Origin of the sequence: Billgrantia kenyensis (assembly GCF_013697085.1) — a bacterium.
GTDB lineage: Bacteria > Pseudomonadota > Gammaproteobacteria > Pseudomonadales > Halomonadaceae > Halomonas > Halomonas kenyensis.
Genome location: NZ_JACEFT010000004.1, coordinates 113,187 through 168,757 on the forward strand (window position 1 = coordinate 113,187; position 55,571 = coordinate 168,757).

General features: G+C 65.7%; 53 protein-coding genes (2 of these 53 cut by a window edge). 30 read left to right on the top strand and 23 right to left on the bottom strand.

Annotated elements, in window-relative coordinates:
* From H1D44_RS05635 to H1D44_RS05645, 3 genes are all read left to right on the top strand, one after another.
* On the top strand, window positions 1-1,156 hold the 3' portion of the coding sequence (locus H1D44_RS05635; protein ID WP_181513859.1) for a SulP family inorganic anion transporter. Its footprint begins 335 nt before the window's first position; the window shows 1,156 of its 1,491 coding nt (coding positions 336-1,491); its start codon lies off the left edge, out of view; its stop codon occupies window positions 1,154-1,156.
* Window positions 1,157-1,174: 18 nt separating this feature from the next.
* Window positions 1,175-2,029: a universal stress protein gene (locus H1D44_RS05640; protein WP_181513860.1), complete on the top strand. Its 855-nt coding sequence runs from the start codon at window positions 1,175-1,177 to the stop codon at window positions 2,027-2,029.
* A gap of 114 nt (window positions 2,030-2,143) precedes the next feature.
* The gene (locus H1D44_RS05645) at window positions 2,144-2,512 is read left to right on the top strand and encodes a LysR family transcriptional regulator (protein WP_181513861.1); all 369 of its coding nucleotides are present in this window, start codon (window positions 2,144-2,146) and stop codon (window positions 2,510-2,512) included.
* Window positions 2,513-2,551: 39 nt separating this feature from the next.
* Here the strand turns inward: H1D44_RS05645 and modC are convergent, their stop codons facing one another.
* The 3 genes from modC to modA are packed head-to-tail and all read right to left on the bottom strand — an operon-like array spanning window position 2,552 to window position 5,097.
* On the bottom strand, window positions 2,552-3,616 hold the full coding sequence (gene modC / locus H1D44_RS05650; protein WP_181513862.1) for a molybdenum ABC transporter ATP-binding protein: 1,065 nt from the start codon (window positions 3,614-3,616) through the stop codon (window positions 2,552-2,554).
* Window positions 3,613-4,311, bottom strand: coding sequence for a molybdate ABC transporter permease subunit (gene modB / locus H1D44_RS05655; RefSeq protein ID WP_181513863.1), 699 nt, complete (start codon window positions 4,309-4,311; stop codon window positions 3,613-3,615). The genes modC and modB overlap by 4 nt, the downstream gene beginning before the upstream one ends.
* A gap of 6 nt (window positions 4,312-4,317) precedes the next feature.
* Window positions 4,318-5,097: a molybdate ABC transporter substrate-binding protein gene (modA, locus tag H1D44_RS05660; RefSeq protein WP_181513864.1), complete on the bottom strand. Its 780-nt coding sequence runs from the start codon at window positions 5,095-5,097 to the stop codon at window positions 4,318-4,320.
* Window positions 5,098-5,331: 234 nt separating this feature from the next.
* Between modA and H1D44_RS05665 the strand changes: the two genes are divergently transcribed.
* Window positions 5,332-5,706, top strand: a complete 375-nt coding sequence (locus tag H1D44_RS05665; RefSeq protein WP_181513865.1) for a RidA family protein — start codon at window positions 5,332-5,334, stop codon at window positions 5,704-5,706.
* 48 nt (window positions 5,707-5,754) lie between these two features.
* Here the strand turns inward: H1D44_RS05665 and H1D44_RS05670 are convergent, their stop codons facing one another.
* From H1D44_RS05670 to H1D44_RS05685, 4 genes are all read right to left on the bottom strand, one after another.
* Window positions 5,755-7,278, bottom strand: coding sequence for a PhnE/PtxC family ABC transporter permease (locus H1D44_RS05670; RefSeq protein WP_220127995.1), 1,524 nt, complete (start codon window positions 7,276-7,278; stop codon window positions 5,755-5,757).
* Window positions 7,275-8,039: an ATP-binding cassette domain-containing protein gene (locus H1D44_RS05675; protein WP_181513866.1), complete on the bottom strand. Its 765-nt coding sequence runs from the start codon at window positions 8,037-8,039 to the stop codon at window positions 7,275-7,277. The genes H1D44_RS05670 and H1D44_RS05675 overlap by 4 nt, the downstream gene beginning before the upstream one ends.
* Window positions 8,039-8,911, bottom strand: coding sequence for a putative selenate ABC transporter substrate-binding protein (locus H1D44_RS05680; RefSeq protein ID WP_181513867.1), 873 nt, complete (start codon window positions 8,909-8,911; stop codon window positions 8,039-8,041). The genes H1D44_RS05675 and H1D44_RS05680 overlap by 1 nt, the downstream gene beginning before the upstream one ends.
* Window positions 8,912-8,989: 78 nt before the next feature.
* On the bottom strand, window positions 8,990-9,853 hold the full coding sequence (locus H1D44_RS05685) for a MurR/RpiR family transcriptional regulator (protein ID WP_181513868.1): 864 nt from the start codon (window positions 9,851-9,853) through the stop codon (window positions 8,990-8,992).
* 193 nt (window positions 9,854-10,046) lie between these two features.
* On the opposite strand from H1D44_RS05685, the gene zwf reads away from it, so the two are divergent.
* The 3 genes from zwf to H1D44_RS05700 are packed head-to-tail and all read left to right on the top strand — an operon-like array spanning window position 10,047 to window position 12,912.
* The gene (gene zwf, locus H1D44_RS05690) at window positions 10,047-11,555 is read left to right on the top strand and encodes a glucose-6-phosphate dehydrogenase (RefSeq protein ID WP_181513869.1); all 1,509 of its coding nucleotides are present in this window, start codon (window positions 10,047-10,049) and stop codon (window positions 11,553-11,555) included.
* Window position 11,556: 1 nt separating this feature from the next.
* Window positions 11,557-12,234, top strand: coding sequence for a 6-phosphogluconolactonase (pgl, locus tag H1D44_RS05695; protein ID WP_181513870.1), 678 nt, complete (start codon window positions 11,557-11,559; stop codon window positions 12,232-12,234).
* A gap of 15 nt (window positions 12,235-12,249) precedes the next feature.
* On the top strand, window positions 12,250-12,912 hold the full coding sequence (locus tag H1D44_RS05700) for a bifunctional 4-hydroxy-2-oxoglutarate aldolase/2-dehydro-3-deoxy-phosphogluconate aldolase (RefSeq protein ID WP_181513871.1): 663 nt from the start codon (window positions 12,250-12,252) through the stop codon (window positions 12,910-12,912).
* A gap of 88 nt (window positions 12,913-13,000) precedes the next feature.
* On the opposite strand, the gene H1D44_RS05705 is transcribed toward H1D44_RS05700, so the two are convergent.
* The 4 genes from H1D44_RS05705 to ptsP all read right to left on the bottom strand — a co-directional run bounded on the left by H1D44_RS05705 (window position 13,001) and on the right by ptsP (window position 20,518).
* On the bottom strand, window positions 13,001-14,695 hold the full coding sequence (locus H1D44_RS05705) for a methyl-accepting chemotaxis protein (protein ID WP_181513872.1): 1,695 nt from the start codon (window positions 14,693-14,695) through the stop codon (window positions 13,001-13,003).
* 221 nt (window positions 14,696-14,916) lie between these two features.
* Window positions 14,917-16,659, bottom strand: a complete 1,743-nt coding sequence (locus H1D44_RS05710; RefSeq protein ID WP_181513873.1) for a PTS fructose-like transporter subunit IIB — start codon at window positions 16,657-16,659, stop codon at window positions 14,917-14,919.
* A complete protein-coding gene (gene pfkB / locus H1D44_RS05715; RefSeq protein ID WP_181513874.1) occupies window positions 16,656-17,630 on the bottom strand; it encodes a 1-phosphofructokinase in 975 nt (324 codons plus the stop codon). The genes H1D44_RS05710 and pfkB overlap by 4 nt, the downstream gene beginning before the upstream one ends.
* Complete coding sequence (gene ptsP / locus H1D44_RS05720) at window positions 17,630-20,518, bottom strand: phosphoenolpyruvate--protein phosphotransferase (protein WP_181513875.1); 2,889 nt, start codon at window positions 20,516-20,518, stop codon at window positions 17,630-17,632. The genes pfkB and ptsP overlap by 1 nt, the downstream gene beginning before the upstream one ends.
* 208 nt (window positions 20,519-20,726) lie before the next feature.
* Between ptsP and cra the strand changes: the two genes are divergently transcribed.
* Window positions 20,727-21,725: a catabolite repressor/activator gene (gene cra / locus H1D44_RS05725; protein ID WP_181513876.1), complete on the top strand. Its 999-nt coding sequence runs from the start codon at window positions 20,727-20,729 to the stop codon at window positions 21,723-21,725.
* A 37-nt stretch (window positions 21,726-21,762) separates the two neighbouring features.
* On the opposite strand, the gene H1D44_RS05730 is transcribed toward cra, so the two are convergent.
* The 4 genes from H1D44_RS05730 to edd are packed head-to-tail and all read right to left on the bottom strand — an operon-like array spanning window position 21,763 to window position 26,491.
* Window positions 21,763-22,743: a carbohydrate kinase family protein gene (locus H1D44_RS05730; RefSeq protein ID WP_181513877.1), complete on the bottom strand. Its 981-nt coding sequence runs from the start codon at window positions 22,741-22,743 to the stop codon at window positions 21,763-21,765.
* A complete protein-coding gene (locus H1D44_RS05735) occupies window positions 22,740-23,624 on the bottom strand; it encodes a D-hexose-6-phosphate mutarotase (RefSeq protein WP_181513878.1) in 885 nt (294 codons plus the stop codon). Before H1D44_RS05735 ends, H1D44_RS05730 begins: the two co-directional genes overlap by 4 nt.
* A gap of 15 nt (window positions 23,625-23,639) precedes the next feature.
* Window positions 23,640-24,608, bottom strand: coding sequence for a glucokinase (gene glk, locus H1D44_RS05740; protein WP_181513879.1), 969 nt, complete (start codon window positions 24,606-24,608; stop codon window positions 23,640-23,642).
* A complete protein-coding gene (gene edd, locus H1D44_RS05745; protein WP_181513880.1) occupies window positions 24,605-26,491 on the bottom strand; it encodes a phosphogluconate dehydratase in 1,887 nt (628 codons plus the stop codon). The genes glk and edd overlap by 4 nt, the downstream gene beginning before the upstream one ends.
* A 194-nt stretch (window positions 26,492-26,685) precedes the next feature.
* Between edd and H1D44_RS05750 the strand changes: the two genes are divergently transcribed.
* The 14 genes from H1D44_RS05750 (at window position 26,686) to H1D44_RS05815 (ending at window position 39,280) form a co-directional block, all read left to right on the top strand.
* Entirely contained in the window at window positions 26,686-27,834 is a 1,149-nt protein-coding gene (locus H1D44_RS05750; RefSeq protein ID WP_181513881.1) for a GNAT family N-acetyltransferase, read from the top strand.
* 74 nt (window positions 27,835-27,908) lie between these two features.
* Window positions 27,909-28,262 carry a cell division protein FtsB gene (gene ftsB, locus H1D44_RS05755; protein ID WP_181513882.1) on the top strand — a complete coding sequence of 118 codons (354 nt, stop codon included), beginning with the start codon at window positions 27,909-27,911 and terminating at the stop codon, window positions 28,260-28,262.
* Window positions 28,255-29,001 carry a 2-C-methyl-D-erythritol 4-phosphate cytidylyltransferase gene (ispD, locus tag H1D44_RS05760; RefSeq protein ID WP_181513883.1) on the top strand — a complete coding sequence of 249 codons (747 nt, stop codon included), beginning with the start codon at window positions 28,255-28,257 and terminating at the stop codon, window positions 28,999-29,001. Before ftsB ends, ispD begins: the two co-directional genes overlap by 8 nt.
* Window positions 29,002-29,490 carry a 2-C-methyl-D-erythritol 2,4-cyclodiphosphate synthase gene (ispF, locus tag H1D44_RS05765; protein WP_181513884.1) on the top strand — a complete coding sequence of 163 codons (489 nt, stop codon included), beginning with the start codon at window positions 29,002-29,004 and terminating at the stop codon, window positions 29,488-29,490.
* Complete coding sequence (gene truD, locus H1D44_RS05770; protein WP_181513885.1) at window positions 29,487-30,572, top strand: tRNA pseudouridine(13) synthase TruD; 1,086 nt, start codon at window positions 29,487-29,489, stop codon at window positions 30,570-30,572. Before ispF ends, truD begins: the two co-directional genes overlap by 4 nt.
* Before the next feature lie 18 nt (window positions 30,573-30,590).
* The gene (gene surE, locus H1D44_RS05775) at window positions 30,591-31,337 is read left to right on the top strand and encodes a 5'/3'-nucleotidase SurE (RefSeq protein ID WP_181513886.1); all 747 of its coding nucleotides are present in this window, start codon (window positions 30,591-30,593) and stop codon (window positions 31,335-31,337) included.
* Window positions 31,324-32,004 carry a protein-L-isoaspartate(D-aspartate) O-methyltransferase gene (locus tag H1D44_RS05780; protein WP_181513887.1) on the top strand — a complete coding sequence of 227 codons (681 nt, stop codon included), beginning with the start codon at window positions 31,324-31,326 and terminating at the stop codon, window positions 32,002-32,004. The genes surE and H1D44_RS05780 overlap by 14 nt, the downstream gene beginning before the upstream one ends.
* Window positions 32,001-32,984: a DUF368 domain-containing protein gene (locus H1D44_RS05785; protein ID WP_181513888.1), complete on the top strand. Its 984-nt coding sequence runs from the start codon at window positions 32,001-32,003 to the stop codon at window positions 32,982-32,984. Before H1D44_RS05780 ends, H1D44_RS05785 begins: the two co-directional genes overlap by 4 nt.
* A complete protein-coding gene (locus H1D44_RS05790) occupies window positions 32,977-34,056 on the top strand; it encodes a peptidoglycan DD-metalloendopeptidase family protein (RefSeq protein WP_181513889.1) in 1,080 nt (359 codons plus the stop codon). Before H1D44_RS05785 ends, H1D44_RS05790 begins: the two co-directional genes overlap by 8 nt.
* A 138-nt stretch (window positions 34,057-34,194) precedes the next feature.
* Complete coding sequence (gene rpoS, locus H1D44_RS05795; protein ID WP_422671651.1) at window positions 34,195-35,181, top strand: RNA polymerase sigma factor RpoS; 987 nt, start codon at window positions 34,195-34,197, stop codon at window positions 35,179-35,181.
* Between the two features lie 110 nt (window positions 35,182-35,291).
* Window positions 35,292-36,764 carry a TolC family outer membrane protein gene (locus tag H1D44_RS05800; protein ID WP_181513890.1) on the top strand — a complete coding sequence of 491 codons (1,473 nt, stop codon included), beginning with the start codon at window positions 35,292-35,294 and terminating at the stop codon, window positions 36,762-36,764.
* A 131-nt stretch (window positions 36,765-36,895) separates the two neighbouring features.
* A complete protein-coding gene (alr, locus tag H1D44_RS05805; protein WP_181513891.1) occupies window positions 36,896-38,014 on the top strand; it encodes an alanine racemase in 1,119 nt (372 codons plus the stop codon).
* Between the two features lie 45 nt (window positions 38,015-38,059).
* The gene (lpxL, locus tag H1D44_RS05810) at window positions 38,060-38,974 is read left to right on the top strand and encodes an LpxL/LpxP family Kdo(2)-lipid IV(A) lauroyl/palmitoleoyl acyltransferase (protein WP_181513892.1); all 915 of its coding nucleotides are present in this window, start codon (window positions 38,060-38,062) and stop codon (window positions 38,972-38,974) included.
* 147 nt (window positions 38,975-39,121) lie between these two features.
* Window positions 39,122-39,280: a DUF1328 domain-containing protein gene (locus H1D44_RS05815; RefSeq protein ID WP_159553797.1), complete on the top strand. Its 159-nt coding sequence runs from the start codon at window positions 39,122-39,124 to the stop codon at window positions 39,278-39,280.
* A gap of 71 nt (window positions 39,281-39,351) precedes the next feature.
* On the opposite strand, the gene ettA is transcribed toward H1D44_RS05815, so the two are convergent.
* The 4 genes from ettA to H1D44_RS05835 all read right to left on the bottom strand — a co-directional run bounded on the left by ettA (window position 39,352) and on the right by H1D44_RS05835 (window position 43,398).
* On the bottom strand, window positions 39,352-41,013 hold the full coding sequence (gene ettA / locus H1D44_RS05820) for an energy-dependent translational throttle protein EttA (RefSeq protein ID WP_181513893.1): 1,662 nt from the start codon (window positions 41,011-41,013) through the stop codon (window positions 39,352-39,354).
* Window positions 41,014-41,168: 155 nt separating this feature from the next.
* Window positions 41,169-41,384 carry a PA3496 family putative envelope integrity protein gene (locus H1D44_RS05825; RefSeq protein WP_181513894.1) on the bottom strand — a complete coding sequence of 72 codons (216 nt, stop codon included), beginning with the start codon at window positions 41,382-41,384 and terminating at the stop codon, window positions 41,169-41,171.
* A 184-nt stretch (window positions 41,385-41,568) separates the two neighbouring features.
* Window positions 41,569-42,003, bottom strand: a complete 435-nt coding sequence (locus tag H1D44_RS05830) for a PAS domain-containing protein (protein ID WP_181513895.1) — start codon at window positions 42,001-42,003, stop codon at window positions 41,569-41,571.
* Window positions 42,004-42,081: 78 nt separating this feature from the next.
* The gene (locus H1D44_RS05835; RefSeq protein WP_181513896.1) at window positions 42,082-43,398 is read right to left on the bottom strand and encodes an MFS transporter; all 1,317 of its coding nucleotides are present in this window, start codon (window positions 43,396-43,398) and stop codon (window positions 42,082-42,084) included.
* Window positions 43,399-43,452: 54 nt separating this feature from the next.
* Here H1D44_RS05835 and H1D44_RS05840 point away from each other — a divergent pair, with 54 nt between their 5' ends.
* Window positions 43,453-43,722, top strand: coding sequence for an Rdx family protein (locus H1D44_RS05840; protein ID WP_181513897.1), 270 nt, complete (start codon window positions 43,453-43,455; stop codon window positions 43,720-43,722).
* Window positions 43,723-43,727: 5 nt separating this feature from the next.
* The gene (locus H1D44_RS05845) at window positions 43,728-44,642 is read left to right on the top strand and encodes a DMT family transporter (RefSeq protein ID WP_181513898.1); all 915 of its coding nucleotides are present in this window, start codon (window positions 43,728-43,730) and stop codon (window positions 44,640-44,642) included.
* Here the strand turns inward: H1D44_RS05845 and H1D44_RS05850 are convergent.
* The 3 genes from H1D44_RS05850 to H1D44_RS05860 form a co-directional block, all read right to left on the bottom strand.
* Window positions 44,627-44,974, bottom strand: coding sequence for a type II toxin-antitoxin system RelE/ParE family toxin (locus H1D44_RS05850; protein WP_181513899.1), 348 nt, complete (start codon window positions 44,972-44,974; stop codon window positions 44,627-44,629). The two genes, H1D44_RS05845 and H1D44_RS05850, sit on opposite strands and share 16 nt — an antisense overlap.
* Window positions 44,971-45,234 carry a type II toxin-antitoxin system Phd/YefM family antitoxin gene (locus tag H1D44_RS05855; protein WP_086509407.1) on the bottom strand — a complete coding sequence of 88 codons (264 nt, stop codon included), beginning with the start codon at window positions 45,232-45,234 and terminating at the stop codon, window positions 44,971-44,973. The genes H1D44_RS05850 and H1D44_RS05855 overlap by 4 nt, the downstream gene beginning before the upstream one ends.
* 282 nt (window positions 45,235-45,516) lie before the next feature.
* The gene (locus H1D44_RS05860) at window positions 45,517-46,221 is read right to left on the bottom strand and encodes an arylesterase (RefSeq protein ID WP_181513900.1); all 705 of its coding nucleotides are present in this window, start codon (window positions 46,219-46,221) and stop codon (window positions 45,517-45,519) included.
* Here H1D44_RS05860 and H1D44_RS05865 point away from each other — a divergent pair.
* From H1D44_RS05865 to H1D44_RS05875, 3 genes are all read left to right on the top strand, one after another.
* On the top strand, window positions 46,220-46,969 hold the full coding sequence (locus H1D44_RS05865; protein WP_181513901.1) for an ABC transporter ATP-binding protein: 750 nt from the start codon (window positions 46,220-46,222) through the stop codon (window positions 46,967-46,969). The genes H1D44_RS05860 and H1D44_RS05865 overlap by 2 nt on opposite strands.
* The gene (locus H1D44_RS05870; RefSeq protein WP_181513902.1) at window positions 46,966-49,566 is read left to right on the top strand and encodes an ABC transporter permease; all 2,601 of its coding nucleotides are present in this window, start codon (window positions 46,966-46,968) and stop codon (window positions 49,564-49,566) included. Before H1D44_RS05865 ends, H1D44_RS05870 begins: the two co-directional genes overlap by 4 nt.
* A gap of 163 nt (window positions 49,567-49,729) precedes the next feature.
* Window positions 49,730-51,145, top strand: coding sequence for a hypothetical protein (locus H1D44_RS05875; RefSeq protein WP_238984370.1), 1,416 nt, complete (start codon window positions 49,730-49,732; stop codon window positions 51,143-51,145).
* On the opposite strand, the gene H1D44_RS05880 is transcribed toward H1D44_RS05875, so the two are convergent.
* Complete coding sequence (locus tag H1D44_RS05880; protein ID WP_181513903.1) at window positions 51,142-52,701, bottom strand: M81 family metallopeptidase; 1,560 nt, start codon at window positions 52,699-52,701, stop codon at window positions 51,142-51,144. The genes H1D44_RS05875 and H1D44_RS05880 overlap by 4 nt on opposite strands.
* A gap of 185 nt (window positions 52,702-52,886) precedes the next feature.
* Between H1D44_RS05880 and H1D44_RS05885 the strand changes: the two genes are divergently transcribed.
* The 3 genes from H1D44_RS05885 to H1D44_RS05895 all read left to right on the top strand — a co-directional run.
* Window positions 52,887-53,789: a LysR family transcriptional regulator gene (locus H1D44_RS05885; protein WP_181513904.1), complete on the top strand. Its 903-nt coding sequence runs from the start codon at window positions 52,887-52,889 to the stop codon at window positions 53,787-53,789.
* An 89-nt stretch (window positions 53,790-53,878) separates the two neighbouring features.
* Window positions 53,879-55,069 carry a DctP family TRAP transporter solute-binding subunit gene (locus tag H1D44_RS05890; RefSeq protein WP_181513905.1) on the top strand — a complete coding sequence of 397 codons (1,191 nt, stop codon included), beginning with the start codon at window positions 53,879-53,881 and terminating at the stop codon, window positions 55,067-55,069.
* Between the two features lie 74 nt (window positions 55,070-55,143).
* Window positions 55,144-55,571 carry the 5' portion of a TRAP transporter small permease subunit gene (locus tag H1D44_RS05895; protein ID WP_181513906.1) on the top strand. Its footprint extends 94 nt past the window's final position, so 428 of the gene's 522 nt are visible here — the first part of the coding sequence; the start codon lies at window positions 55,144-55,146; its stop codon lies beyond the right edge, outside the window.

Below are 55,571 nucleotides of genomic sequence, written 5' to 3' on the forward strand. Positions count from 1 at the left end.
GCGTTTCGTCTCGCGCTCGGTGGTCACCGGCTTCGTCAACGCCCTGGCCATCCTGATCTTCATGGCGCAGTTGCCTGAACTGACCGGGGTGACCTGGCACGTCTACGCCATGACCGTGGCCGGCCTGGCGATCATTTACCTGTTTCCCTACCTGCCCAGGGTGGGCAAGTCGATTCCATCGCCGCTGGTATGCATCGTGGTGCTGACCGCTGTTTACCTGCTCTCCGGCATGGAGATTCGCACCGTTGGCGACATGGGTGAGCTTCCCGATACCCTGCCGGTGTTCCTGTGGCCCGACGTGCCGCTGACCCTCGACACGCTGTGGATCATCCTGCCCTACTCGGTGATGCTCGCCGTGGTGGGGCTGCTGGAGTCGATGATGACTGCCACCATCGTCGATGACTTGACCGATACCCCGAGCGACAAGAACCGCGAGTGCAAGGGGCAGGGTATCGCCAACATCGGCTCCGGCCTGCTGGGCGGCATGGCCGGCTGCGCGATGATCGGCCAGTCGGTGATCAACGTGAAGTCGGGCGGGCGCGGGCGGCTCTCGACGCTGGTGGCCGGTGTGCTGCTACTGATCCTGGTGGTGTTCCTTTCCGACTGGGTGTCGCTGATTCCCATGGCCGCGCTGGTGGCGGTGATGATCATGGTCTCCATCGGTACCTTCAGTTGGGCCTCGATTCGCGACCTGAAGAAGTATCCGCCGAGTACCAATGTCGTCATGCTTGCCACCGTGGCGGTTACCGTGGGGACCCACAATCTGGCCATCGGCGTGTTCGTCGGTGTGCTGCTGGCGGCAATGTTTTTTGCCAACAAGGTGGGCAATATCCTGTATATCGGCTCCGAGGAAGCTGATGCTGGCAGCCACCGAATCTACCGTGTGGTGGGGCAGGTGTTCTTCGCCTCCTCCGAGCGCTTCGGCAGCGCCTTCGACTTCAAGGAGACGGTGGAGAAGGTCACCATCGACCTCTCCCGCGCCCACTTCTGGGATATCACAGCGGTACAGGCATTGGACAGGGTGGTGATCAAGTTTCGTCGTGAGGGCACCGAGGTGGAGCTGATCGGGCTCAACGAGGCCAGTGCCACCATCGTCGACCGCCATGCCATCCACGATGATCCGGCGGCGGTGGATAAGTTGATGGGCGGACACTAAGGAAACGAGGAGCAAGACATGACCGAACAGGTAATGGCCGCCATCGACGGCTCGCAGTTCTCCACCGGGGTGTGCGACTACGCCGCCTGGGCCAGCCAGGCGCTCGGGGCGCCGCTCACCTTCCTGCACGTGGTGGACAACCACCCCCAGACCGCCGAAGCGGACCTCTCCGGCCATATTGGGTTGGGCTCCCGTGAACATCTGCTAGAGGAGCTCGCTCAGCTCGACGAGCATCGCGCCAAGGTGGCTCAGGAGCAGGGTCGGCTGATGCTCAAGGCGGCCAAGGAGCGCGCCATCGAGGGTGGCGTGAGCGAGCCCGCCACCCGCCAGCGCAACGGCACCCTGGTGGAAACTCTCGACGAGCTGCAGAGCGAGATTCGCTTGCTGGTGCTGGGCAAGCGCGGCGAGACCGCCCACCAGGCCAGCGAGCACCTGGGCTCCAACCTGGAGCGGGTGGTGCGCACGCTGCATAGGCCGATCCTGATGGTGCCGGAGACCTTCACCCAACCCCAGCGGGTGATGCTCGCCTTCGATGGCAGCAAGACCACCCGTAAGGGCGTCGAGATGCTGGCCAGAAGCCCGCTGTTCGACGGCATTCCGCTTCACGTGGTGATCGTCGGGGCCGAGACCGGTGACAACCGGGCGCAGTTGGAGTGGGCGCTGGCCACGCTGCGCGAAGCCGGCCACGAAGCCGAAGGGGCGATTCGCACCGGCGAGGTGGAAGAGACCCTGCGTGCCTACAAGGAGGAGCACGCCATCGACCTGCTGGTGATGGGCGCCTATGGCCACTCGCGCATCCGCCACCTGCTGGTGGGCAGCACCACCACCGCCATGTTGCGCCGGGCCAGCGTGCCGGTATTGCTGCTGCGCTGAGCCGCAGGGCGGGGCTCTCCGTGATCCGGTCACGCGCTGTGGAGTGAAGAGCCGGGGAGGCGAATGCCGCAGGGCGTGCTAACATCCTGCTGACGCTGTCCAAGGAGGCGCACCGTGGCCGCCCATGATCCGACCGTTCCCCGCCTGCGCATCCAGTTGGGCCCCGCCATCGCCATCGGCCCGGGTAAGGTGCAGCTGCTCGAAGCCATCGCCGACACCGGTTCGATCTCCGCGGCCGCCCGGCAGATGGGCATGAGCTACCGGAGAGCCTGGCTGCTGGTCGACACCATGAACCAGTGCTTCAAGGAGCCTCTGGTCAATACGGCAACCGGGGGCAAGGGGGGTGGCGGGGCCAGTATCACCTCGCTCGGACTGGAGGTATTGGAGCGCTACCAGCGCATGCAACGTATCGCCAATGAAGCAGTGGCCGATGAGATGATGGCGTTCTCCTCGCTGCTGGCTTCCACCCCGCCGTCCGGGTAAGGCGCTCCCCCCACCTTTCTATACTTGCCTGATGCTTCTTCACGCCAGGGCCGTGCCCCTGAGCTGGGCATATACGCTCATGCCCGAGTGCAGTGCCATGCGCCGTGACGCCTCCCGGGGTATACGGGCAATCAATGCCTGGCTGCCGACCGTCAGTTGCACCAGCACATGGCCAGGGTGGGGGTCATCGGCAATCTCACTGACTCTTGCTGGCAGGCAATTGAGCACGCTGGAATCCTGAGGTGGTGCGAGAGAGATGACCACGTCACTGGCCTTGACGCTGAGCCTCAGCCGCTTGCCCGCCTGAGCCGGAGGACATGAAACCCTCAGCTGACCACCATCGCACTCCAGCATGACCAGCTGCTGCTCGGCATCGTGGCCCGCGACGCGTGCCTCCAGCACCGCGGCGGCATTGTCGGCATGCGACAGCGGCAGATCGCTACGGATCAGTAGTTCATGCAGTGGACCTGTGGCCAGCACCCGGCCTGCCTCCATCAGCACCATATGGTCTGCCAGCCGGGCCACCTCTTCCAGGGCGTGGCTGACATAGACGACGGGGATCTCCAGGTGGGTGTACAAGTGCTCGAGATAGGGCAGGATCTCGGCTTTGCTGGCGGCGTCCAGCGACGCCATTGGCTCGTCCATCAACAGCAGCCGGGGACTGGCGAGCAGCGCCCGGGCAATCGCCACTCGCTGTCGCTGGCCGCCGGAGAGAGACTGGGGGTAGCGCTCGAGCAGCGTCTCGACACCGAGCAGTCGCACCGTCTCGTCGAAATCGATCCGGCGCTGGTCGGCGGGCACCCGCCGATAGCCGAAGCGCAGGTTATCGCGCACCCGCAGATGGGGAAACAGGCTCGCCTCCTGGAACACATAGCCAAGCGGGCGGCGGTGTACTGGCAGGAAGTGCTCGCGATCCTGCCAGCGGCAGCCACTGACTGACAGCCAGCCCTCGCTGCGTTCGAGTCCGGCCAAGCAGCGCAACAGGGTGGTCTTTCCCGAGCCGGAACGGCCGAACAGCGCCGTGACTCCCCGCGCGGGGAGCTCCAGCTCGACTTCCAGTAAGAAGTCGTCGCGCGTCAGTCGAAAGCTGCCCGCTACGCTCATGGCATCACCCCCACTACCTTGAAGCGTTTGTTGAGGGCGTAAACGCAGACCAGCAGGGTGAAGGCCATCAGCATCAGGAACAGCGACAGGCGATGGGCTGAAGCGTAGTCCATGGCCTCCACATGGCTGTAGATGGCGATGGAGGCGACCTGGGTCTGGCCCGGAATGCCGCCGCCGATCATCAACAGCACCCCGAACTCACCCAGGGTATGGGCGAAGGAGAGTACCGCCGCGGTGAGCAGCCCCTGACGCGACAGCGGCAGCACGACCGATATCAGGCGGTCAAAGGGCCCTGCGCGCAGGGTGGCGGCTGCCTCCAGGGGGCGGCGCCCCATGCCCTGGAAGGCATTCTGCAGCGGCTGGACCACGAAGGGCAGTGAATAGATCATCGAGCCGATCACCAGGCCAGTGAAAGTGAAGGCCAGATGATTCGCTCCCAGGCGCTCCAGGGTGCTGCCCACGGCGCCGCGGGGGCCGAGCAGGATGAGCAGGTAGAAGCCGATCACCGTGGGTGGCAATACCAGCGGTAGGGCCACCAGGGCTTCGATCACGACCTTGATGCGGCGCCGGGTATGGGCCAGCCACCAGGCCAGGGGCAGGCACAGCACCAGCAGCAGGGCGGTGCTGATGAGGGCCAGGCGGAGGGTGAGCTGCAGGGCGATCCAGTCGGCCTCGCCGATGCCGAACCAGGTCATCGCGTCTTACTCATCGGGGAGCACGAAGCCATAGGCGTGCATGATGTTACGTGCCTCCGCCGAGCCCATGTAGTCGGCGAACAGCCGGGCGGTGGAGTTGTCGGCGGCGCGGCGGGTGATGATGAAGCCTTGGGTGAGCGGTGCGTGAAGCGCGTCGTCGATCAAGTGGTAGCCGCCCTGGTCGAGTATCGCCGGATGGCGCACCAGCGCCAGGGCGATGATGCCCACCTCGGCCGCACCGCTCTGCACCAGCTGCATGGTATGCGCGATGTTCTCGCCAAAGACCAGCCGGCGCTCCAGCGCTTCCCACCGGTCGCTGGCACGCAGGGCCTCCTGGGCCCGGTCGCCGTAGGGCGCGTGGCGGGGGTTGGCGATGGCGATGCGGCGAAAGCGCTCGTCGGCGAGGTCCTCCAGGGTCAGCGCCGAGGCGTCGACCCCGTCGCTCCATATCACGATACGGCCCTCGGCGTAGGGGATCACCTTGCCGGCGGCATGGCCGGCCTCCTTGAGTGCCAGGGGGTAGGCAATGTCTGCCGAGAAGAAAAGATCGAAGGGAGCGCCATGCTCGATCTGGCTGCGAAAGCGTCCCGAGGAGCCGTAGACCACCTCCACGGGATGATCCGGGTGATCGGCGCTGAAGTTCTCCAGGATCTCGTCCATGGCGAAGCGCAGGTCCGAGGCGGCCGCGATGCGTACCGGTTGCGGGCTGGCCTGGGCCGTAGCCAGTCCGAGGCTCGTCATGAGAATAGCCACACCTACCAGCAGACGTTTGACGAAAGGGGGCATGAACAGTCTCCAGGCTGCTGCAAGTGAGGCACGGTTTGGCCAGGTCGTGGTCGTTGTATCCGGACTGAAACAGCGACTCGTCGTATACTGCCATACATAACGAGGGCTTCACCATATCGCCGAGGAGGTACTCACCCTCCGCCATGTATCGACGGCACGAGCTGAACTGGGGATACTGTCGGGCCGGATTCAACGGGCAGGAATTCCTGCCCACCAAGCCAGCGGAGACAGCCCATGACCATCGTCCGTCACGACACCAAGGCGCGCATGAGCCGCGCCGTCATCCATGGCGGTATCGCCTACCTCTGCGGTCAGGTGGCCGGCCCCGAAGCCCGCCACGGCGACATCACCAAGCAAACCGAAAGCATGCTGGCGCGGGTGGATGCGCTGTTGGCCGAGATCGGCTCCGATCGCGAGCACCTGCTGACTGCAACGATCTACCTCAAGGATGGCCATGACTTTGCCGCCATGAACGCGGTGTGGGACGCCTGGGTGCCCACCGGTCACGCCCCGGCGCGCACCTGCGTCTGCGCCCCCATGCCCGCCGACGAGCTCAAGGTGGAGATCACCGTCACCGCGGCTGTTGTCGGTGGCGACTATTCCTACTGAGGAAGCCGTCGAGGTTCTTGGCGAGCGCAGCAGAACCTCGGTGGTTTCCTAACGAATGCAGGGATCGTCCAAGGGCGCCTCTCGCGGCCGCAGCCGCCGCGAGAGGGCGTCCACGGCAATGTTGAGCGCGGCGGTGACCAGCAGCAGGAAGAAGGCCACGTCGAACATCAGGTAGTCGAAGCCCTCCTCGATGTAGAAGCCCAGCGTGGCCACCCCCAGCATGCCCAGTATCGCCGTTTCGCGCAGGATCACCTCGGCGCGATAGTAGAGCAGCGCCAGCAGCCCGGGGTAGACCCGCGGCAGCAGCTCGTAGGCCAGGCGTCCGCTGGCCGGCAGGCCCGGCATGCCGGGCTTGATGGCATCGGCGTGGCGTGCCACCAAAAAGGCGATCAGGGCGCCGTTGTGCAGCGCCAGGGCCAGCCAGGCGGGCAGCAGCGAAGGGCCGAGCAGCAGCAGGAAGACGAACGCCAGCATCAGCTCCGGCGTCGAGCGCAGGAAGATCAGCACGCCGTGGCCGGCCAGGCGTGTGCCGCGATTGCCGAAGTGCCGGCTGGCCAGCGGCCACAGGAGCAGCGCCACGGCCAGCGCCCCCACGGTGCCGAGCAGACCCAGCAGCAGGGTATTGCCGATGGCCGGCCCCAGCGAGGGAATGCGTGCCAGCCATTCGAGCACTCCTGCCCAGTCGCCGGCCAGCAGTGCCGCGGGCCAGATATCCTCGGCGACGAAGCGCCACAGCAGCGCGCCGTCGACGCTTGGCCACGGCCCCAGCAGCCAGGCACCGCCCACCAGCAGCAGCGGGATCAAGCGCTTGTGGTCCCACCACGGTAGGCTGGCGATCAGCAGGTAGAACAGCCACATCAGCGCTCCGGCCTCGTGGTAGCGCCCCTCGCGGAAGGCGGTCTCGAGATGGAAGCCCAGGGTCGGCAGCCCGACGAAGCCGAGCAGCACGCTGGCGCGCAGGCCGCACTCGAAGCGGTAGCGGGTATAGGCGGCGAGCTGGGACCAGGCCAGCGGCAGCTCGGCATAGACGAAACGCGCCAGCCGCCCGCTGCCGGGTGGCAGGGCGTCGCGCGGGGCGCGCGGCGTCTGCTCGAGGATCTCGGCATAGACCTTGGCGAAGATACCGGCATAGGGAATCGCCAGCGCCGCCAGGGCGGTGAGCGCCGAGAGGCCGAACACCTGCAGGAACAGCAGCGCCCAGAACAGTTCGTGAATGGCGCGCACGAAGGCGCAGCCGGCGCGCACCAGGCGCGAGCGGGCGAACAGCAGCGCCAGGGGAAAGCCCAGCACCACCCCGGCCAGGGTGCCCCACAGGGCCACCGCCACGGTCAGGCCCAAGGCAGTGAAGGGCGATTCCAGCGCACCCCAGGCGGGCCAGGCCAGCCCGGCGGCCATGCGCCCGAGTTCGCCCCAGGGGTCGCGGGTGTGAATGGCCAGGTCGGCGAAGGGCACCAGCAGCACGGCAAGCGCCACCAGGCCCAGGCTGTGACGGGCCAGGCGCAGGCCGGGGGAGCCGCCGCGCCACCAGTTGCGTGCCGAGGGCGGACGGCTGTCGACCAGGCCGTCGCTCATGGCCGTCCTCGGGCGCAGGGCAGCGCCTCGGGGCTGGGCAGCGGCGCGCCGTCGTTGCCGGGCGGTGGGCTGCCGGCCGGTTCCGCGGCATCGGGATAGAGCGCATCGAGCTCGGCCAGGCTGAGCTCGTCGGCGCGGGCATCGATCGCCAGGCGGCCGTCGCGCAGCCCCCACACCCGGTCGAAGTGGGAGAGCGCCAGCTCGCGCTGGTGCAGCGCCACTACCGAGGTGGTGTGGCGGGAGTCGATCAGGTCCAGCAGCCTTAGCGCCTGGTGAGGATCGACGCTGGCCACCGGTTCGTCACCCAGGAACAGCGGACGGGCCTGATACAGGGCGCGGGCGATGGCCACCCGCTGGCGCTGGCCGCCGGAAAGCTCGCCCACCGGGCGGCGCATCAGGCCGGTCAGGCCCAGTTCGTCGCACAGCGCGGCCACTTCCCGCCATGGCCCGCGCAGCGGGCGCACCAGGTTCCACAGATTGGCCAGCGCCGAATATTCCGGCAGGCGCCCCATGAAGACGTTGTGATAGACGGCGAGCTGCGGCACCAGGCCATGGTGCTGGGGACACCAGGCCGCCTCTCCCCCCAGCCGGCGGCGCAGCTCAGCGAGCAGCGTCGACTTGCCGGCGCCGCTCTGGCCGAGCAGGGCGATCCGCTCGCCCTGGTGCAGGGCAAGGCTCAGGCGCGGCAGCACGACATGCGCGCCGTGACCGAGATCCTCGCCCTCGAAGCGAACCAGCAGGCGCCGTTGCTCGCCCTCCATCAGCGCAGCAGGCCGAGCTCTTCGGCCACCTCCTCGATGGGGGCGTAGAGGTCGTTGTCGGCGGGAATGAACGCCTCACGGGGGAAGGAGGCGAGCAGCTCCGGGTCGTCCATCTCGAGGAAGGCGGCCCGCACCTGCTCGGTGAAGCCTTCGCCGAAGCGCTCGTCGGCGTCGCCGCGCAGGGTCCAGTTGTAATCGGGGTAGGTTGGCGTGGCCCAGATCACTCGAACCTGGTCGGTATTGACCCGGCCATCCTCGACGGCGGCGTCCCACACCGTGTAGTTGACCGCGCCGATGTCGTAGGTGCCGGCCTCGACCAGGGCGATGGTGCGCGAGTGATCGCCGGAGTAGCCGACGCGGGCGAAGAAGCGCTCCGGGTCGACGTCGTCGAAGCGCTCACGGAAGAAGTGCTCCGGCATCAGGCGTCCGGACGTGGAGGTGCGCGAGCCGAAGGTGAGGCTCATGCCTTCCAGTTCGTCGGGCAGCTCGTCGGCGCGCTCGAGGCCGGTGGACTCGTGAGCGATGAAATAGCTCATGAAGGCATCGTCCTCGCTGCCCTGGGCCAGCGCCTGGGAGCCCGGTACCAGGCGCCGCGCCTGCACGCCGGAGAGTCCGCCGAACCAGGCCAGCTGAACCTGATCGTTGCGAAAGGCGGTGACTGCGGCGCTGTAGGACTTCACCGGCACGTACTCCACCTCGACCCCGAGGCGCTCCTCGAGGTAGTCGGCCACCTTGCCGAAGCGCTCGACCAGGCGCGCCTGATCCTCGTCGGGTATGGCGGTGAAGCGGAAGGTCTCGGCGGCGGCACCCTGCGCGAACAGGGCGAAGGCAAGGGCGGAGAGGGGAATGGCAGAATGTGCGATCCGTTGCATCGGGGGCCTCGAGGCGAGAACAGGGGAGCCGCTATTGTTGTGCCGTCGCGGCGCCCTGACAACCCTTCGTCAGCGTACTCAATCCTGGCGCGTGGCCGGGTAGCGGGTTTCCTGCAGGCTGTCCTTGATCTTCTTCAGGTGGGGAAGGAAATCCTCGCCGCGACGCAGGGTGACGCCGGTGGCCAGCACGTCGATCAGCGTCAGCTGGATCATGCGCGAGGTCATCGGCATGTAGACATCGGTATCCTCCGGCGTGGCGACCTCGAGGGTTTCGGTGCACTCTTCCGCCAGCGGCGATGCGGGGGCGGTGATGCCCAGTACCACGGCGTTGCTCTCTCGGGCCAGGCGAGCGATCTCGACCAGCTCGCGGGTGCGTCCGGTCCAGGAGATGACCACCACGACGTCACCGGTATGACAGGCCGATGCCACCATGCGCTGCATCAGAACATCGACATAGGCCGTGACCGGCAGGTTGAAGCGGAAGAACTTGTGCTGGGCATCCTGGGCCACCGCGCCGGAGGCGCCTAGGCCGAAGAAGTGGATCTGCTTGGCCTGGATCAGGTAATCCACCACCCGCTCGATGCGGGCCGGGTCCAGCGTGCGGCTGGCTTCGTCGAGGGCGGCGATGGTGGCGCCGAAGATCTTGCCGGTATATTCCTTCGCCGTATCGCCTGGCTCCACCGACTGGCTGACGTAGGGTGTGCCCCCCGCCAGGCTCTGGGCTAGCTTGATCTTGAAGTCGGGATAGCCCTTGGCGTTGAAGCTGCGACAAAAACGGTTCACCGTTGGCTCGCTGACCGAGGCCGCCTGGGCCAGGCTGGCAATGCTCAAGCCGGTGGCGCGGGCCGGATCGGCCAGAATGACATCTGCTACCTTACGCTCCGAGCGGTTGAGCTCGTCGAGGCGTTGACGAATTCGCTGCAGCAGATCGTGATGGGCCATGGCGGGTATGACTCTCTGAGCTGATTATGTAGTGATATAACAACATGAATGTCGGATATCCTATCGCGGCGCCACTCGCTGTGCGAACCAGAGCGCAGTGGAATGCTTGATCAATGTAATATTACAAAATATCAGCTTGAAAAACTGCCTTCCTTTGCTTATTTTTGTGTAAGTTAACTAGACGGGGGCGAGCATGAACGCAAGTACGCGGCCAGAGGGTGATGGTCAGCCGATCATCGATCTCGCGCTTTTTGGGGCCTTGGGCGACCTGTCGCAGCGCAAGCTCTATCCGGCGCTCTATCATCTCGATCGCGAGGGGCTGCTGCACGACGACACGCGCATCCTGGGCCTCGCTCGCCAGGAGCTCAAGCCCGATGCCTTTCGTCGTCGCGTGGCTGAGGCGCTGCAGACCTACGTCAAGCCTGACGAGCTGGATCGCGATACCATCAAGCGCTTCACAGCGCGTCTCGACTACCGTCAGCTCGACTTCGCTGCCGCCGAAGGCTACCGTGCGATCACCGAGTGGCGTCAGGCCGTACGCCATGACACCGTGGTCTGCCCCTTGGTCGTCTATCTGGCCGTACCGGCGAGCCTCTATGGGGACATTTGCCGCCACCTGCAGGCTGGCGAGTGCCTGGATGAACTCTCCCGCGTGGTGGTCGAAAAGCCGATCGGCTATGACTATGAGTCCTCCTGCGTGATCAACGACGCCATCGGCGAGGTGTTTCCCGAGTCCCGGGTCTATCGCATCGACCACTATCTGGGCAAGGAGACGGTGCAGAACCTCATTGCGTTGCGCTTCGCCAACCCCCTCTTTGGTACCCAGTGGAACCAGAATCATATTTCCCACGTGGAGATCACCGTGGCCGAACAGGTCGGGATCGAGGGGCGCTGGGGCTACTTCGATCGTGCCGGCCAACTGCGCGACATGGTGCAAAACCACCTGCTGCAGCTGGTCTGCCTGATTGCCATGGATCCTCCGGCGAACCTGGATGCCGACGCTATTCGCGACGAGAAAGTCAAGGTGCTCAAGGCATTGCAGCCATTCAGCGAGGCTCGGCTCAACCGCGATGTGGTGCGTGGCCAGTACATCGCCGGGACCATCAATGGCAAGGCTGTGCCCGGCTATCTCGAAGAGGAGGGCGCCAACCGCGATAGTGAGACCGAAACCTTCGTCGCCATGAAGACAGGCGTCTCCAACTGGCGCTGGGCCGGCGTGCCGTTCTACCTGCGCACGGGAAAGCGCATGCCGGAGAAGCTGTCGCAGATCGTGATCCACTTCCGCCAGCAGGCCCACTATATCTTCGACCCCGACCAGCGCAGCCTGGCGGCAAACAAGCTGATCATTCGCCTGCAGCCTGACGAGGGTATCGCGCTGGAAGTGTTGACCAAGGACAGTGGCCTGGATCGAGGCATGCGCCTGCGCCGCGGCCCGCTGCACCTGGACTTCGGCAGCGCCTTCCCCCAGGCGCGCATTCCCGATGCCTACGAGCGACTGCTGCTGGAAGTCATGAAGGGGCGGCAGTACCTGTTCGTGCGGCGTGACGAGGTGGAGCATGCCTGGCACTGGTGTGACAGCCTGGTGGCGGCCTGGAAGGAGATGGGCGAGCCGCCGCGGCGCTATCCGGCCGGCTCCTGGGGGCCGGTGGCTTCCATCGCCATGATCACCCAGGATGGCCGCAGCTGGTATGAGGACTACTGAGATGACGAACCTGAACGCCAAGCCGCGTATACAGCTTGCCGAGCAGCTTGCCGAAGCCACTGGTGAGGCGCTGCGCCAGGACCTGGCGCGGCAGGAGCGAGCCCTGCTGGTACTCTCCGGCGGCTCGACGCCGGTGCCCTTCTTCGAGGCCCTGTCCCGGCAGGCGCTGCCCTGGGAGCGGGTCGACGTGACCCTGGCCGACGAGCGCTGGGTGAGTGAGTCGAGCGAAGCGAGCAACGCCCGGCTGGTGCGGTGCCACCTGTTGCAGGGCGAGGCTGAAGTCGCTAACTTCGTCTCCCTCACCACCGATGACGAGACCCCGGAGCAGGGCGTCGAGGCCGTGACACGGCGCATCGAAGCGCTGCCGTGGCCGGCTTGCATGGTGGTGCTGGGCATGGGAGGCGACGGTCATACCGCATCGCTGTTCCCTGACAACCGTGAACTGGAGCTGGGCCTGACCACCGATGCACCGGTGTTGGCTGTCCGTACTCCCAGCCAGCCCCAGGCAAGGATTACCCTGAGCGCCGATCGGTTGCATCAGGCGCGGCGTCATGTGCTGCATATCACCGGTGACGACAAGCGCAGCGTTCTCGCCCGGGCCATGTCCGGCGACGACTCGCGCGAGCTGCCGATCCGGGCCTTTCTATCCTGCCCTCTGGCCGTCTACTGGGCCCCCTGAACAGGAGTCTTGCTCATGACCATCGATAAACAGCTGCCGTCCACGCGCACGACCGAGCTCGACAGCATCTGCCTCAAGGCAGAAGTCATTCCGGTGCTGGCCATCGAGCGCATCGAGGACGCCGTGCCGCTGGGCCGTGCCCTGGTCGAAGGCGGGCTCACCGTGCTGGAAGTGACCCTGCGCACCGACTGCGCCCTGGAAGCGGTAAAGCGCCTCAAGCAAGCGCTGCCCCAGGCCAGCATCGGCGTGGGTACCGTGCTCACGCCGGCCCAGTACCGCCAGAGCGAGCAGGTGGGCGCTGATTTCGTGGTCACTCCTGGCACTACCGAAGCACTCTATCGCTACGGCGTGACCAGCCCGGTGCCGATGCTGCCCGGTGTGGCCACGGTCTCCGAATTGATGACCGGCTGGCAGTACGGCTACCGCCGCTTCAAGTTCTTCCCCGCCGAGGCCAGCGGTGGCGTCAAGGCATTGAAGGCCTTTGCCGGGCCGATCCCCGAGGCGCGGTTCTGTCCCACCGGTGGTATCAACCTCGACAACGCCGAGGACTACCTGGCGCTGAAGAACGTAATGTGCGTGGGCGGCTCGTGGCTGACGCCCAAGTCCCTGGTCGATGCGGAAGACTGGACCGGTATTCGCCAGCTCGCTCGCGAAGCTGCCGAACGCTTTCACCACTGAGCTCCTATCCCCGGCTCTCGTTGTGCTCTCTCGGCAGCCAGTTGCTGTCATTCGCCCGGCCCTCTGGCCGGGCTTTTTTCATGGTGCCCTAGAAGGCTTCCCACTCCTGCGTGGCTTGCTTGCCCCGGACCGCTTCACGGATGAGTCTCTCACTCCCATGGGACACGGCGGGTGTCGCCGGTCGTGCGGCGCTGCTGGCGGCGGGGCGAGTGTCGCTGTCGCTGAATGCCCTCGCGCTGTGGGCCAGGGCCTGCACTTCCTGATCGAGCGAGGTCGTCGCCGCCTGGTAGCGCTGCATGCTGCCGGCGCTCGACTGGGTTGCCCGATCGATCTCTCCGATGGCCTGGCTGATCTGTTCGATGCCCTGGCTCTGCTCCGCTGCGGCGGCGCTGATCTCCTGCATCAGGCCGTTGACCCGATGGCTCGCCAACTTGATGCGGGCCATCGCCGTCTCTGCTTCGCCGGCCCGTGAACGACCGGCTTCGATCTCCTTGCGCGCCGTACCGATCAGAGATTGAACCCGGTGGGCGGCGCCAGCCGATTCGCTTGCCAACTTGCGGACTTCCTGGGCAACGACAGCGAAGCCTCGGCCATGCTCACCGGCGCGTGCCGCTTCTACCGAGGCGTTGAGTGCCAGGATGTTGGTTTGAAAGGCAATGCTGTCGATGGTGTCGACGATGCCGGCCATGTTGTCTGCCTGGCGCGTGATTTCCTGCATGGATTGCGCCAATGCCTGCATTACCTGGGCGGCGTGATCGACGGCCTCGACGTTGCCCAGTGTGGCCTTGCCGGCCTGGCTGGCGTTCTCTGCGCTTTGGCCGACAGTAACGGTGATCTGCTCGGCGCTGGCCGCAGTTTGCTGGACCGCGGAGGCCTGTTGCTCGAGGCGGCTGGCCATCGCGTGGTTGTTATGTACAAGATCTGTGACGGAAGGCTCGACCACGCCGATGCGGCGCTCCAGATCGCCGATCAGTGCAGCCAGTGACTGGCGCATGAAGGCCATGGCTCCGAGCATGCGCCCTAGCTCATCCTTGCCGTGGGCGGGCAGGCTGGCCCTGAGATTGCCGGCAGCGAGCTGCAGGGAAAAGTCGTGTGCCTGGTGCAGCGAGCGGTGCAGCCTGGCATTGGCTCGCCAGTTTATCCACCCCATGAGGAAGCCGCCGCCAACCCCAGCGATTAGCAGCCCTTCATCGAGCAACGACGAAGAAGCGTCTAGCGCACTCCATGCGCTGACTCCCAAAGCGGTCGGCAGTGCGGCGATCGCTAGGCTGGCGAAGAAGCTGCGGGTTTTCAGGCTGCGCCACTCGAAGCGCTTGAATGAATGCAGGGCACCGCGCCGGTAGGGGCGGCCATGGTTGACGGTATAGCGTCCCCTCTCTTCCCGGATGTCACGGTAGACCGCCTCGGCGTGGGCGGTTTCCTCGGCACTTGGCTTGACTCTGATGGAGGCGAAGCCCTTCAGCTTGCCGTTTTCCCGGATGGGAACCACATTGGCCCGCACCCAATAGTGATCGCCGTTCTTGCGCCGATTCTTGACCAGGCCGGACCAGAATTTTCCTGCTTGCAGATCTTGCCACATGTCGGCGAAGACGCTCTCGGGCATGTCGGGGTGGCGCACGATATTGTGTGGGGAGCCGTTCAGCTCCTCATAGGCATAGCCGCTCACGTCGATGAAACGTTGGTTCGCGTAGATAATATGGCTGCGGGTGTCGGTCTTGGAGATGAGTACGTCGTCATCGCGAAGCACGTACTCTTTTTGCGTTACCGGTCCATTGTGGCGCATGCGCTAGCTCACGGCAGAGAGATTATTCCTTGTCTTGTTCAGCTCCTGAGCGCATTTATACAATACATGAATAATATTTGTATAGGTTTTGTCTCGGCGAGGTACAGAGGCGTTCCTCTCAGACTTCGGTGCGAAAGAACGACAGGTGGAGGTGAGGCGGGGGGGAAGCGCCTGGCGTGACACACCGCCAGGCGAGAGCGAAGTGAGCCGAGCGCCCTTGCTCAGGGCGTCGCAGCAACGGCAACCGGCGCTGCTCCACGCTTGATCGCGGCGTAGCCCAGGCCGGTGATCAGTGAGCCGACCACGATGGCGGCCAGGTAGAGCAGTACCGGGGTGATGGCATGCGGGATCATCAGCACGAAGATGCCGCCGTGGGGCGCCATCAGCTGGGCGCCGACCCACATGGAGAGGGCACCGGTCACCGCGCCGCCGACGATGCAGGCCGGGATCACCCGCAGCGGATCCTTGGCGGCGAAGGGGATGGCGCCTTCGCTGATGAAACACAGCCCCAGCACGAACGACGCCTTGCCCGCCTCCCGCTCCGGCTCGGAGAACTTGTGGCGGGCCACGAAACTACTGATGCCCATGCCGATAGCCGGTACCATCCCGGCGGCCATGATCGCCGCCATCGGCGCGTAGGTTTGGGAGGCCAGCAGACCGACGCCGAAGGTGTAGGCGGCCTTGTTCACCGGCCCGCCCAGGTCGAAGCACATCATGGCGCCGAGCAGGATGCCCAGCAGCACCGCGTTGGTGGCGTCCATGCCGGCCAGGAAACCGGTCAGGCCGGCCATGATGGCTGCCACCGGCTCGCCGATCACATAGATCATGGTCAGGCCGGTGACCAGGCTCGAGATCAGCGGGATGATGAGAATCGGCTTGAGCGACTCGACGCTGGCCGGCAGCTTGACGTGGCGTGCCACCGCCAGGGCCACGTAGCCGGCCAGAAAGCCAGCAAGGATGCCGCCGAGAAAGCCGGCCTCGATCTCGGCCGCCAACATGCCGCCGATCATGCCTGGGGCGATGCCCGGGCGGTTGGCGATGGAGTAGGCGATGTAGCCTGCCAGTACCGGGATCATCAGCGCGAAGGCGGTACCGCCGCCGATTTGCATTAGCGCCGCGGCCAGGGTGCCCTCCTGCTCGAAGGCCTCGATACCGAAGACGAAGGAGAGCGCGATCAGCAGGCCGCCGGCTACCACCATGGGCAGCATGAACGAGACCCCGGTGAGCAGATGCTTGTAGACCCCCTTCTCCTTGATGCTGCGGTTCGCATCGCTGCGGCTAGCGGTGCCGCTATCTTCCACCTCGGCCTGATCGAGGGCCGCCTCGATGGTGGGGCGCGGCTTCTTCAGCGCGTTGCCGGTCGAGGTGCGGTAGATGCGCTTGCTGGCAAAGCGGGTCGGGTCGACCTCGATGTCGCAGGCGAGAATTACTACGTCCGCCGCGGCGATCTCCTCATCGGTGAGCTGGTTTTGCGCGCCGACCGAGCCCTGTGTCTCGACGCGAATCGCATGGCCCAGGCTCTTGCCCGCCTCGCTCAGCGCCTCGGCGGCCATGAAGGTATGGGCCACGCCGGTGGGGCAGGCGGTCACGGCGACGATTTTGCTGCCGCCGAGTGCTTGATGCTGGGTGCCTACCGCGCTCTGGGTGGGCGGAGTGAAGCCTTCGGCCTCGTGCCGGGCACGCTGCAGGAACGCCTCGGGGTCGGGCAGCGCCTCGCTGATGGCGGCATGGAACAGTTGCTTACCGGCAAAGCGCTCGGCGGCAGGAATCTGGTCGGCGGCGACCACGACCAGTTCGGCTGCGGCAATGGCATCGGCCGAGGCGGGCTCGACGGCTTCGAGCTGGCTGTGCATCTCGACGCTGGCTTGCCAACCCAGCCGGCGGGCAGCCTGCTCCAGGCGACGAGCGGCAAGGAAAGTGGTGGCCATGCCGCTGGGGCAGGCGGTGACGATGATCACGTTCATGCGAGGGCTCCCCCTGCGTCTACGTCGTTGAGGCGACGCACGCGGGTCTGTTGTTGGAGTTGCGGGAAGTCATCGGCGTGGAGGTTGCCCACACCCAGGTGACGAACCGATTCAGCGGAGAGGGCGGTGGCCAGGCGCAGGGCCTGGTCGGGCGGATGGCCGCACACCGCCCCGTGCAGCAGAGCGGCAAGCAGGGTATCGCCGGCGCCTACGGTGCTGGCGACGCTGACCCGGGGCGGCATGGCCTGCCAGGCGCCACGACGGCTGACCCACAGCACCCCGGCAGCCCCGGCGGAGACCACGGCCTCCTCGACGCCGGCGGCGTACAGCCGCAGCGCCGCGGCCAGGCGTGCTTCTGCCGTGTCGAGGGCATTGCCAGCCCAGGCGGCCAGCTCGTGCTCGTTGGGCTTGACCGCGGTGGGGCGAACCGCGATGGCTTGATCCAGGGCGGCGCCACTGGTATCGACCCACACCGGCAGGTCTGCCTCACGCAGCCGGGTGACCAGTTCAGCCAGGCTGGCCGGTGTCACGCCGGGCGGCAGGCTGCCGGCAATGACCACGGCGTCGGGGCGTCGCCGCGGGTCGCCGATACGGGTGTCGAGGCCGTCGAGCAAGCGCTGCCAGGCTGGCTCGTCGATGGCCGCGCCGGGGCCGTTGATGTCGGTGATGCGGCCGTCGGCCTCGGCGAGCTTGGCATTGATGCGGGTCTCGCCGGGCACGCGCAGGAAGGCGTCTTCCACGCCCATGGCTTCGAAGGCGCGCAGGAAGGGGCCGTCGTTGTCGGCGCCGAGAAAGCCCGACACCGTCACGTCGTGACCCAGCTCGGCCAGCACCCGGGCCACGTTGACGCCCTTGCCGGCCGCCGTCAGGTGGGTCTCATGGGTGCGGTTGACCGTGCCCGGCTCCAGCCGCTCCAGGCTCACGGAGAGGTCCAGCGCCGGATTCAGGGTGAGGGTGAGCAGGCGGGCCATCAGCGCACCTCCAGAGCGTCGCGTACCGCCTCGCTGGTGGCCTGGGCCAAGGCCAGCTGGGCCTGGGTGCGGGCCTCGGCCAGATCGAACTCGCGCAGCCTGGCCTTGACCAACGGTACCTGGCGCGCGCTCACCGAGAGCTCATCGACGCCGAGTCCGACCAGGACCGGCACCGCCAGGGTGTCACTGGCCAGTTCGCCGCATACCCCGACCCACTTGCCGTGGGCATGGGCCGCCGCCACGGTCATCTCGATCAGACGCAGCACCGCCGGGTGCAGGCCGTCGGCATGGGCCGAGAGCTCGGGGTGGTCGCGGTCGATGGCCAGGGTGTACTGGGTCAGGTCGTTGGTGCCCACCGAGAAGAAGTCGACCTCGGCGGCCAGGACGGGAGCCAGCAGGGCCGCCGACGGCACCTCGATCATCACCCCCAGCTGCACGTCGGTGGCGCGCTCGGCGGCGGGAATCTCGTCGAGCAGGCGCGCGAAGATGGCGCGTGCGGCGCGAAATTCGCCCACGTCCTTGACCATCGGCAGCATGATGCGCAGCGGCCGCGGCTTGTCCGCCGCCTCGCTGGCGGGGGCAGCTGCCATCAGCAGCGCCCGCAGCTGGGTCTCCAGCACCTCGGGGCGGGTCAGGCTGAGGCGGATGCCGCGCAGCCCGAGGAAGGGGTTGTCCTCCTTGGGCACCGGCCAGTAGGGCAGCGGCTTGTCGCCGCCCACGTCGAGGGTGCGGGCCACCAGCGGGCGGCCGTCCAGGGCATCCAGGGCCTCGCGGTACTCCTCGATCTGCGTGGCGAGATCCGGCTCCCGGGCGTGGGCCATGAACAGGAACTCGGTGCGCAGCAGGCCGATGCCCTCGGCGCCGCGCTCCACGGCATTGGCGGCGTGGGTAGTGTTGCCCAGGTTGGCGGCCACCTCCACGCGATGTCCGTCACGGGTTTGGGCCGCCTCGAAGCGCGCCTGCCAAGCCTCGGCCTCGCGCTGCTCGCGTTCAGCCAGACGCTGCTCGGCGCTGGCGCGGCGCTCGGCGGAGGGTGTCGGGATCACCCGGCCGCGTTCGCCATCGAGAATCAGCTCCTGGCCGCCTGCCAGCGTCAGTACCCGTTCGCCGGCACCCACCACGGCGGGGATGCCCAGGGCGCGGGCGAGAATCGCGCTGTGTGCGGTGGCGCCGCCGCGGGCGGTGAGCAGACCGCGCACCCGCTGGGTGTCGAGCCGCGCCACGTCGGAAGGGCCGATGTCGTCGGTCACCAGGATGTAGGGCGTCTCCGGCGGCTTGGGCAGCGTTACCTCGCACAGCACGCCGAGCACGCGGCGGCCGACGTCGCGCAGATCGGCGGCGCGCTCGGCCAGCAGGCGGTCGGCGAGCATCTCCTGGGCATGGGCGGCGGTCTCGATGGCTTCCCACCAGGCGGCCTCGGCCGAGCGACCCTCCTGAATGCCTTCGCGGGCGGCCTCGAACAGCTCGGGGTCGGTGAGCATCTCCTCGTGCATGGAGAGAATCTGCGCCACTTCGCCGCCGCGGGCCTGCTGCACCAGTGCCTCGAGCTGGGCCGCTCCTTCGACGAGGGCCTGACGCAGGCGCCGCTGCTGCTCGGCGGCATCGGCGGCGCGCTCGGGATAGTCGAAGCGCGGGGTCTGCAGCACGAAGACCGGCGCGATGGCCAGCCCCGGCGAGGCTGCCACCCCCGGGTGAGGCTCGTCGTCGGGCAGCGGCTGGATGGGGGCGGCATCCGCCTGCGGCATGCTGCGCTCACGGCTCTCGTCGAAGGGCAGCACGTGCTCGCCCAGGCCGTCCGCCACGGCTCGGCACACGGCCTCGAGGGCCTGCTGGGCTTCCTCGCCTTCGGCGGAGAAGACCAGTTGCTGGCCGCGGCGGGCACCGAGGTTGATCACCTTGGTCAAGCTGGAAGCGGATACCGTAGCGCCACCGCCTTCGGCCAGTCGTACCTGAATCGGCAGGCCCTGTTCCCGGGCCACCTGCACCAGCTGTTTGGCTGGGCGGGCATGCAGCCCATGGGCGTTCAGCACCCGTGCCAGCCGGGTATGGGCCGCGGCGGATTCGCCGGCCAGGCGTGCCAGCACGGTGGCGGCATCGGTGCTGGGTAGCTCGGCGGCAGCACCGCTGTCGAGCAGGGTCAGAACGCGCTCCAGCAGGCCGCGGTGGGCGTCCCCCTGGGCGGCCAGGCAGAACACCCCCTTTACCGCTTCGCCGCCGCTCTCCAGGCGCTCATCCGGCGTGGCCAGGGCCAATGCCGGCACTGCAACGCTGCGCTCGCCGTGAGTCAGCCACAGCCCTTGGCCCAGCGATGCCAGGGGTCGCTCGGCCACGTCGGCCATGAAGTCGCCACCCACGCAGCCGAGCTGACGCAGCCGGGCGGCGCCGGCCAGGGCCAGTTCGCGCGCGTCGCGGGCAGGAAAGCCAAGGCACAGGGTGTCGGCGTCGAGACGCGCTTCCACCTGCGCCTTCGACAGCAGGGCGGCCACGGTCGCCGCCGAACCGGCACCGGCCAGCCTCTCGCCGACGCTGTCGTCGTCGAGTACGTGGGTGAGCTGGCGCAGGATGTCCAGGTGTTCGTCGCTCTGGGCGGCAATGGCGACCAGCACGTGGATGCGCTGGCCGTCGTGCCACTCGACCCCAGCGGGAAACTGCAGCACGCGTACGCCGGTGGCGAGCACGTGCTCGCGGCTCTCCGGCGTACCGTGGGGGATGGCAATGGCGTTGCCGAGATAGGTGGAGGACTGGGTCTCGCGCTGGAACAGGCCGTCGCGGTAGGCGGGTGCGGTCAGTCCTGCCCGATGCAGCGATTCGGCGGCCTGCTCCAGCGCATCGCGCCAGTCAGGCGCCCGGCAGTCGAGGAGGATGTCCTCGGGGCGTAGCGTGAGCATGGGCAATCTCCTGTTGGCGGTGACCCAATCGAACCGCTGGATCAAGTCCCGGTTTGTCGATTACGATTTTGCTGAATCGTGTCACCTTGTCTATTCTTCATGCTGGATCGATTCATCTGCTTTCGCAAGTTCGGAATCTTAGACTTTGGCAGGGGGTAGGGCGTCCAGGTGCTGGCGTAGAATGACAGGCCGCTAACGGGGAGAAGCGATGACACTTGCTGAAATCGCACGCCTGGCCGGTGTCTCGCGTACCACGGCCAGTTACGTGATCAATGGCCAGGCCGCCGAGCGGCGCATCAGCCAGGAAACCGTCGACAAGGTCATGGCGGTGGTGCGCCAGCACCGCTACCGGGTGGATGCCCAGGCCGCCGCGCTGCGGCGGGGCTCAAGCCGTATCCTCGGGTTGATCGTGCCGGACCTGGAGAACGCCAGCTATGCGCGGCTGGCGAAGCGGCTCGAGCGTGGCGCGCGGGAGCAGGGCTACCAGCTGCTGATCGTCGGCTCCGACGACCGGCCGGAGAGCGAGCGTGAGCTGGCCCTGGCCCTGCGTGCCCAGCGCTGCGAGGTGTTGATCACCGCCAGCTGCCTGCCCCTGGACGACCCCTTCTATACCGAACTGATGGCCGATGGTCTGCCGGTGATCGCCGTGGACCGCGGCTTCGATCCCCGGCATTTCGCCTGCGTGGTGAGCAACGACAGAGAAGCCGCCGAGCGGCTGACGCGCTCGGTGCTGGGCGAAGGGGTGAAAAGCGTGGCCTGGCTGGATGCCGTGCCGGGGCTCTCCATCAGCCACGAGCGGCGCGGCGGGTTCCGGCAGGCTCTGGCCGGCAGCGACGCAACGGTGCTCATGTACGGGGCCGAGAGCTACGAGCGGGACGAGGGCGCGCGTCTGATGCGCGAGCTGCTTGCCGAGCACGGTTTGCCCGATGCCCTGGTCACGGCGTCCTATACGCTGCTCGACGGGGTCTTCGACGTGCTGCTGGAGCAGGGTGGGCTGCCGCAGACGCTGCGTCTGGCTACCTTCGGCGACAATCGCCTGCTCGACTTCCTGCCGTTACCGGTCAATTCGGCAGTGCAGGATCACGAACGTATCGCCGACGCCGCCCTGGCCGCCGCGCTGGCTGCCGCCCGAGGCGATTATCGCCCGGGGCAGCAGGTGGTGGCGCGAACGCTGCGCTGGCGCCTGCCGGCGCGAGTACCGCTATGACACGGCCGGGACGGCATGGCTGGGTGGCTGGTATCGCTCAGCTCTCGCCCCGCAGTCGGGCCAGGTCGTCACGGTTGGGCAGGGCGGCATAAGCGCCGGGGCGAGTCACCGCATGGGCGCCGCAGTTGGCGGCGGTGCGCAGGGCACGCTGCAGAAACGCCTCGTCCTGGTGCCAATCTGTCGCGAGTTCCGCCCTGTCCAGATAGACGGCCAGCTCGGCCAGCAGCCCGCCGATGAAGGCGTCGCCGCCGGCGGTGGTGTCCACGGCCTCGACCCTGGGCGGCGCATGGCGCAGCTCCCTGCCCACGCCGATGGCGCGCACTTCGCCGGGGCCATCGGTGATCACTAGCAGCCGGACGCCGGCGGCAAGCCGCTCGGCCAGCCAGGCCTCGGCGGGATGATCGGCGCGCAGGTAGTCGAGCTCGTCCGTCGAGAGCTTGACCAGGCCGGCACGGTCGATCAGCTGAGTGACCAGGGCGATGTCGGCGTTGCCGCCGGCCCAGAGGTTGTGGCGCAGGTTGGCATCGACGCTGACCAGGCAGCCGGCGCGGCTGGCCATGTCGGCCATGGCCAGGGTGGTGTCGGCGATCTCCGGCTCGGTCAGGCTGTTGCTGCAGAAGTGCACGATGGCCGGTTCGGCGAACACGCCGGGCGGCAGGTGCTCCAGCCGGTAGAGCAGATCCGCGGCCGGCGGGCGATAGAAGTCGAAGGTGCGCTCGCCATGGGCGTCGCGGGAGACGAAGGCCAGCGCCGTACGCGCTTCGCGGGTGCGCACCACGCCGCTGATATCGACGCCGTGGGCGGCCAGCTCCGCGGCCAGGAAGTCGCCGAAGCGGTCGTCCCCCAGCATGCCGATAAAACGGCTGGGCACGCCCAGGCGCGCGCAGGCCACCGCCACGTTGGCCGGGGCGCCGCCGGCATACGGAGTGAAGGTTTCCGGGGCGTCGCCGGCGAGGTCGCCGAGGCGGCTGGAGAGCAGGTCGACCAAGGCTTCGCCGAAGGCAATGACGGGAATCATTCGCTATCCTCGCGCGACAGAGTGGTGCCCAGCAGATGCTGGGCGCCGGGCACCAGCCATACCGGGTCGAGGCGGGTATTGGCCGACTCCACGCAGAGGAAGCGTCGCGCGGCGGCGGGCGAAGTATCGTCGGGCGGTGCCTCGCCGGGGTGCCACACCACCGCTGAGTCGCTGCCCTGGCGGGCGACGCGCAGGCGGCGATGGCCGTCGTCGAGTACCACTTCGGCGTTGCTGTGATAGATGCGGTCGAGCTCGCCGCGTACGGCGAGTTCGCCCTGCTGTTCGCGTTCGGCGAAGCCGGCCAGCTTGTCCAGGTAGCGGGCGCCGGCCAGGCCCTCCACGCGGCAGGCAAAGCTGTCGGCCACGGCCAGGTAGCTGTGCAGGGCGCCGCTGAGCTTGATTGGGGTCTCGCCGACGTGCTCGGTGATCAGCTCCACGTGCAGGCGCCGGGCATTGGCCTGGATCACCGTGCGTGGCACCAGCTGGCTGTGCAGGCGCTCGGTGGGGGAGAGGTGCAGTTCGACGCCGCCCTCGTGTTCATCCACCGCCTCGAGGCACCACTGGGCCTTGCGCGCCGGGCCGTGCATGGGGCCCGAGCGGTCCGGGCTTTCGTCGGCGCCGCGTTCGTCGGCGAACCAGGGCCAGCATAGCGGAATGCCGCCGCGAATGGCGCCGGGCAACGCCTGGGGCGTGGGCGTGACCCACAGCCAACCGTCGCCGTCACTACCCGCAGGTTGAAAGTGCAGCACTTGAGCGCCTTGTAGGGAAACGGCCAGCTCTCCCCAGGGCTCGTTGGCCAGCCACAGCTCGCGGCTGGACCACTCGGCGCGTCGCTGGCCACGGGTTTCGTCGAGCAGGGCTCGCAGGCTTTGCGGGATCATTCGCGCTCCTTCACGTCATTCCACTTCTTCGTTGTGCAGGGCCTCGGCGGCACCCAGCAGCCCCGGCCAGGGCGCGGTGACCACGCGCACCGGGATGGAGCGGTTGTAGTCGCTCATGCGGCCCTTGGCGGTAAAGGCTTCGACGAAGCGGCTCTGGGGCAGCCAGTCCAGCAGCCGCGGCAGGATGCCGCCGCACAGATAGACCCCGCCGCGGGCGCCCATGGTCAGGGCAGCATCGCCGCAGACGTCGCCGAGGATCTTGAGAAACCGCAGCAGGGTATCACGAGCGATGGCGTCACCGCCCGCGGCGGCGGCCGTCACATCGGGTGGGGCCTGGCAGCTGGGGTTGGCGCCTTTCAGCGAGCAGTGGGCCAGGTAGAGATCGAGCAGCCCCTGGCCGCACAGGATCCGCTCCACGGAAACCCGGCCGTAGCGGTTGCGGAAATGCCGCAGCAGGTTCTGCTCGCGCTCGTCGGTGGGGGCATAGGTGACGTGACCGCCTTCGGTGGGCAGCGGAATCCAGGCATGGCGGCCGGGAAAGATGCCGGCCACGCCGAGCCCGGTGCCGGGGCCGATGACCAGACAGGCGGCGTGCTCACGCGCCACGCCCGGTTGCACCTCGACCAGCTCGTCTGGCGCCAGGTGCGGCACGCCCAGGGCCTGGGCGGTGAAGTCGTTGATCACCTTGAGCCGTTCCAGGCCGAGGGCGGTCTGCGCCTCGCGGCGGGAGAACGACCAGTGATTGTTGGTCATGACCACCCGGTCGCCGTCGATGGGACAGGCGAAGGCCAGGCAGGCTTGCCGCGGGGCGTCGTCGGCAGCCAGACCGACCCGGGCCAGGTAGTCGCGCACCGCCTCCACCAGGCCGGGATAGTCGGCGCAGGGCAGGGCGATGCTCTCACGGGGGGCGTGCTCGCCCGGCGTGACCAGGGCGAAGCGGGCGTTGGTGCCGCCGATGTCGCCGATCAGGGCCGGCCGCGTCATTGGTCCTCCTGGGAGATCTTCTCGAGCTCGCGGGAGAGCACTTCCTCCTCGAAGCCGCCGAATACTCCGGCGCCCTGCTCGGCACCGGCGGCCAGGTGGCGGAAGCCGCCGAACAGCTCGCGTCCCAAGCCGAAGTGGTAACGCTCCAGATTGGGTTCGACGATGCCGCGGCTGGCGAACTCGGCGGCGTCGACCAGCGCGGTCAGCTCACCGCGCTCGGCGTCGAGACGCACTACGTCGCCATCGCGCAGGCGCGCCAGCGGGCCGCGGTCTACCGCTTCCGGGGTGACGTGAATGGCCGCGGGCACCTTGCCCGAGGCGCCCGACATGCGCCCGTCGGTGACCAGCGCCACCTGGTAGCCGCGGTCCTGCAGCACGCCGAGGAAGGGGGTGAGCTTGTGCAGCTCGGGCATGCCGTTGGCCTTGGGCCCCTGTAAGCGCACCACCACCACCACGTCGCGATCGAGCTCACCTGACTCGAAGGCGGCCTTGACCTGGTTCTGGTCGTCGAAGATGCGCACCGGCGCCTCCACCATGCGGTTGGCCTGCTTGACCGCCGAGATCTTGATCACGCCGCGGCCGAGGTTGCCTTCCATCACCACCAGTCCGCCGGTGGGGGCGAAGGGGTTGGAGACCGTGCGCAGCACGTCGCTGTCGAGGCTCTCCGTCGGCCCCTCGCGCCAGATGAGCTTGCCCTCATCGAGGAACGGCTCCTGGGTGTAGGCGGTCAGGTCGGTGCCGAACACGGTGGGAATGTCGCCATGGATCAGGCCGGCGTCGAGTAGCTCGCGGATCAGCAGGCTCATGCCGCCGGCGGCCTGGAAGTGGTTCACGTCGGCGCTGCCGTTGGGGTAGATCCGGGTCAGGCTCGGTACCGCCGCCGAGAGATCGTTGAAGTCGTTCCAGTCGATGGTGATGCCGGCGGCGGCGGCCATCGCCACCAGGTGCAGGGTATGGTTGGTGGAGCCACCCGAGGCCAGCAGGCCGACCATGGCGTTGACGATGGCGCGCTCGTCGATCTGGCGGTAGAAAGGCCGGTAGTTGCCGCTCTGCTCGGTGTTGCGAATGGCCTGCTCGGCGGCGTAGCGGGTCAGCGCCTCGCGCAGCGGCGTGCCGGGGTTGACGAAGGAGGCGCCCGGCAGGTGCAGGCCCATCATCTCCATCATCAGCTGGTTGGAGTTGGCGGTGCCGTAGAAGGTGCAGGTGCCGGGGCTGTGGTAGGAGCGCGACTCCGCCTCGAGCAGCGCTTCGCGGCCCACCTTGCCCTCGGCAAAGAGCTGACGGATACGGGCCTTCTCGTCGTTGGGCAGACCGCTGGGCATGGGCCCGCCGGGTACGAAGATCGCCGGCAGGTGGCCGAAGCGCGCCGCGCCGATGAACAGTCCCGGCACGATCTTGTCGCAGATGCCTAGGTAGAGGGCGGCATCGAACATGTTGTGGGACAGCGCCACGGCAGTGGCCATGGCGATCACGTCGCGGGAGAACAGCGACAGTTCCATGCCCGGCATGCCCTGGGTGACCCCGTCGCACATCGCCGGTACGCCGCCGGCGAACTGGGCGGTGCTGCCCATGCCGCGGGCGGCCTGCTTGATGATCTCGGGATAGCTCTCGAAGGGCCGGTGGGCCGAGAGCATGTCGTTATATGACGAAACGATGGCCAGGTTGGCGCTGTTGGTCAGCTTGAGCCGATCCTTGTCGCCGGCATGGTCGCAGCCGGCGAAGCCATGGGCCAGGTTGCCGCAAGAGAGCTCGCCGCGGTGCACGCCCTGCTGGTGCTGGGCGGCCATGTGCGCTTCATAGAGCTTGCGGCGCTGGCCAGAGCGTTGACGAATGCGGGCGGTCACCTGCTCGACGGTGGAATTCAGGGCATTCGGGCGAGCCATGTGGGCACCTCGCGTCATTGTTGGATGTAAACTTACACAATTATCGCTGAACTGAGGCGGGTTTTGAAAGGCCCTGAGCGAGGTTGTGTAGTTTAATTACGATGATGGAAAACGACTGGCAGGTCTGGGCACAATGTAGGTGGCCGTCGGTCCGTTGTCAGCCGACGCTTCGGTGACCCTCTCCTGGAACTCCCATGTCCGAGCTGATTCTCAAGCCGCTGCCTGCCATGGAGGCCGTGCCGGCAGCGCAGTGGAATGCGTTGATAGGCGATGATCACCCCTTCCTGCGCCACGAGTTCCTGCATGCGCTGGAGGCGAGCGGGGCGGCCAGTCCTGCGACCGGCTGGGTGCCGAAACACCTGACGCTGTGGCAGGGAGAGGCCCTGGTAGGCGTCATGCCGCACTATCATAAATACCATTCATACGGTGAGTACGTCTTCGACTGGGCCTGGGCCGATGCCTGGGAGCGCGTTGGTGGGCGCTACTATCCCAAGGGACTCACGGCGATTCCCTTCTCCCCGGTGCCGGGGCCGCGGCTTGCCCTGGCGGAGGGAGTCGACTTGCTAGCGGCTCGTGAGCTGCTGGCGCAGGCTTGGGAAAATGCCGGGCTGTCGAGCTGGCACCTGCTATATGCCTCAGACGAGGAGGTCGATGCCTGGCTTCAGGTTCGACCTGACCTGCTGGTGCGCCACGGCGTCCAGTTCCAGTGGCGCGACCAGGGCTACGGCGACTTCGAGGGGTTTCTGGCGACGCTGACCTCGAAGCGGCGCAAGTCGATACGACGGGAGCGTCGGCGCGTGGCGGAACAGGGCCTCACGCTCCACCGTCTGCAAGCCGAGGCGATTGGCGAAAGGGAGTTGGAGCACTTCTTTCGCTGCTATGAGATCACTTATCTCGAGCGGGGCCGCCACGGCTACCTCAATCTCGACTTCTTCCGCCGTCTGCGTCTCACCATGCCCGAGGCGCTGCTGCTGATTCAGGTGCGCCTCGACGGGGCGCCGGTGGCCGCCGCGCTTTGCCTGCAGGGCAGTCGCACGCTCTATGGACGCTATTGGGGCAGCGAGGTGCTGGCCGATTGCCTGCACTTCGAGGCGTGCTATTACCAGGGGGTCGAACACTGCCTGGCCACCGGGCTGACCTGCTTCGATCCCGGTACCCAGGGCGAACACAAGCTCATGCGCGGCTTCGCTCCCCGGCGGTTGCGCTCGCTGCATCATATTGCCGATCGCGGCCTGCACGATGCGGTGGCGCGCTTCTGCAGCGAGGAGCGTGCGCATGTCGACGCCTACTGCCTGGCTGCCGAGGGGGCCTTGCCCTTCAAGGAGCGAGCTTTGTGGAAGTGACGGGTTCAGGGAGTGAGCCAGGCGGGGGATGATGGCATAATGCCCGGCATTCAGAACCGTGAGGATGTCCTGCGATGCTCAAGTGGCTCGCCATCGCCCTGCTCATGCTGCTGGCGCTGCTGCAGTATCGCCTGTGGCTCGGTGACGGTGGCTTCCAGGAGTTGCGCGAAATACGTGAACGCGTGGCCGCGCTCGACGCCGCCAACAAGCCACTGCGCGACCGCAACGAGCGGCTTGCCGCCGAGGTCATCGATCTCCAGACCGGGCTCGATGCCATCGAGGAGCGGGCCCGTAGTGATATCGGCATGGTGCGTACCGACGAACAGTTCTATTGGGTGCCCGGCGTGGTGATCGAAGCGAGCATCGGCCCTGTGGGAAATCCTGAACCGACTGCGGGTACTCCCCGGGCGGAAGCGACCGATGAGTGAACCGTCGCGCGACAAGCGACTCTGGCTGGTGGTGCCGGCGGCTGGGCGTGGGCGTCGCATGGGGGCGGAGCGCCCCAAGCAGTACCTGACGCTGGCGGGGCATCCCGTCCTGGTCCAGACCCTGGCCCGACTGCATCAGGCCTTCCCCGAGGCGCGGCTGTGCCTGTGCCTCGACCCCGATGATGCGTATTTCGATCCAGCCTGGGTGCCCTTCGGTGAGTGGCGGCGCAGCCCAGGAGGGGCCGAGCGCGTCGACTCCGTGCGTCAGGCGCTGGCTGCGCTGGCCGATGAGGCGCACGTCGACGATCTAGTGCTGGTACACGACGTGGCGCGACCTTGCGTTACGGTGGCCGACCTGCGGCGTCTCCTGGCCAACCTGCGTGAAGACGCCGCCGGTGGGCTGCTGGCCACCCCCGCAGCGGACACCATGAAGCGGGACGATGGCCACGGCAGCGTGGCGCGGACCGAGTCGCGCCGTGGCTTGTGGCATGCCCAGACGCCGCAGGGTTTTCGCTATGGCCTGCTGTGCCGGGCGCTGGATGCGGCGAGGGCTCGTGGCCTCGAGGTGACAGACGAAGCCTCGGCGGTGGAGGCGCTGGGGCTATCGCCGCGGCTGGTGCCCGGCCGGCGCGACAACATCAAGATCACTCATCCGGAGGATCTCGCGCTGGCGGCGCATATTCTGGCCGCCCAGCGGGAGGAGTCCCCGCCGACCCAAGCAAATGAGGAGAGCGTCTGAATGCTGCGTATCGGCCACGGCTTCGATGTTCATCGTTTCGGCCCCGGCGATCATCTCATGATTGGCGGTGTTGCCATCCCTTTCGATCGTGGCTTTGTCGCTCACTCCGACGGCGACGTTCTGTTGCATGCCGTCGCCGATGCGCTGCTGGGAGCCTGTGCTCTGGGCGATATCGGTCGGCACTTTCCCGATACCGATCCGGCCTGGGCCGGAGCCGACAGTCGCGCCCTGCTGCGCCATGTGCTGGGCCTGGTCCATGCGGCCGGCTACCGTGTCGTCAACATCGATGCCACGGTGATTGCGCAGTCACCGAAGCTTGCGCCTCATATCGCGACCATGCGTGAGAGTATCGCCGAGGATCTCCAGCTCGACAAGGGGGCGGTCAACGTCAAGGCCACCACCAGTGAAAGGCTGGGGTTCACCGGTCGCGGTGAAGGCATTGCCGCCGAAGCCGTGGCACTGCTGTCGGGCACGGGAGATGCTGCATGAGCGAACCCTCCCCGGCGGTCGACTGGCCCCTCGCCACTGCAGCCGAGTTCGGCTCCCTGCGAGCAGGAGAGTTTCGCGCCACGCCTGAGGACTTCGTGGTAGAGGAGGTGCTCGGCTTCGAACCGGAGGGGGTGGGCGAGCATCTCTGGCTGTGGGTCGAGAAGCGTGGGCTCACCACCCTGGAGGCGGTGCGCCACCTGGCGCGGGCCTGTCAGGTGTCGCCGCGGGCGGTAGGCTACTCCGGCATGAAGGACAAAATTGCCGTGACCCGGCAGTGGCTCTCCGTGCAACTGCCGGGGCAGCCGGCGCCGGACGACCTGGTCGAGCGGCTGGCGGCCTGTGGCGTGCGTGTGCTCGAGCAGGCGCGCCATCCGCGCAAGCTCAAGCGCGGGGTGCACCGGGCCAATCGCTTTACCCTGCGCATCACCGGGGCGGCGGTGAATGCACAGCTCGAGGCGCGCTGGGCCTGGCTGTGTCGCCATGGAGTGCCGAACCTGTTCGGCCCTCAGCGTTTCGGGCCCGGCGGACGCAACCTGGCTCGCGCGCGAGCCGTGCTGGCCCGAGGCTGGCGCAAGCGCGACGACCGCGAGGGCATGCTGCTTTCCGCTGCCCGCAGTTTCCTCTTCAATGAGCAACTGGCCATGCGGATGGTGGACGGCAACTGGCGGCGCCTGGTGCCTGGCGATGTGGCGATGCTCGACGGCACGGCGAGCCAGTTCGCCGTCGAGACAGTCGATGCCGATCTCATTGAGCGGGCCGAGCGCCTCGATCTGCATCCAACCGGCGTGCTCTGGGGGGCGGGAGAATCCCGCGCTGCAAGTGAAGCGGCGCAGTATGAGCGCACCCTGGCGGAACGCCATGCGGCCCTGTGCGAAGGCCTGGTTCAGGCCGGAGTTGGGCTGTCGCGCCGAGCCTTGCGCATGCGCCTGGACCAGCCCCGGCTGGTCTGCGAGGAGGGCGTGGCGCAGCTCGACTTCCATCTGCCACGCGGCAGTTTCGCCACGGCCGTGCTGCGTGAACTGATCGCTCATCCCGCCTTGACGCTCTCAGGCGGGCGGCAGCTGCCTGGTGAGCCTACATGACCCTGGAGATGTGACCGAATGCGTAGACTTCTGCTCTCCAACGATGACGGCGTGCATGCGCCGGGCCTGCGGGCCCTCTATGAGGCGCTGGAACCCCATGCCCGACTGCGTGTGGTGGCACCCGACCGTGACCGCAGCGGTGCCAGCAACTCGCTGACTCTCGGGCGCCCCCTGGCGCTGACCTCGCTGGATAACGGCTTCTACTGCGTCGACGGCACCCCTGCCGACTGTGTCTACCTGGGCGTCAACGGGGTGTGGGACGAGAAGCCCGACCTGGTGATTTCCGGCATCAATCACGGCGGCAACCTGGGCGATGACGTGCTCTACTCAGGCACCGTGGCAGCGGCCATGGAGGGGCGCAACCTGGGCATGCCGGCTATCGCCATGTCACTGGTGGGCTCGCGCCACTTCGACACGGCCGGCCGGGTGGCGGCCAGCCTGGTGGGAGCAGCCGACCTGCTCTCGCTGCCGCCGCGCAGTCTGCTCAATGTCAATGTGCCGGACCTGCCCTGGGAAGACATCCGCGGGGTTCGAGTCACCCGCATGGGTTACCGTGGGCCTGCAGAGCGGCCCATGGAAGTGCGTGACCCCCGGGGTCGCCTGCGCTACTGGATTGCGGCCGCAGGGCAGAATGCCGATGATGGGCCGGATACCGACTTTGCCGCCGTCGAGGCGGGTTACGTTTCGATCACGCCGTTGCAGACCGACTTGACGCAGCGCACGGCCATAGCGGATGTGCAGGGCTGGCTGGATGCATTCACCTGAAAGACTACCCGAGCTGTTGCGCGGTGTCGGCATGACATCGCAGCGAACCCGCGACCGCATGGTGGCACGCCTCGCCGAACAGGGCGTCGTCGATCAGCGCGTGCTGGACGTCATGGCATGCGAGCCTCGCCATCTGTTCCTGGATGAGGCGCTGGCCCACCGGGCCTACGAAGACACCTCGTTGCCCATCGGCCATGGCCAGACCCTGTCGCAGCCCTGGATGGTGGCACGGATGACCGAACTGGTGATGCAGGAGGCGCCTGGGCGCGTGCTCGAGATCGGTACGGGGTCGGGCTACCAGACCCTGATTCTGGCTCGCCTGGTGGCGGAACTCTGGTCGGTCGAACGAATCAATGCCTTGCATCACCGTGCAGCGAAGCGGCTGCGCCTGCTGCAAGCATATAACGTTCGCCTGCGCCTGGCGGACGGCGGGCATGGCTGGTCCGAAGCGGCGCCGTTCGATGTCGTGCTGCTTACCGCTTGTGCGCACGAGCTGCCGGAGGTGCTGATTTCGCAGCTTTCCGATGGGGGCGTGATGATCCTGCCGCTGGCCGACCCGGGGGGGGAACAATGGCTGACCCGGGTGCGGCGTGCCGGTCCCCAATATGAAGTTCAGCGGCTGGAGCCTGTGCGCTTCGTGCCGCTGCTGCAAGGAGTGATTCGTTGAAGCGACAGTTCAGTGTCTTCCTCAAAGGCGCCGGAATGGGGGCGGCCGATGCCGTGCCCGGTGTGTCCGGCGGTACCATCGCCTTCGTCACCGGCATCTACGAGGAACTGATCCATACCATCAAGCAGTTTGGGCCGAGCGCCTACCCGGCCTGGCGCCGCGGTGGCCTGGCCGGACTCTACCATCATCTCAACCTGGCCTTCGCCTTGCCGCTGCTTTTGGGCATCGGCGTCAGTCTGGTCAGTGTGGCGCACCTGGTGGTGTGGCTCATGGACGACCATCCGCTCCTGCTCAACGGCTTTTTCTTCGGCCTGGTGGCGGCCTCGGCGCTCGTGGTGAGCCGACACCCCGCCGACTGGAAGCTCTGGCACCTGCTTCCACTTGTCGTGGGGCTGCTGCTTGCCCATGGGCTGCCATCGCTGATGCCTTTCATTACCCAGTTGGGCAGTCCGTCGCTGGTACTCATCGTTGGTGGCGCCATTGCCATCAGCGCCCTGTTGCTGCCCGGCGTATCCGGCAGCTTCCTGCTATTGACCATGGGCCTCTACGGTACCGTGATGCAGGGCATACGCAGCTTCGACCTGGCGCTGCTTTCCACCTTCGCGGTGGGCTGCTTGATCGGGCTGTTCGGCTTTTCGCGGCTGCTTTCCTGGCTGCTTCGTCACTACCATACGGCGACGCTGCAGCTGCTGATCGGCTTTATCGTGGGCTCTCTACCCGTGCTATGGCCATGGCGGGAGCTCGTCCGCTACCAGCTTGGCCCCGAAGGCCAGATGATTCCGCTCGACTATCGCTATCTGACCCCTGGCGATTACGCGCTATTGACGGGACAATCCGGCCTGATGCTTCCGGTGCTGGTTGCCATGCTGTTCGGGGCCGTGCTGGTGCTCGCTCTGGCCCGAGGCTCGGGCGGCAACACGCCCGGCCAGGCGGGAAACGGCTCTCAACAATCGCCTGACAAGGAGGGCTCCAATGCGTAAGGTTTTTCTCGTCTCGGCCATTGCCCTGGCAATGGCCGGCTGTGCCGCCCAGCAGGATCATGGTGCTCCCCAGGTTCGCGATCTCTCGGTGAGCCGTGAGCGCGCTCCGGCGAGCCACTATACGGTCGAGCAGGGCGATACCCTTTATGGTATCGCCTGGCGACATGACATGGACTATCGCGACCTGGCAAGGCTCAACCAGATCACTCCTCCCTACCGCATTCAGCCCGGCCAGCAGCTGCGCCTGGGCGATGGTGCCGAAGCGCCCTCCCGCGAGCAGCCGTCACGGGAGCTGGGTGGGCCGCAGGTGGCCACGGCTACTGCCTTGGGTGGTGAAGCCGCGGCTGCACAGACAGACGATAGCGACTGGCTGCTGCCCGATGAAGAGAGAATCGAGCGTAGTCGGCGACTGTCTGCCGAGCCGCTCGACTCAGCATCCCCAGCGCCAAGTGACGCAGCGGTGACTGGCGCCGAGGAGGTGGCCGCGGCGCCTGTCCAGCAGGAGCCTGAACCACAGCGGGAGCCACAGCAAGATCCCGAGCCGCAGCGGGTGGATGCCGAGGTGGCGGTCGCCGCACCGCCCGAGCCAGAACCGGAGCCTGCGCCTGAGCCCGAGCCGGAACCCGATGCCGGCACCCAGGTGGCGGGTGAACCGGAACGCCAACCCGCAAGCGATGGTCGTACCTATACGCCGGTGGATGAAGTGCCTTGGCAGTGGCCGGCGGACGGTGAGCTGATCGGCCGTTTCGGTGAAGGAGGCAGCATCACCGCCGGCATTGATATTGGCGGTCAAAAGGGGCAACCTGTCAGAGCAGCCGGGCCTGGTATCGTGGTCTACGCCGGAAGCGGGGTGCGTGGTTACGGCAACCTCATCCTGCTCAAGCATAACGATCAGTACCTGAGCGCCTACGCCCACAACGACAGCCTCAACGTCACCGAGAATGATGTGGTCGAGGCGGGTCAGGTGATCGCCACCATGGGTGACAGCGATGCCGAAAGCGTCAGGCTGCATTTCGAGGTGCGCAAGGATGGCCAGCCTCAGGATCCTTTGAATTATCTGCCGGAACGCTAGTCGTCAAACGGCTGCTCCCGGAATGACGAGGGGTCCTTGGCACCTTCGGGTGCCAGATATAACAAGTACAACCCTGCGGGCTGCAGCCCATGCAGGAGACAAATGGACTTTCAGGACGAAACCACGGGGTAGCGACCGATGAGCATGCTTGAACGGGACCTTCAGGATGTTGATCTCGATGACGCCACCGAGGCCGGACAGGACCTCGGGACGGAATCGGACACTTCGACCAGCCAGGACGAGGCTGCCTTCGAGAAGGCGCTGAGTCGCGAGGATAAACACTACCATCACAGTCTGGATGCCACTCAGATCTACCTCAACGAGATCGGCTTCTCGCCGCTGTTGACGCCCGAGGAAGAGGTCTATTACGGCCGCCTCGCCCAGAAGGGTGATCCCGCGGGGCGGGCGAGAATGATCGAATCCAACCTGCGTCTGGTGGTCAAGATCGCGCGGCGCTATCTCAATCGCGGGCTTACCCTGCTCGACCTCATCGAGGAGGGCAACCTGGGCTTGATCCGGGCGGTGGAGAAGTTCGACCCCGAGCGAGGCTTCCGCTTCTCCACCTACGCCACCTGGTGGATCCGCCAGACCATCGAGCGGGCACTGATGAATCAGACCCGTACGATCCGCCTGCCGATTCACGTGGTCAAGGAACTCAACATCTATCTGCGCGCGGCTCGTGAGCTGACGCAAAAGCTGGATCACGAAGCGACTCCGGAGGAGATCGCCGAGTATCTCGACAAGCCGGTCGAATCGGTAAAGAAGATGCTGGGCCTCAATGAGCGTGTCTCTTCTGTCGACTATCCCATGGGGGGCGAGAGCGACAAGCCCCTGATCGAGACGCTGGCCGACGACAACGACCAGGGACCTGAGTCGTCACTGGTCGATGTCGATGTCAAGCAGCACGTCGACGACTGGCTGGCAGAGCTCACCGAGAAGCAGATGGAAGTTGTCGTGCGCCGCTTTGGCCTGCGCGGCCACGAAGCGGCGACGCTGGAGGAGGTCGGCGACGAAATCGGATTGACCCGTGAACGGGTGCGTCAGATTCAGGTCGAGGCGCTGAAGAAGCTGCGCCGGGTGCTCGAGAAGCAGGGGCTATCGATGGACAACATCTTCAACGAATAGCGGTAGATCGAGCAGAAACAGCCGACCTTCGGGTCGGCTGCATATTTTCTGCATGCTGATGCGTTACCATTAGCACCCTCATCATGCAGGGATGAACAAGGAAACGATCAATGCATCGCTCACCATTCTCCAGGCGCTTCCAGCGCCGTGGTCTTGCGGCAATCGTCGGTCTCGCCATGGCAGGTAACGTGCATGCTGCCGACCTGTGGACCATTGCCCAGGACGCGCTGGCCAACGACGCCGAGCTGGCTTCGACCCGCTCCGGTTTCCAGGCCACCGAGGCGGCGCGGGACGTACAGCGCGGTACCTTGTTGCCGCAGATCGGCATCGGCGGCAGCGTCAGCCACACTCGTACCTATTCGAGCCCCGCACAAGGGGCGGCTGGCAGGGTTCAGGAGGGTGCCGAGGAGCTGGGAGGTGGCGCCCCTGCCTTCGATCAGGACGATACCGTGAACAGTGCCGGCATCAGTCTCGATGCCGAGCAGGCGCTCTACGACCCGTCACGCCGTGCCCAGCTGCAGCGTGCCGAGAGGGAGATCGATCGTGATGCTCTGGGTCTGGAAGCGACCCAGCAGCAGCTGCTCTTCAACGTGGCCAACGCCTACTTCGAGATACTGCGAGCACACGATATCCTCAGCGCCCGCCGCGCCCAGGAAACCGCCATCAGCCGGCAGCTCGAGCAGGCGCGGGAGCGCTTCGAAGTCGGCTTGATTGCCATTACCGACGTGCATGAGGCCCAGGCTCGCTTCGACCTGGCGCGGGCTCAACGTATCGCCGCGGAAGGGGCCATGCAGGTCAGCTTCGAGGCGCTGGAGCGTCTGACCGGCCACCGCTATGACAGCATCGAGGCCTTGGACGAGGAGGTGCCCATTGCCTCGCCACAGCCGGCCGATCGCGAAGAGTGGGTGGCGCTGGCCATGGCCAACAGCCCCATGGTGCTGATGGCCGAGGCGGGTATCGAGGTGGCGAGAAGTACCCTTGAGGTCTCTCGGGCCGGCCAGCGTCCGGTGGTGTCGGCATTCGCCAACTACGGCTGGGCGGACACCGACCGCAGCGGTACGGCGCATCAGTCGGAGAGCCAGGTTGGCCTGCGTGCCAGCCTGCCGCTCTACACCGGCGGTTCGACCCAGGCGCAGATCCGCCAGAGTGGCTTCATGCTCGAGGCCACCCAGTACGATTTCGAGGCGCAGCGCCGCGATACCATCCAGCAGGTTCGCTCCCTGTTCACCCGGGTGAACAACGACGTCGAGACCGTCGAGGCGCGCCGGCAGGCGATCATCTCCAATCAGAGCGCCCTGGAAGCGACGCGTTCGGGCTATGAGGTGGGTACGCGCAACATCGTCGATGTGCTCAACGCCGAGCAGAACCTGTTCAACGCCATCGCCGAGCATGCCGAGGCGCGCTACGACTACGTGCTGGGGCTGCTCCAGCTCCAGCAGCAGGCGGGGCTGCTGGGGCCGGACTCGATCCAGGCCATCAATGCATGGCTATCCGAGGAGGAGCGGGTCTCGCTGGAGCTGCCGGATGAGGCCAACGACAATCCGGTCATGAACATCGGTGAGCGGCCCCAGGCGCCATCGTGATAAATAACGAAATTGCCGCCAAAAAACGTAGATAATCACCATGAGCCACCGAGTAATCGGTGGTTTCTTTCGTGAAGCGGCTTGAATTATGAAAGATAATACTGCGCTGTTCCCTATCAGCGGAGGTTGCCATGGCCAGGCCACTGGTCGCAGACATCGATCTTGACGCCCTGCGTCACAATTACGCTCTGGCTCGCGAGCTGGCCGGGGAGAGCCAGGCCCTGGCCGTGATCAAGGCCGATGCCTACGGTCATGGCGCCGTGGCCTGTGCCCGTGCGCTCGAGTCGCTGCCCCAGGGCAAGCGTCCGCCCGCCTTTGCCGTGGCCTGCCTGGAGGAGGCCGAGACCCTACGCCGCGGGGGCATCGAGTCGCCCGTCGTGCTGCTCGAGGGGATCTTCGAGGCCGATGAACTCTCCCGCGTCGAGGCGCTGGGGCTGTGGGTTGCAGTGCACAGCGAATGGCAGGTGCAGGCACTGCTGGCGTATCGCCCAGCCGAGCCGATTCCGGTATGGCTCAAGGTCGACTCCGGGATGCATCGGCTGGGCTTCTCGCCCGAGCATGCGCCGGCAGTCTGGGAGCGCCTGGCGGCGGCCACCGAGCAGGTCGCCGGCCTGCAACTGATGAGCCACTTCGCCACTGCGGATGCGGTGAACTCCTCCTATTTCTCCCGCCAACTTGCCTGCATGCAGGCCCTGTCGCGTCGCCTGGGTGCGGCGCTGTGCCTGTCCAATTCACCGGCGACGCTGGCCTGGCCCGACTCGCATGGTGCCTGGGTCCGTCCTGGAGTGATGCTGTACGGCAGCGATCCGCTGGAGCAGCCCAGTGAGGTCAGTCGACGACTTCGGCCCGTGATGACCCTGCGCTCCGAAATCATCGCCGTGCGGGATCTGGCCGTTGGTGAGCCGGTAGGCTATGCCGGCCGCTGGCGGGCGCCACGGCCGTCACGCATCGCGGTGGTGGCCTGTGGTTACGGTGACGGCTATGATCGGCATGCTGTCGATGGCACACCGGTGCTGGTGGCCGGGCAGCGCACCGGACTTGCCGGGAAAGTGTCGATGGACATGCTGACGGTGGACATTACCGACATCCCCGAGGCCGATATCGGCACCGAGGTGGTACTGTGGGGGCGCTCCCGTCATGGCGCAGTGCTCAGCGTCGATGAGGTGGCTCGATACTGCGATACCATCAGCTATACGCTGCTGACCGGTATTCTGCCGCGAGTCCCACGGTGCTATTCGCGGCTCGACTGAGCATCTGTTCCCTTGCTTCCGAACCCGATCTGAACGGAATCCTGCATGTCCAAACGCAACTGGCCCGACTCCTTCGCCCATCCTCGCTTCTGGCCCGCGTGGCTTGCCATTGGCGCCATGCGTGTGGGTGCCTGGCTGCCCTGGCGGCTCAGGCTGGCCGTCGGGCGAGGGCTTGGCTTGCTGGCCTGGTGGGCGGTGCCGCGTCGCCGGCATATCGTCGACACCAACCTTCGCCTTTGTTTTCCCGAGCTGAGCGAGACCCAGCGTCGGCAGCTGGCGATCGAGAGCTTCAAGGCCAATGGCATCGGCATTCTCGAGACTGCCACCGGCTGGTGCCGCGACCCCAGGCACCTTCGCCATCGGGTTACCTACAAGGGCCGGCACCATCTGGAAGCCGCTTATGCCCAAGGCAAGGGTGTGCTGGTGGTGGGCATCCACTTCTCGACGCTGGACCTGGGCGGTGCGCTGCATTCGCTCTACTTTCCCTCCGACGTGGTCTACCGACCACACAACAATCCGCTATTCGATCGCTTCATGACCCGGGCGCGTGGCCGCATCTTCGGTGAGGCGATCGATCGCCATGACTTGCGTGGAGTCGTTCGGCGGATCAAGGCGGGGCACATCGTCTGGTACTCGCCCGATCAGGATTTCGGCCGCGATGTCAGCGTCTTCGCCCCGCTGTTCGGCGTGGAGGCGGCGACGATTCGCCTGACGGCCAAGATCGCTCGCATGACCGGCGCACCGGTGGTGCCGCTGATGTTCCACCGCAACCCTGACGATCGAAGCTACACCATCGAGTGCCACCCGGCGCTGACCGATTTTCCAAGCACCGACGAGGTGCGCGATGCGACTCAGGTCAATGCTTTCATCGAATCGGCGATACGCAAGCACCCGGAGCAGTACATGTGGCTGCACCGGCGATTCAAGACACGGCCCGAGGGGGAGCCGGAGGTCTATTGACGTCATTGCGTGGCAATAGTCTGCCTGCGGTTACAAGACGTCACCGGAGGTGACTTGACGCTTCGAACAGTTCACGCAAGGCTGAAGGGTATCCGAAGAGGATAACTGCGCCGAAGGATGGCGCCAGAAAAGCCAAGGAGGTTTGTTATGCTCGGCAATGCAATGTTGTTCTTGATCATCGCGATTATCGCGGGTGTGCTCGGCTTCACCGGCATCGCGGGTGCCGCCACTACGATCGCCCAGATCCTGTTCTTCCTGTTCATCGTGCTGTTCATCGTCTCGCTTATTACCGGGCGCAGGCCATAGCGGGAAAGCCCGGTACCGAAACGACAAGGGCCTCGCCAATGGCGAGGCCCTTGTCGTAGGTGGCAGCGAACTCAGGCGTCGATGCGCTTGTACTTCATGCGGTGCGGTGTGTCGTTGCCGACCCGCTTGCGGTGATCCGCCTCGTACTCGGTGTAGTTGCCGTCGAAGAACTCCACGTGGGAGTCGCCTTCGAATGCCAGGATATGCGTGGCGATACGGTCGAGGAACCAGCGGTCGTGCGAGATCACCAGGGCGCAGCCGGGGAAGGCCAGCAGGGCTTCCTCCAGGGCGCGCAGCGTCTCGATGTCCAGGTCGTTGGACGGTTCGTCGAGCAGCAGCACGTTGGCGCCCTGCTTCAGGGTTTGGGCCAGCTGCAGACGGCCACGTTCGCCGCCGGAAAGATCCTTGAGGAACTTTTGCTGGTCGTTGCCCTTGAAGTTGAAGCGGCCGACATAAGCGCGTGAGGAGACCTCGTAGCCATTGATGTTGAGGATATCCTGGCCGTCTGAGACCGCTTCCCACACCGTCTGCTTGTCATCCAGCGCGTCGCGCAGCTGTTCCACGTAGGCGATATCGACGGTATCGCCGACGACTACCTCACCGCTGTTGGGCTGCTCCTTGCCGGTAATCAGCTTGAACAGGGTGGACTTGCCGGCGCCGTTGCCGCCAACGATGCCGACGATGGCCCCCTTGGGTACCGTGAAGGAGAGATCCTCGTAGAGCAGCTTGTCCTCGAAGCGCTTGGAGACGCCGTTGAACTCGATGACCTTGTCGCCCAGGCGCGGGCCGGGCGGAATGTAGATCTCGTTGGTCTCGTTGCGCTTCTGGAAGTCGCCGGACTGCATCTCCTCGAAGCGGTTGAGGCGGGCCTTGCTCTTGGCCTGGCGACCCTTGGCGTTGCTGCGCACCCACTCCAGCTCGTGCTTGATCGCCTTCTGGCGCGAGGCTTCCTGCTTGGCTTCCTGCTCCAGGCGCTTCTCTTTCGATTCCAGCCACTGGGAGTAGTTGCCCTCGAAGGGGATGCCGTGACCGCGGTCGAGTTCGAGGATCCAGCCGGCCACGTTGTCGAGGAAGTAGCGGTCGTGGGTGATCGCCACCACGGTACCGGGGTAGTCGTGCAGGAAGCGCTCAAGCCAGGCCACCGATTCAGCGTCCAGGTGGTTGGTGGGCTCGTCGAGCAGCAGCATGTCGGGGCTGGAGAGCAGCAGCCGGCACAGCGCTACGCGACGGCGCTCGCCTCCGGAGAGGTGGCCTACCTGGGCTTCCCAGGCCGGCAGGCGCAGCGCCTCGGCGGCCACTTCCAGCTTGCGCTCGAGGTTGTGGGCGTCAGCGGCCTCGATGATGTTCTCCAGGCGCGCCTGCTCGGCGGCCAGGGCGTCGAAGTCGGCGTCCGGCTCGGCATAGGCGGCATAGACGGCGTCGAGCTTGGTCTGTGCCTCCTTGATCGCGCCCAGCGCCTCTTCCACGGTCTCGCGCACGTTCTTTTCGTCGTCGAGCTGTGGCTCCTGAGGCAGGTAGCCGATGTTGATGCCAGGCATGGGACGAGCCTCGCCCTCGTACTCCTTGTCGACTCCGGCCATGATGCGAAGCAGCGTCGACTTGCCGGCGCCGTTGAGGCCGAGTACACCGATCTTGGCACCCGGGAAGAAGGAGAGAGAAATGTCCTTCAGGATCTGTTTCTTGGGCGGAACGACCTTGCCCACCCGATTCATGGTGAAGACGTATTGCGCCATGGATGTCCACTGGGGTTAGGGGTTTCAGTGGCCCCGATGATAGTGGCCGGGCAGGGTAAAGGCCAGTGTCGCGAAAACTCTTGCGTCTAGTGACACAAGGCGGACATGGCGGGACGCTGTACGAGGCATCCGGGGATGCCTCGCCGCGGGGGTAGTTATTCCTCTTCTTCCTCTTCGTCGTCGGGCAGCATCCAGTCATCTTCGATGGCTCGCTGCAGACGACGCTCTTCCAGCAGGGCCTCGACACGACGTCGGGCACGCAGGGTATCGGCGCGGCTGGAGGTGCGAGGGCGGACGTACTCTTCGTCGTTCACCGCTTCGAGGAAATCGTCGTCTTCGTGAGAGTCGCTGACAAGGGGTTCATGGCTCATGCGAAAGTCCTCCCATGGCCCGGTGTCGATCGCTTCGCGACCGACGAGTCACACATTCGCTTCGTGTCCGAAGCGACGGACTTGAAGCGCCATCGGCGCCATTGGAAGGCACCTGACCGCTGTATATATCCGGAAAGCGCCGAGAGCAAGAGCATTCACGTTTTTTTTGGCCAGGGTCAAGCGATCAAGAGAGGCCGTGCTCGGCCTTGAGCCGTTCGAGCTCCATCTGGGCTTCGACACGCTCCGTGACGTCCTTCTGCACGCCGATGTAGTAGGTCAGGTTGTCATCGGCATCGTAGACGGGGGTGATCGATAGCTCGTTCCAGAACAGGGTGCCGTCCTTGCGGTAGTTGCGCAGCACCTCGCGGCAGGGACGGCCCTCGCGCAGTGCCTTGCGGATGTTGTCGAGGCCGGGTTGTTCGCGGTCCTCGTTCTGCAGGAAGCGGCAGTCCTGGTAGAGAATCTCGTCGGCGCTGTAGCCGGTGAGTCGCTCGAAGCCCTTGTTGACGTAGATGAGAATGTTCTCATCACCTTCTTGCTCGGCGACCACGATACCGTCCTCCGAGGCATCGACGATGCGCTCGAGCAGGTCCGGGCTGATCAAAGGGGTTCGTTTCATGGGCAATGTTTCCATAACGTAAAGTCACTATGCTACATCATGGCCAGCCTGAGCCAGGTTGACAACGCCTCGGCAGACTTAGTCCTCGACTTCCGGCAGGCGCGCAGCCGAGGCAGCGGCGGCAACTCCCATCGCGGCCAGTACCACCAGCAGCCAATCGGTCCCCAGCCACTGGGCCAGCAGCCCCGTCACGGCGCCAACCGCCAGCATCATGGCGCCGGTAATCGTGTTGGACAGCGCAACATAGAGTGCCCGGCGGTCCTGCCCAGCCATGTCGACCAGATAGGTCTTGCGGCCCAGGCGGACTCCGGCGTGAACGATGACCAGCAGCGCATAGACCCCGGCGTACGGCCAGACCGTGGCCGTCCAATCCCCCGGCAGCCAGGCAATGCCGGCACCAAGCAGGCAGCAGGCCGCCGCTCCCAGGCCGGTATCGCGCAACACGCGGCGGCTGGAGACATCCGAGCGCTTGCCCCACACCGGGCTTGCCAACATGCCGGCGATACCCGATACCACGATCAGCACGCCCAGGCCTCCCAGCTCCGCACCGCTCTGCTGCTGGCCGAGCAGGGCGACATAGGGCAGCGCCAGGGCGCTGGCCAGCAGCAGCGATCGCGACAGGTTGAAGTGCAGGAAGCCACGGTCCTCGCGCAGCAGGCGAAGCCCCAGCTTGATGCTGTCCCAGGCGTTTTCGCCGCCCTCCACGGCTCCGGCCGTTTCGCTGATGCGTGCTGCGCACAGCGCATTGAGCACCCAGCCCAGGGCGGCGATGCCCAGCAGCACCGCCAGGGCCAGCTCGCCGGGGCGATCCTCGAACAGCATCAGGGCGCCGCCGGCGGCCAGGGTGACGGCACCGGCCACGCTGCCGCTCCAGCCCATCAGGTTACCGCGGCGCTGCTTGGCGATGGTCTTGCCCAGCACGTCCTTGGTGGCGATGGAGGAGAGGCCGCGAGCCAGTGACAGGGCCACCAGGGTGGCCAGCACCAGGGCACCACCCACTCCGCCCTGGCCAAACAGGGCGAGCAGGGCAAGCATCGCCGCTGCTGCGGCCTGCAGGCAGCCGCCGATGACCCACACCCACTTGCGCTGCGGCTTGAGGCGGATGAACCCGGCGACGAACAGCTGCGGCAGCAGCGCGCCTGCCTCGCGGATCGGCACCAACAAGCCGACCATCCACAGCGGAGCCCCGATCACGCCCAGCAGCCAGGGAAGCACTAGCCTGGCGCTGGAGAGCTCGTCGGCCAGCTTGTTGCCCAGCGAGGCGAACAGGTGGAGAAAGAAGTTACGCGGCTGCTCGTCACAGGCGTTGTCGTCGATGTCCTTGCACATGCGGCTGTCGTCGTCGCCAGTCAGCATCTCATAGAGGCGTGACTGGCTGATCTCGCGTTCCGCCATCGGGGCTCCCTGGCTGCTATTATCTTGGTTCCATTGTTGTGTCAGCGAGGCGGCATGTCACGTATCCGCATTCACTACTGCACCCAATGCCAGTGGCTGCTGCGCAGCGCCTGGCTGGCCCAGGAGCTGCTTTCCACCTTTGGCGAGGCGCTTGAGGAGGTCGCCCTGGTGCCTTCCCATGGCGGCTACTTCGAGATCTTCTACGACGACGAATCGATTTGGGAGCGCAAGCGCGACGGCGGCTTTCCGGACAGCAAGCAGCTCAAGCAGCGGGTGCGCGATCGGCTCGATCCCGAGCGTGACCTGGGCCATATCGATCGATGAGGGCCATGTCGGCCGCCGACACCCTCCAGCAGGACCGCCAGGCGATACTCTTCGGACTGGGGGCGGTGGCGCTTTGGTCCACCGTTGCCACCGCCTTCAAGCTGGCGCTGGCCCAGATGTCGCCGCTGGAGCTTATATGGCTGGCGTCGCTGGTCTCCTGGCTGCTGATCGGGGGACTGGTGTGGCGCCAGGGGCTGCTTGGCCAAGCCTGGCGGCGTGGCTGGCGTACGGCGGCCTGGGCCGGGTTGATGAACCCGGTGGCCTACTACCTGATCCTGTTCGGCGCCTATGACCGGCTGCCTGGGCAGGAGGCCATGGCGCTCAACTATACCTGGGCGCTGGCCATGGCCTTCCTGGCGGTGCCCATCCTCGGCCAGCGGCTGACCCGCATCGACGCGCTGGCGGGCCTGGTGGCCTATTCGGGCGTGTGGGTGATCGCCACACGGGGGCAGGTCTTTGACGTCGCCTTCGCCGACCCGCTTGGGGTCGGGCTGGCGCTGGCGTCGACGCTACTCTGGGCGCTCTACTGGCTGCTCAACGTACGCGATCGGCGTCCGCCGCTGGTGGCCCAGTGGCAGAACTTCAGCGTCGGCCTGCCGGTACTCACCCTGTTGATGCTGCTGGGGCCCGGGTTTACCTGGCCCGGCTGGACTGCCGTGGCAGCCGGTGTCTATGTCGGCCTGTTCGAGATGGGCATCGCCTTCGTACTGTGGCAGCTGGCCATGCATCGGGTATCGCGCACGGCCAGGATCTCCAACCTGATCTTTCTGTCGCCGCCGGTCTCGCTGCTGCTGCTCTATCTGGTGGTGGGAGAACCGATCCTCATCTCCACCCTGGTCGGTCTGGCGCTGATCCTTGGCGGGCTGGGATTGCAGCAGTGGCAGAAGAGCCCCGGGGCAGCGGCTCAGGAAAGCAGTTGATACTCAAACAGCAGCTGCTTGAAGTCCTGGCGCTGATGGGCGAAGAGGTAGACTGAACCCTGCTCCTGCTCGGACCAGAAGCGATAGATGACCCGGTAGCCGTCGATCAGCAGCTCACGGTAGTGGCCGATGCCCAGCTCCAGGGCCAGCCGGCAGACAGGATAGGTATGGGGGTGGGTCGTGAGCCGCTCGAGGCTGGTCGTGACGAGATCCCGTGAGATCTTCTCGGCATGGGACAGCGGGAGTTGGAGCTGGTCGAGCAGGAAGTTCTCGCAGGATTCCAGGGAGAGCTCTGCCGTGGTTTCGAAGACCACTCGCAGCGGAGGGGTCATGATGATTCGCCGCGGCGTGCCTCGTGCCTGGTCTCGAGCCGGGCCATGAACTCCTCGGCGCTCATGGTCTTGCCTTCTTCACGACTCTTCTCGCCCAAGCTCAGCAGCTTGAGCAGGGCGATGGCCTGTTCGCGGCGCTCGTGGGCGGCATAGGACTCTACCACGTAGGTAGGCTTGCCCTTTTGCGTGATGACCAAGGGCTCCTCGACGTCGAGAGTGGCTGCATTCTGCTTGAGGTAGCTGATGGTCTCGGTGCGCATGAATGCACTCCTGATAAATTGCCAGTGGTCTGAATATAGTCCGTAAATGGACCGCCGGCTAGGCTCTGTACGAAAACTGTCTGCGCTCGCCCATACGGCGTTAAAAATCGGCTTAAAGTACTCATTTACACCCCGTAAACTCCGTCTTTGGACTCGCGACATCCCTGTCGCTCGCTCTTCGAGCAGCGGAGCTGCCCAAATCGGCTTCCCTGCCGATTTGTCGCCGATTTTTGCCTTGTCTGGCCATCGCTCGCCGACTTTTCGTACAAAGCCTTGTGTCACTCATTCCGCTGCCACTTCGGCCAACTGCACGCCGTTGCTTTCCAGCAGCGGTTCGAGGGCGGGCCAGACGTTGTCGAGTATGATGGGTTGGGCCTCGGCGGTGGGATGGATGCCGTCGCTCTGCATCAGGCCTTCTTCCAACGCTACGCCTTCCAGCAGGAAAGGCACCAGTGGGGTATCGTAGGTTTCGGCCAGACGGCTGAAGACATCGGTGAAGGCGCGGCGGTAGGCCTGCCCGTAGTTGGGCGGAATGTCGATGCCGAGCAGCAGTACTTCGGCTCCGATGGCCTGGCTGGCCTCGATCATCTCGGCCAGGTTGGCTTTGAGCTGGGTCGGTGGCAGGCCGCGCAGGCCGTCGTTGCCGCCCAGCTCGAGCAGAACGATGTCCGGGTCGTGCTGTCCGAGTAGCTCGGGGAGTCGGCTGGCACCGCCGCCGCTGGTTTCGCCGCTGATGCTGGCATTGATGACCCGCACGCTGCCGTCGAGCCGCTCATCGAGTAGGGTGACCCAGCCGGCCTCCTGCTCGAAGCCGTAGGCGGTGCTCAGGCTGTCGCCTACCACCAGCAGTACCGGCCGCTCGGCTGCCAGGGCCGGAGTGGTGACCAGTGCCAGGGCGAACAGTGCGCTCCCGGCAAGGCCAGCGCCGCAGGAACGCCAGCGCGCCAGCCAGGCGCCTACCAGACCAAAGGGAAAGACTTTCACCATGACCGACTCCTTGACTCGAGATGCTGTTTCGCTTGCCGCCGCTTCCGGGCGTGACGCCAAACCGATTCTACATGCTCGTCAGCTGAGCAAGCAGGTGACGAGCGGCGAGCGGCAGCTCACCATTCTGAGTGGTCTGGAGCTCGAAGTGTTCCCGGGGCAGAGCGTGGCGATCCTCGGCCAGAGTGGCGCGGGCAAGTCGACGCTCCTTGGGCTGCTCGCGGGTCTCGATGAGCCTAGCAGCGGTGAACTGGTGCTTTTCGGCGAGACGTTGGGCCGTCTCGACGAGGACGGCCGTGCCCGGCTACGGGCCGGCCGGGTCGGCTTCGTGTTCCAGAACTTTCAACTGCTGCCGACCCTGACGGCACTGGAAAACGTGCTTTTGCCCCTGGAGCTTTCACCCTTGCCAGACAGCGAGTCCCGGGCGCGGGAGTGGCTGGCCCGGGTGGGCCTTGGCGAGCGCACCGATCATCTGCCCAAGCAGCTCTCCGGCGGTGAGCAGCAGCGGGTAGCGTTGGCGCGTGCTTTCGTGACCGGGGCCGAGCTGGTCTTCGCCGATGAGCCTACCGGGAACCTCGATCAGACTACCGGTGGGCGCATCATCGATCTGCTGTTTCAGCTCAATCGTGAAGCCGGCACCACGCTGGTACTGGTGACCCATGATCATGCGCTGGCAGCGCGCTGCGACCGCTGCCTGCGCCTGGAAGAGGGGCGACTGGTCGAAATGACCCGTGAGGAGGTCGGCGCATGAGCCACGCTGCTCCCGCAGCAGGATCGAACCTGCTGCGGCTCTCCACGCGGGGGCTGCTGCGCGACCTGCGTGCTAGCGACGTTCGTGCGCTGTTCGTGGCCCTGGCCCTGGCAGTGGCCGCTTCAACCATGATCGGCTTCTTTCTCGATCGACTCGACCGGGGGCTGGCCCGCCAGGCCGGGCAACTGCTTGGCGGTGACCTGGTGCTCGAGCAGGGGCAGGGCTTCGATGACGAACTGCGCCGAACGCTGGAGGAGGCCGGACTGACGCTGAGCGACCAGGTCGACATGGTGACCATGGCCAGCTTCGGCGATGCCTTCCAGCCGGCCAGCCTCAAGGCGGTCGACAGCGTCTACCCTCACTACGGCCAGGTCCATGTCGACCTCGGGGAGGGTATCACGCCAGTGGATCATGGCCCCGCACCCGGTGAAGCCTGGCTGGCGCCACGCCTGGCGCTGCTGCTTGAGGCCGAGCTTGGCGACCGGATCCAGGTCGGTGAGGGCGAGCTCGAGGTGACCGGGCTGGTCGAGCGTGAGCCGGACCAGTCCGGCGGCTTTGCCAATTTCAATCCCCGCCTGCTGGTTCACATCGATGATCTCGAGGCTACCAACCTGGTTCAGCCCGGCGCCCGGGTCTCGTTCTCACTGCTCGCTGCCGGCCCGCCACAGGCGGTCGACCAGTTGGGGCCGCTGCTCGAGCGGCTGCGCCGCGATGGCGTCGAGGTACGTGACGTGCGTCGTGATCGCCCGGGGATCGGAAACGCCCTGGAGCGAGCGGAGAAGTACTTGAGCCTGGCCGGACTGGCCGCCGTGCTGCTGGCCGGGGTGGCGGTGGCCATGGCCACGCGACGCTATGTCGAGCGCCACCTCGATACGGCGGCGCTGCTGCGCTGCTTCGGTGCCACCCAGCGCGACTTGACCTGGCTCTTCGCACTTCAGTTGCTGTGGCTGGCGCTGGCGGCATCGATCCTCGGCGCGTTGCTGGGGCTGGCCGGTCAGGCCGCGCTGCTGGCGCTGTTGACGGCCTTCCTGCCGCTCACGCTGCCGCCACCGGGCTGGCTGCCTCTGTGGCTCGGCGTGTTGACGGCGCTGGCAGTACTGGTCGGCTTCGCCGGCCCGACGCTGCTGCGACTCAAGCGCGTCAGCGCGCTCAAGGTGCTTCGCCGTGAGCTCGATCCGCTGCCGGCCTCCGCCTGGCTGGTGGTGCTGGTGGCTAGCCTGGTCTTCGGTGGCCTGCTGTGGCTCTATTCGGGCGATTTCGGTCTGGCGGCCTCGCTGCTCGTCGGCGGTTTGTTCATGCTGGTGGTGCTGTGGGGCCTGGGGGCGCTGCTGCTCGGGCTGGTATTGCGCCTGGCGGCACGCCTTCCTCAAGGGGGAGGCAGGCGAGGCGAGATCGCCCAGGCCGTGCGGCTGGGCGGACGTCAGCTGGCGCGACGGCGCAGTGCCAGCCTCGGCCAGATGCTTGCCTTCGCGGTGACCTTCTTCGCCATGGCGATGATTGCCCTGGTGCGCGGCGACCTGCTCACTGCCTGGCAGGCGCAGCTACCCGAGGACACGCCCAACTACTTTGCCCTCAATATTCAGCCGGGCGAGCGGGAGGCCTTCATCGCGGCTCTCGAGGCCAACGCTGATGACCGTACCGCCCTCTATCCGATGGTGCGAGGGCGGCTCACCGAGATCAACGGCGAGCCGGCGCGAGACGCCGTGCCCGTGGAATCCCGCGGCGATGGTTCGCTGCGACGTGAACTCAATCTGACCTGGCAGGCCGAACTGCCCGAGGGCAACCGGGTCGTGGCCGGCCAGTGGTTCGACGCACTGGAGAGCCCCCAGACGTCTTCAGGCTGGCTCGGTGCCGTGGATGCCGAGCCGCTGGATGCCGCGGTGCCCATCTCCCTGGAAGATGGCCTGGCCGAGCGCCTTGGCCTGTCATTGGGCGACCGATTGACCTTCACCATCGGCGGCGAGGAGATCGTCGGCGAGGTAGCGAGCCTGCGTAACCTCCACTGGGACAGCTTCCGCCCCAACTTCTTCGTCATCTTCCCACCCGAGGTGCTGGAGCGCTTCGGGCACAGCTTCATCACCGCCTTCCACCTCGATGCCGATCAGGGTGAAACGCTCCGTCATCTGGTACGCAGCTTCCCCGGGGTCTCGCTGCTCAACATCGACGCCATCCTGGCCCAGGTGCGCGAGGTGGTGACTCAGGTGACTCGGGCGGTGGAGCTGGTTTTGGCATTCGTGCTGCTGGCTGGGGTAAGCGTGCTGTATGCCGCGCTCACCGCAAGCCGCCCGGCTCGTGCGCATGAGAGCGGACTGCTGCGAGTCTTCGGCGCCGGGGGAAGGCTGATTTCCCGAGTGCAGGGGGCCGAGTTCGCCATCCTCGGCCTGGCCAGCGGACTGATGGCCGCGATAATGGCCGAGCTGGCCACTGCCGGCATCTATGCCGCCTGGCTCGATCTGCCGCCACGGCTGCACCCGTGGCTGTGGCTGCTGCTGCCGTTGGGTGGCGCGCTGTTGATCGGTGCGATCGGCCATGCGCTGTCGCGTGGGCTGCGCAAGCAGGCGCCCGCGGCAAGCCTGGGGTTATTGGGCGAAGCGTGAATCGGCTTACGGTGCTGGCCATGCGTTGAAGAGGCATTGGCCAGCGCTCTCGGGAGAAACCGGAGCGTCAGCGCAAAAACGGTTACACTGTGTAAGCGTCAAGCGTGGTGCTGCTGAGTCGCCACTTTCAATCGGCTGACGTCAATTATGGGAGGTGGCGTCGATGCATATCATGAACCCCCGGGGGCTGCGACCGGGGCAGGTCTTGGCTTTTTTCGCTCTCATGGGCGTAGGTAATGTCGCCATTGCCGACGCTGAGCGGCTCGAGGCCGACCTGCGTGCCCTGTTCGCAGAGGGTGGCAGCCTGTCGCTGGGTGAGGTCTCGAGCGCCATGCTGCGCTCGCGGGTCAGTGCCGAGGATATCGTCTTTGAAACGCTCGAAGGAGAGCGCCTGCGGATCGACCGCTACACCGTCAGCGGCGACTACGATGCACCCGATGAGGTCACGCTCGAAGGCATCCGCATCGAGGACAGCCTGACCGAGCTTACCCTGATGAGCATGGAAAACATGGTGCTGGGCGAGCCGTCACGGGCGGTCTTTCCGTTTCATGACGACCTGGCGCCCGAGGAGGTAAGCGTGGGCAGCCTGGCTGTCGATGACATCGTGATCGAGCTGGCCTCCGAGCTTGCCGAGGAGCTGTTCTTCGGCACTCCCCTGCAGGCAGGCCAGGGTCGCATGACCATCGATCAGGTGCGGGGGGAGTCGCTGAGTCATGCCGCTATCGGCTTGCTCGAGATCAGCGGGGTTGCCGGGACGTTCGATGAGCTGGACGAGTTCGGCTCGGGCTCCTTCAGCTTGGCCTCGCTGCGTCTCGAAGGGCTGACCGGCATCGATAGCGAGGGTGAGGAAAAGCTGGCTTCGCTGGTGCTGGATGATCTGGCTGTCGACGCCAGTGGCCTGGTGGGTAGCCTGGCCCTGCTCGATGTCGACGGCGATTTCGACGACGGCAAGGGCGGGGTGCGGCTCGAAGGGCTGCATGTAGACCTGGCGCGCATGATCGAACTCGCCCCCGAGGATGAGCGCACCGAACTGCGCATGGCCAGCAACGTGCTGACCGGCGGCAGCGGCGAGCTGCGCCTGGATGCCGCTTTCCTCGGTAGCTGGCAGGAGGAGGGCGAACACAGCGTGCTGGTCAGTGACAGCCAGATCAACGTGCACGATGCCTTGCGGCTGCTGCTCGACATCAACCTTCCCGTAATGATGCCGCCGGGAGTGGCACCAGGCGATGCCTTCGCCGACATGGCCTGGCTGCAAGACGCCACCCTGCTGGGCGGCGACATTCGCTTGAACCTTGCCGACCAGGGCCTGTTCCCGCGATTGGCGACCCTGGGAGCGAGCCTGGAAGGCATTACCGAAGCTCAGTATGTCGAGCAGGCGCGCACCCAGGCCCAGGGCTTCGGCATGATGTTCGGCCCGGAAATACAGGCCGTCCTGGTCGGGCTGGTGGACCTGCTGGAAGGAGCCGCCGAGGAGCTCGAAGTGCACGTGACCCTGCCATCCGAAAGCTCGGTGACGAGCTACATGAACGACCCGCTGGGAGTTCCCAGCCAGCTCAGCTTCAAGGTCGAGACACGCTAGCCGCTCTGTTCCCCCTCGTTCTGGCCGGCCGGGCGAGGGGGCTGCCATTGCACCTCAGGATCAAGTGGGTGAATCGGCCGGGGAATGCGACGATAGCGAAGGCGAGAGATATCGGGGCTGGTCAGGCCCCCACTGTCCACCAGATGAATCGCTCCCGCAATCGGGCCATAGGCGGCGCGGAAGTGCTGGGTGGATTTTAGTGCCACCACTCGCTTCTCTGCCGGGTCGACTCCCAGGCTGCGAAAGATACCGAGATCTAGCGCCTGGGTGGCCAGACGGGTCACGAGAATCTCGATGGCGCCTATCTGCAATAGTGCACACCTGCCGCAGGATTGTTCCACTCCTTCCCACATCGGGCTTTCGACACGATATTTCCCGTTCCCGAGTCGGTTTACCCGCGCCTGGGCGCGAAACGGTCCCCCACCAAACCGCGGATCCGCTTTGCCGCCTATCGATACGTCCAGCATCACCCCTTCACCGACCTGCCAGGCCGCTTCGACCGTGTCGGGGTCATGCAGGGCTCCAAACAGGGTGTCAGGTGGTCGAGTCGTTCTCGTGTATGCGTGGTACAGCGCTGCAAGCAGGGCGGTGCTGTCGGCATAGGCGCCGTCACCAGGGTTGTCCGATAGGTCGGCAAGTACCAGCGGGCCTCGTCGGTGTGGCTCGTAGGCCACAGCTTTGCTTGCCGCAGTGTCGGGGGCAAGCACGGCCTCCTGCTCGGCATCGCGTGCCTGCCACATCGCCAAGCTGAGCTCATCGGCGATGCGCTGCGCCAGTTCGGGAGCGCTGCGGTGGACCACTGTCACCGACGGGCCTATCTCGGCCACATCCGAAAAGGAGAATCCGGCATTGATGCTGATGTCCACTATCTGTGGGTAAGCGGCCTCCTCTCGCTGGGCCATTTCGAGCAGCTCCGTCATGGGCGCACGGTCGGTTCGGCCGCCTTCCGGCAGGGTGATCATCGGCAGTTTGTTCAAGATCGTGGCGAGAGGCTGGTGTGGTGTGTCGAGAAGTTCGGCCAGCAGCCTGGCCGCCTTGCGCCCCGTTTCGCGCATGTCGACATGGGGGAAGCTCTTGTAGGAAAGGATGGCTTCGGCGTGATCCACCATGGCCGGGTCCAGGTTGGCATGCAGGTCAAGGGTGACCACGATGGGCACATCGGGCTGCAGGCATTGGCGAATTTCCCTGACCAGCCGGTAGTCGCCGTCCTCGCCATCCTCCAACACCATGGCGCCATGCAGACAGAGCAGTACACCATCGATTCGCCCAGCCGTGCTGGCGGCCGTCAGGATGCGTTGGCCAAAGGCCTCCCAGGCCTCGCGGGTTACCGGTCCGCCAGGCGTCGCGAAAGTGGCTACAGGGGTAATCAGCGACCAGTCGTGTTCCCGGGCCACCTCGATGATGCCGCCGATTTCGTTCTGAGTGTTGCCCAGCGAGGAAACCACCTCCTCGCCTTCATGACAGTAGAAGCCACGAAAGGCCTCGACACCGGTCTTGCGAGCACAAAAGGTATTTGTCTCGTGCATGAATTGCGCGAGCAGAATGTTGCGCGCCATTGATGAGCACCCCATCGTCTTGTTCAACGAATCGGGGCGTCAAGCATGCGGCATCGGAAGGGTTCTTTCTAAACTCAGACGGCGGCAGTGTCAACTTGCCCTGAAACTTGGCGATCAGGCTGCTGGTTGTGGTGGCGCTTCGCCAGGCCGATGATAGTGGGGCTTAGCTGATACAGGACGATGCCATGCGGGACATGCAACTCCGCTCTTTCTATACCGTGGCCAACGAAGGTTCCATTCGCAAGGCGGCCGAGAAACTCAGCCTCGCTGCGTCGGCACTGAGCCGCCGTATCACGCAGATCGAGGAAGACCTGGGCGTTCCGCTCTTTGAACGTCATGCGCGCGGGTTGAAACTGACCGATGCCGGGAGAATCTACTATGACCATGCCCGCCAGACGCTGCTCAACGAGGAGTGGGCTGTAGGTGAGATCGAAGCGATAAAGGACCTGCGTCGCGGGCAGATTCGCATATTCTGCGTCGAGGGTGCGATTGGAAGCATTCTCACCGATGCCATCGCGGAATTTCGCCCAGGATCTCCGGGGGTGAAGTTGTTTGTCAACCGGGCCGGGAGCACCGGCGTGGTTCGCTCCGTGGCGGCGGACGAAGTCGATCTGGGACTGGCATTCGACCCGCCGCTGCATCGAGACGTCATGGTGCTAGAGGCAGCGCCAGCGCCACTTTACGCCGTGTTTTCCCATGTATTTTCGTTTCCACACAAGGCTCCAAAGCTGGCCGACCTGGCCGATTATCCCCTCGCCATCCCACCCGACAGCAGCTATGGCCTGCGTGACGTCATCGACCGTGTGGCGCGTAAGCGTGCCGATATTCAGCTGCAGGTACCGCTGCAATGTGACTCCATCTTCGGTCTTGTCGGCTTCGCTCTGAGCGGCCAGGGCGTGTCGATTCTCCCCAAATGCTCTTTCATCAATGAATTGAGCGACGAGCGGCTCATGGCCGTGCCGCTGCAGGATCCGCCGCTGCGTGATGCACAGCTTGCACTCCTGGCTCGCCGGCACCGCACTCTTCCGTCAGTAACCCGTCGCTTCAGTGAGATTTTGGCAAAGCGGCTACGCGAGTCTCCTTCTTAGTGTTCTATTTTCAGCAATCCGGTGTCGAATATTGATGCTTGTTATCGAACGCTTGAGGAATAGACTCGGGTCAGGGAAGGCGTCATGACATGCCGAGCATCGGACACTGGGCAAGAATTCGTGACATTCAGCAGCAAGCTGGCAATCGCCGCAGGGCGGGGGCGCAGCGATGCTACCCATGGAGCGGGCGAAGTACGCTTCGCCAAACAACAAATAGAGAGGGTGCCATGAGCGAAAACAATGGAATAAAAGCACTATCACTTGCCACGCTGGGCGTTTGCCTGGCCTTTCCGCTAACGTCACTGGCGATGACGATCACCATAGCCCATGAGGAGCCGGCCAATGCCCAAACCTCGGCGGCTCATCTCTCGGCCATGGTGTTCAAGGACGTCATCGAGACCCAGTCCAATGGCGAGATGAGCGTCGATATCCAGGCAGCCAGTTCCATGGGCAATCAACGTGACCGGATGGAACTGACTCAGGCCGGAATCATCGACGTTAACGTGGCATCAATCGGTGGGCTTAGCCAGTTCTACCCGAACATGAACGCTATCGACCTGCCTTTCGCCTTTCCCGACACGGTAATCGCTGAGCGTGTCTTCGACGGTGATTTCGGTGAACGCTTGTCGCAGCAACTCCACGAGGCAACTGGACTCCACCTGTTGGCTGTCACTGCGGGAGATTTCTATGTCTTCACCAACAGCAAGCAGCCGGTAAGGAGTCCGGATGACATGGAGGGCCTGCGTGTACGTACCATGTCTGTGCCCAGTCATATAACCATGATGAACGCCCTCGGCGCTGCCGCCACCCCTGTGCCATGGGATGAGCTCTATGGCGCAATGGAAACCGGGGTCGTCGACGCTCAGCACAATCCCATTCCCATCATGGCGATCGGCAATCTTCAGGAAGTACAGGATTATGCCACCCTGACGAACCACCTCTACGGTGCCGACTGGTGGGTGGCCAGTGACGATTTTCTGAGTGGGCTGAGCGACGACCAGCGACGTATTTTCCATACTGCCGTGGAAACGGCCAAGGTGGCGGGCCGAGGCGCGAAGCTTGGCCTGCGAGCCACGCAGTTTGGCACCGAGTATCTGCAGGATGCGGGGCTTGAGGTTTACTCTCCGAGCCCGGAAGAACTGGCCAGGTTCCGCGAGCTGGCAGTGCCGGCTGTCATGAGTTCGCTGGAAGAGGAGTTCGGTCAACAGGCCGCAGAACTGGCCCAAGCGATGCTCGAGGCAGTGGAAGAGGTGGAGGCAGCGCTATACGGGGGCAGGTAATGGCCTTTCCCGTATATCAAACAGAGCCCGTTTAAGCGGGCTCGTCCTGCCTGTTCTTTGCCGGGAGGCGCCTCGTGTCAGTATTTCATTCTTGGCTTCGCCAGGCGGCGCGCTGGTTGGAGATCGCCATTGCGATTCCACTGGTGCTGGCCGGTGGCGCCATGGTTCTCGTCGTGCTGGGGGGCGTGGTATTCCGCTATGTCCTCAATGATCCCCTCATGTGGAGCGAAGAATTGGCGCGCTACCTGATGATCTGGATCGGGCTGGTGGGGGCGGCCATTACCCTCAAGCATGGCGAACACATCCGTATCAATGCGATTCGTCAGCGGCTGCCCGCACTCCTGCGCCTGGCCGGCGACATCGGCGTGGCACTTGCCATCGCCTGGTTCCTCTGGATCATGACCTCCCAGGGCTGGGAAGCCGCCTGGCGTGGTGCCCGCCAATCGGCGCCGACCCTCGGCGTTTCAATGTTCTGGCCGCTCCTGGCCGTTCCTGTCGCCGG

Coding starts and splice junctions, on each gene's coding strand:
- H1D44_RS05790 (WP_181513889.1), top strand. CDS start 32,977: ATGCGTAAGGTTTTTCTCGTCTCGGCCATTGCCCTGGCAATGGCCGGC.
- H1D44_RS05825 (WP_181513894.1), bottom strand. CDS start 41,384: ATGAGCCATGAACCCCTTGTCAGCGACTCTCACGAAGACGACGATTTC.
- H1D44_RS05705 (WP_181513872.1), bottom strand. CDS start 14,695: ATGCGCCACAATGGACCGGTAACGCAAAAAGAGTACGTGCTTCGCGAT.
- H1D44_RS05735 (WP_181513878.1), bottom strand. CDS start 23,624: ATGATCCCGCAAAGCCTGCGAGCCCTGCTCGACGAAACCCGTGGCCAG.
- cra (WP_181513876.1), top strand. CDS start 20,727: ATGACACTTGCTGAAATCGCACGCCTGGCCGGTGTCTCGCGTACCACG.
- modC (WP_181513862.1), bottom strand. CDS start 3,616: ATGAGCGTAGCGGGCAGCTTTCGACTGACGCGCGACGACTTCTTACTG.
- H1D44_RS05665 (WP_181513865.1), top strand. CDS start 5,332: ATGACCATCGTCCGTCACGACACCAAGGCGCGCATGAGCCGCGCCGTC.
- H1D44_RS05835 (WP_181513896.1), bottom strand. CDS start 43,398: ATGGCGGAACGCGAGATCAGCCAGTCACGCCTCTATGAGATGCTGACT.
- ftsB (WP_181513882.1), top strand. CDS start 27,909: ATGCTCAAGTGGCTCGCCATCGCCCTGCTCATGCTGCTGGCGCTGCTG.
- H1D44_RS05640 (WP_181513860.1), top strand. CDS start 1,175: ATGACCGAACAGGTAATGGCCGCCATCGACGGCTCGCAGTTCTCCACC.
- H1D44_RS05885 (WP_181513904.1), top strand. CDS start 52,887: ATGCGGGACATGCAACTCCGCTCTTTCTATACCGTGGCCAACGAAGGT.
- edd (WP_181513880.1), bottom strand. CDS start 26,491: ATGGCTCGCCCGAATGCCCTGAATTCCACCGTCGAGCAGGTGACCGCC.
- H1D44_RS05845 (WP_181513898.1), top strand. CDS start 43,728: ATGTCGGCCGCCGACACCCTCCAGCAGGACCGCCAGGCGATACTCTTC.
- H1D44_RS05815 (WP_159553797.1), top strand. CDS start 39,122: ATGCTCGGCAATGCAATGTTGTTCTTGATCATCGCGATTATCGCGGGT.
- H1D44_RS05855 (WP_086509407.1), bottom strand. CDS start 45,234: ATGCGCACCGAGACCATCAGCTACCTCAAGCAGAATGCAGCCACTCTC.
- H1D44_RS05850 (WP_181513899.1), bottom strand. CDS start 44,974: ATGACCCCTCCGCTGCGAGTGGTCTTCGAAACCACGGCAGAGCTCTCC.
- modA (WP_181513864.1), bottom strand. CDS start 5,097: ATGCCCCCTTTCGTCAAACGTCTGCTGGTAGGTGTGGCTATTCTCATG.
- H1D44_RS05890 (WP_181513905.1), top strand. CDS start 53,879: ATGCCGAGCATCGGACACTGGGCAAGAATTCGTGACATTCAGCAGCAA.
- H1D44_RS05710 (WP_181513873.1), bottom strand. CDS start 16,659: ATGAACGTGATCATCGTCACCGCCTGCCCCAGCGGCATGGCCACCACT.
- modB (WP_181513863.1), bottom strand. CDS start 4,311: ATGACCTGGTTCGGCATCGGCGAGGCCGACTGGATCGCCCTGCAGCTC.
- alr (WP_181513891.1), top strand. CDS start 36,896: ATGGCCAGGCCACTGGTCGCAGACATCGATCTTGACGCCCTGCGTCAC.
- H1D44_RS05685 (WP_181513868.1), bottom strand. CDS start 9,853: ATGGCCCATCACGATCTGCTGCAGCGAATTCGTCAACGCCTCGACGAG.
- H1D44_RS05680 (WP_181513867.1), bottom strand. CDS start 8,911: ATGCAACGGATCGCACATTCTGCCATTCCCCTCTCCGCCCTTGCCTTC.
- H1D44_RS05875 (WP_238984370.1), top strand. CDS start 49,730: ATGCATATCATGAACCCCCGGGGGCTGCGACCGGGGCAGGTCTTGGCT.
- H1D44_RS05800 (WP_181513890.1), top strand. CDS start 35,292: ATGCATCGCTCACCATTCTCCAGGCGCTTCCAGCGCCGTGGTCTTGCG.
- H1D44_RS05865 (WP_181513901.1), top strand. CDS start 46,220: ATGACCGACTCCTTGACTCGAGATGCTGTTTCGCTTGCCGCCGCTTCC.
- H1D44_RS05860 (WP_181513900.1), bottom strand. CDS start 46,221: ATGGTGAAAGTCTTTCCCTTTGGTCTGGTAGGCGCCTGGCTGGCGCGC.
- zwf (WP_181513869.1), top strand. CDS start 10,047: ATGAACGCAAGTACGCGGCCAGAGGGTGATGGTCAGCCGATCATCGAT.
- rpoS (WP_422671651.1), top strand. CDS start 34,195: ATGAGCATGCTTGAACGGGACCTTCAGGATGTTGATCTCGATGACGCC.
- H1D44_RS05830 (WP_181513895.1), bottom strand. CDS start 42,003: ATGAAACGAACCCCTTTGATCAGCCCGGACCTGCTCGAGCGCATCGTC.
- H1D44_RS05670 (WP_220127995.1), bottom strand. CDS start 7,278: ATGAGCGACGGCCTGGTCGACAGCCGTCCGCCCTCGGCACGCAACTGG.
- ettA (WP_181513893.1), bottom strand. CDS start 41,013: ATGGCGCAATACGTCTTCACCATGAATCGGGTGGGCAAGGTCGTTCCG.
- surE (WP_181513886.1), top strand. CDS start 30,591: ATGCGTAGACTTCTGCTCTCCAACGATGACGGCGTGCATGCGCCGGGC.
- pfkB (WP_181513874.1), bottom strand. CDS start 17,630: ATGGCCCGCCTGCTCACCCTCACCCTGAATCCGGCGCTGGACCTCTCC.
- pgl (WP_181513870.1), top strand. CDS start 11,557: ATGACGAACCTGAACGCCAAGCCGCGTATACAGCTTGCCGAGCAGCTT.
- H1D44_RS05780 (WP_181513887.1), top strand. CDS start 31,324: ATGCATTCACCTGAAAGACTACCCGAGCTGTTGCGCGGTGTCGGCATG.
- lpxL (WP_181513892.1), top strand. CDS start 38,060: ATGTCCAAACGCAACTGGCCCGACTCCTTCGCCCATCCTCGCTTCTGG.
- ispF (WP_181513884.1), top strand. CDS start 29,002: ATGCTGCGTATCGGCCACGGCTTCGATGTTCATCGTTTCGGCCCCGGC.
- H1D44_RS05750 (WP_181513881.1), top strand. CDS start 26,686: ATGTCCGAGCTGATTCTCAAGCCGCTGCCTGCCATGGAGGCCGTGCCG.
- H1D44_RS05870 (WP_181513902.1), top strand. CDS start 46,966: ATGAGCCACGCTGCTCCCGCAGCAGGATCGAACCTGCTGCGGCTCTCC.
- H1D44_RS05840 (WP_181513897.1), top strand. CDS start 43,453: ATGTCACGTATCCGCATTCACTACTGCACCCAATGCCAGTGGCTGCTG.
- truD (WP_181513885.1), top strand. CDS start 29,487: ATGAGCGAACCCTCCCCGGCGGTCGACTGGCCCCTCGCCACTGCAGCC.
- H1D44_RS05675 (WP_181513866.1), bottom strand. CDS start 8,039: ATGGAGGGCGAGCAACGGCGCCTGCTGGTTCGCTTCGAGGGCGAGGAT.
- ptsP (WP_181513875.1), bottom strand. CDS start 20,518: ATGCTCACGCTACGCCCCGAGGACATCCTCCTCGACTGCCGGGCGCCT.
- glk (WP_181513879.1), bottom strand. CDS start 24,608: ATGACGCGGCCGGCCCTGATCGGCGACATCGGCGGCACCAACGCCCGC.
- ispD (WP_181513883.1), top strand. CDS start 28,255: ATGAGTGAACCGTCGCGCGACAAGCGACTCTGGCTGGTGGTGCCGGCG.
- H1D44_RS05880 (WP_181513903.1), bottom strand. CDS start 52,701: ATGGCGCGCAACATTCTGCTCGCGCAATTCATGCACGAGACAAATACC.
- H1D44_RS05730 (WP_181513877.1), bottom strand. CDS start 22,743: ATGATTCCCGTCATTGCCTTCGGCGAAGCCTTGGTCGACCTGCTCTCC.
- H1D44_RS05700 (WP_181513871.1), top strand. CDS start 12,250: ATGACCATCGATAAACAGCTGCCGTCCACGCGCACGACCGAGCTCGAC.